We start from the raw sequence: 57,438 nt of genomic DNA on the forward strand, positions 1-57,438 counted from the left end.
CGTAAGTCGGGCATGCTTATGGGTGTTCATCCGGTTGGATCCTTTGGGTGGATTGGGTGTTTGGCGACTTCCAGTCTCTCAAACCCAGTCCGGATGAACACCGGATACAACCTATTGAAGCTTCACAACTAGGCGACGCACCTCCACGACGCGATCCTACCTTTGGGGGAAAGAGGTGTACCGGGCCGGCGGAAAGTTGCATCCGCAGCCAGCGCGATCGGCGCCACGTTGGACATGAGCGAGATCGACGTCGCAGCGATCGACGCGGCTCGGCGGGGCTGAACTTGGGATCTTCGGGTGCGCGAGATCAGGGTGCACAGCATTGATCGAGTTCATGGCGCCCCCCTTCACAGCTTGCCCTGCGCGAGCAATTCGCGAGTGCGTTTCAGCGTCGACAGAAGAGCGCTCTTGTAGCCTTGGTCGCCGTCCATCCAGGCCTGCTCGGCCTGCTCCTCGGGGCCGCCCGGCGCCTTGCCCCGAAGGCCAAGGTAGCCGTAGAAGCGAAGTTGGAGCGTTCCCGACCCATCTTCGAACAGCTCGTTGATGATCGCGCCCTCGCGCGGGCCGGCGGCCTGGAAAAACGTCACCTTGCTTTCCGGCTCGAAGGCGATGATTTCTCGCAGGGGGTCGCCAGCAATGGTGGCTTCGCGCACGATGTGCGTTTCGCTCTCTTCCACGACCTCGCAGCGGGTGCAAAGGCCGGGTGGAAGAAAGAGCTGCGCATCGCGTGCCTTGAGAACCAGGCCGGCCCATGCCTGGGAGCGCGTGAGCGGCGCCTCGCCTTCACGGTTGAGCGGAACGGTGGCAGTCGAATAGATCATGGCAGTTTCCTTTCCTGGGCATTGAGCAGCGACGACGGTCAGGTCGAAGCCGCAGCCTCGGTGGCGAAGTCGCGGTACGAGCGCAGCGGCCGGCCCAGGCGTCGGGTCAGGCGCTCCGCATCGCCTGCTTCGGGAACCATGCCCTCGGTCAGGAAGCGCTCGCTCATCAGGCGCATGTCGTATGCCATCCACGGCGGCATGAAGCTACGCAGGTTTTTCTCGAAAGCGGCGGTGTCGTCGCCGCCGTAGGCGATCGAGCGCCCCAGCACGGCCGACCAGATGGCCGCGACACTGTCTCCGGTCAGCGTGTCGGGGCCGACCAGGTTGATCCGTTCCAACGGCAGCGGGCCGCGGGCGTGCTCGCGGCGGAGCAGTTCGAGAGCTGCAATCTCGCCGATGTCGCGTGCATCGATCATTGCGAGCCCCTTGCTGCCGATGGGCATCGGATACACGCCGTACGTCGTCACCACGTCCTTGATGGTGTGGTCGTTGTCCATGAAGTAGGCCGGTCGCAGGATGGTGGCGCCGAAGCCCATCTGCTCCAGCATCCGTTCGACACCGAACTTGCCCGCGAAGTGCGGCACGTTCACGTAGCGGTCGCTGTGGATCACCGACAGGTAGACAACCCGCTCGATGCCCGCTTCGCGCGCCAGGTTGAGCGCTACCAGGGCCTGGGTGAATTCGTCGGGCACCACCGCATTCAGCAGGAACAGCGTGGACACGCCATCGAAGGCGTGGCGCAGGGCGTCGACATCGAGCAGGTCGCCTTGCACGACACCCACCCCTGCGGGAAAGTTCGCCTTGGCCGGGTCCCGTACCAGCGCGCGGACATCGGCGCCCCGCTGGACAAGTTGCTGGACGACGTGGCGGCCGACGTTGCCGGTAGCACCGGTGATGAGGATGGTCATGAAGTCACTCCATTGGGTTGAAGAGCCTTCATGTTGATCGTTCCGCACTTTGACCGATAGACGGTATATTTGGACGACCTGTCTCACCAATGGAACACGTGGACCTGCTCGCACTTGCCGACTTCATCTTGGTCGCCCGGCACGGCGGCTTCGGGCGGGCAGCCCGTGAAACCGGCCGCCCCAAAGCCACCTTGTCTCGCCGGGTGGCCGACCTGGAAAGCGCCCTCAACCTGCGGCTCTTCGAGCGCGGGTCGCACGCGCTGAAGCTCACCGAAGAAGGCCGGGCACTGTTCGAGAAAACCTCGGTGCTGCTCACCGAATTGAACGAGACCACGGCAGCCGTCGCGTCCGGCGGCGACGAGCCGCGAGGCAGGCTGAGGGTGAGCGCGCCATTGCTGTTCTCGCAAGCCGCCATGGGCAAGCTCGCCGCCCGGTTTGCGCTGAGGCACCGTCACGTCCGGCTCGAAGTCACGACCGAGGACCGCGCGGTCGACATGGTGGAAGAGGGATACGACCTGGTGATCCGCGTCAACCCGGCCCCCGACGAAAGCCTGGTCGGGCGCATCTTCCTGAGGGACCGCATGGTGGTGGTGGCCAGCCCGCGGCTCCCCGCGGCAGCAGGGGGCGCGCCGGTACCGGTGGTGGTACGAGGAAGCGCGGGCACGGACCCGCCGGCCGTCTGGGAACTGGCGGCACCCGAAGGCAAGAAGCGCCTGACGGTGCAGCCCGTCCTGCACTTGTCGTCGTTGTTCATGGTGCGCGACGCCGTGCGTGCGGATGTGGGCGCGGCGCGTCTTCCCCTTTCGCTGGTCAGTCCCGATCTGGCGGCTGGCAGGCTGGTGCATTGGGGCGATGTGCCCGGGCCCGAGATCGCGCTGTGGGCCCTGTACCCTTCTCGTCGCCTGTTGAACGCTCGTGTCTCGGCCTTCCTCGACGTCCTCAAGGAGGCCTTTCCCCAAGGGACGCCGGAGGAACTGGCAGTCTATATCGGGTGATGTGGTGGGCCGGGCCCTTCAGCGGCAGCCGGCCGGCGAGAACTTCCGGAATGAGCCGTGCCAACGGCAGGATGGTCGGCTGACTCTGCCTGTTGAATCGGCCGAACCGGATAGGCGCTTGTCGCCGTCTTTGGTGCCGTGATCTTCGATTCATGCCGCGCCGGTGCACTCGTCAGCCGGTGTCGAGCGCCTTCGCGAGGAACGCCGCCTGGTCGGCCACCACCTGCTCGAACACCGCGCCGTGGTAGAGGTCGAAGTGCGCGGCATCGTGCTCGGCCACGCGGCAGTGGGGCAGCCCTGCGACCAGCCCCTTGATGAACACGGGCGAGACCTCCACGTCTTGCGCCGCCAGGCTGAAAAGCATCGGCGCCCGGATGCGCTCCAGCGTACCGCGGCGATAGCGCGGTGCATGCAGCAGGAATCGCGCGGCGATGCGGTTTTCCCATGTCGGGCTTCCCGCCGCAGCGGCGCGGAACCGCTCCATCAGGGCCGGATCGGTGAAGAAGGCCTCGCCCGGGCGGCCATAGACCGCGAGGTACCGCGGTCTCATTCCCAGCGTGCCACGCAGCGCGTCGTGCAGCGCGGCGCCCAGCAGGCGCAAACCGGCGGCGAAAGCTTCTCGTGGGCCGACGCCTGCCGCGGCGAGCTTGGCCCTGAGGTCTGCACCGCGCACGGCATCCAGGGCCGGCATGTTCCATACGACAGCCGCCCCCCCCGATCGCAGGCAGCCACCTCCACGACATGGCTTCCGCCCAGCGAGGTGCCCCAGAGCGCCACGCGGCGCGCATCCACCGCCGGCTGCGTTCTCAGAAAGGCCAGGGCAGCGCGCACATCGGCGCGTTGCCGGCGCGGGTCGATCAGCTGTCGCGGCTCGCCCGCGCTGCGGCCGAGGTGCCGATAGTCGAACGCGAGTGCGGCGACCCCTGCTTCGGCGAAACGCGACGCGAACTGCGGCACGATCCAGTCCTGCGTGCCCGAGAAGCCGTTTGCAAGCACCACCGCCGGCACCGGCCGTGGCCGTTGTGGCAGCCAGAGTTGCGCGGCACAGGAAAGACCGTCGACGGTGAATTGCACGGGAAGGCGACGGCTGCGGGTCCATGGTGCAACGATACCAATCGGGCGAGGTGGCTCGACATCCCGACGACCCGGGCAAGCCGCGGCAGAATGGCGCCGACGAGAGCTTCAACGGCAAGTTCCGCGTGACCGCCGCGGCGTGCACGCGCCGCCGCTTGCAGCCAGGCGATGCTTCGGAAGAGGCACACCGCCTTCGCTGAGCAGGCGTGCCTTCGGCGACACATGGCTGATGGTGGCTGAATTGCGTGCAGCGCCACACCCGCGACATGAAACCGAAATTTCCCCACCTGCCTTGGTTCGGCCACCGTGTTATCACCGGGCACAAGCCCGCGGAGCCGGTAGATGGCAGCACCAACCTGGCGAAGCGGTTCGTGAGCCACCTGCCGTTGAAGGTGCGAGCCCGCGCACAGGGGGCGGGCATGCCCGCCCCGCCGGTCAGTGTTCCCGCGGGAGAGGCTCCGGCGGCTCAGCCCACTGGACCATCGCTGCAAGCGCGAACGTCGCCCGTTCCTCCAGCCACGCGGCCGCCGTCGCCAGAGGGCGCTGCGATGCCTTTCCCGAGCACGCCGCCGGGTCGCATGTCGCCGCCGCTTTCCCCGGCAGAAGAGGCCATCATCGGCGGCCTGAGCAGCGACCTGTCCACCAGGCATCAGTTCCAGCGCGCCATACAGGAACATGGCCCCGAAGATCGGCTGGACTTCCTGAAGCTTCTCAACGCCCTCCACGGCTCGGGAGCGTCCGATCCCAAAGATCTCTTGAACATACTTCCGGCCCTTGCAAAACTCCCACCAGACGAGCGACCGGCCTTTTGGCAGCACATCCTGTCGCTCGAGTTGTTGTCGCCGTCCGACGGACCGCAGCATGCCGCGGACAGCATGGCTGCCATCGGCATGCTGGCCTCGATCCCCTCTCAGGAGCGGGGGCACGCGGGCCAGGTTGCGCAGCAGATCGCCAGACGCCAACCTGGGGCCTATGCCAGCAATGTTCGTCGGGCACTGGAAGAAGTCGGAAGGCTGCCGAGCGCCATCGAGAAGAACCAACTGGAATGGTGCTGGAGGACCCTCTATGGCGCTTGGAACAACGTCGAGCCAGATGCCATCAAGGCGATGGTCGACATGGGCGCAGAGAAGGCGGTCCAAACCGTCGTACGCCTTCAACAGCACTATTCCTGCCTCCTGCCTACCGTACGGGCCACCGATGTCCTCAATGAACTGAAGGACGTCGAAGAGGGCGATGATCACTGGCGTGGCGCGCTGGTGGGCCAGCAATGCATCCCCGGCCCGGACCAGTACAAGACAGCCGAGCAGTGCTACAGCAACCTGGTCGGCTTGAACCGGTGCGGGCAGAGCGCCAGAAGCTTGGTAGACAGCATCTTGCGCAACAGGGAAAGCCTGAGCCCGCAGGAGGTCTCCCAGTCCATCGACACTTTCGTGAAGCTCAAGGCATCCCTGGTCACGGATGGAAGCCCAGTCGCCGAGACGAAGCGCCGTCTGTCGGCCATCGAGAACGGGGTTGCGAATCTGGCGCTCTCGCCCCGCATGTCGCAGGAACTGATGCACTGGCTGCTTCAACTGAAGCCCGAGGACTTGAACCGCGTGTTGGCAGGCATGGACCAGAAGGCGCCCCGTGCGGACAGCATCCCGCCCGACGTCGATATGGCGATCAGCCAATCTGCAGCGCGAATCGCGATCCCCGACCTCGCGGGCGGCGTGGAAGATCGGGTCGAGAATTGGCGCCGGCTTCTCGACGGGATGCTCGCAGCGAAGGAGGTCCAAGAGCCATGGAACGCCATGCCGCTGCGCTTTCTGCTGCACTTCCGCGAATACGTCTCTCAGAAGCTCGCGCAGGCCCATCCTTTCGTCAGCAGAAAGGCTCTCGATCTCAGCCGACCGGAACATCAACTGGTGGACTACTACTCGTCTGTCCAAGAGGCTCACTGTTCGAAATTCCTCTCGCTGGAGAAGAACACGCGATTCAACTTTGAAGATGCTCGAAAAATACAAGGCAACCAGGGCGTCAGACAACACGTCCTGGAGGCCGCGGCGCGACTCGATGCCTTCGAATCGATGTGCTTGGCCTACGAGGCGAAGAAGTTCCAGGAGCGGATCTACTTGCCCGCCATCCAGAAGACGACCGAGCTCTCCGAAAAGCTCGACAAGAAGGTGCCGCTGATCTTGGTGGGCAATTCGACCTCCGGCGGAACGGCCCTCACGCCGCTCGGACTCGACAAGCTGAGGGCCGCCGGGACAGAGGTGTTCATCATCAAGCAGCCGTCGACCGATACGGAACTTCACAGCCTCGACCCGGAAGGGCTGGACCGTGACTTCCTCCAGGCGCTCTACCAGGAACACGCGGCACCGCCTGTGGTCATCATCACCGACCTGAGCGCACACGATCGGTACCCGCAGGCATTCCGCCGATGGAGAAACCTCGCGGCGGCAATGAACAACGCCTGGCAACGTGACAACTATGAGGCGTGGAGGAAGAACGGCTTGGACGACACGCCCTTCGAGCCCGACCCTCTGCGGCATGCCGGCGTCTTGGCACAGCTGCAGGACCTGGCGTCCAGGGGTAGCAGGCCCGACAAAGGTCTGGAGCTCCACTTCGCCTCCGTCAACCAGGAAGCCCTGTCCACCCGATGGGGGGAAAGGCCCGCGCCGTTCAGTTGGGACAGGGTCCATGGCCCCGCGTTCATCTGCTGCCAGACCGCCTTTTCACACGAGGACCTGGTCAAAGAGGCCGCCCATGGCGATGCGCTGGCGGCGCGGATCGTGGAACTTGCGGACGACCTTGGCGTGGAGCACGAGAAGGGTTTTGTGGACGACAAGAACGACTACCAGGACCCCGAAGGTTATCCAGGAAAAAGTGGAAGGCTGAAGTTCAATCCGCTGGTTCATCCTCCATCGCGGGGCTACTTCAAGGCCATGCAGAAAGGGGGCCCGAGCGAACTGCGCGTCCCTGCTCCGGGCAGCGCCGGATGACGGCTTGCCTTCGCTGTAGCGGTGGATGCGGGAGTCGCCCCGCGTTTGCCGTTGAAGTCCCAGGTTGCTCAGGGCGACGAGAGCCTCGCAAACGGGCAGAAGAGATCCTGGCGGAAAACGGCACGCCGCGCGTGGCGGCGCGGCGTGCGTCGATGCGGACCCGCCCGTTGCCCGGATCAGGCCGACAGGCCCTTCATTTCTTTGTACAGGTCGGCCTTGCCCTCGAAGCCGATGCCGGGCAGATCAGGCAGGGTGACGTAGCCGTTGTCGACCTTCACGCCGTCGGGAAAGCCGCCGTAGGGCTGGAACAGGTCGGGGTACGACTCGTTGCCGCCAAGACCGAGGCCAGCGGCGATGTTCAGTGACATCTGGTGGCCGCCGTGCGGGATACAGCGGCTGGGCGACCAGCCGTGTTCCTTCAGCATCTCGAGCGTGCGCAGGTACTCGACCAAGCCGTAGCTCAGCGCACAGTCGAACTGCAGCCAATCGCGGTCGGGGCGCATGCCGCCGTAGCGGATCAGGTTGCGCGCGTCCTGCATCGAAAACAGGTCCTCGCCGGTGGCCATGGGGTTCTTGTAGAACTGGCGCAGCGTGGCCTGCAACTCGAAATCCAGCGGGTCCCCCGGCTCCTCGTACCAGAACAGGTCGTACTGCGACAGCGCCTTGGCGTAGGCCATGGCGGTCTGCAGGTCGAAGCGGCCGTTGGCGTCGACGCACAGCTTCTGGCCGTCCTGCAGCACTTCCATGATGGCGTCGATGCGACGAAGGTCTTCGTCGAGCGGAGCGCCGCCGATCTTCTTCTTGACCACGGTGTAGCCGCGGTCGATGTAGCTCTTCATCTCGTCCTGCAGCTTCTTGTCGTCCTGGCCGGGGTAGTAGTAGCCGCCCGCGGCGTAGACGAAGATCCTGCGATTGGGCTGGCCGTCGCCGTAGCGGTCCGACAGCAGCTGGAACAGCGGCTTGCCTTCGATCTTCGCAACCGCGTCCCACACGGCCATGTCGATCGTGCCGATGGCCACCGAACGTTCGCCGTGGCCGCCGGGCTTCTCGTTCCTGAACATCGCGTTCCAGATCTTGTGCGGGTCCAGGTTCTTGCCGCTGGCGTCGATCAGGTCGTCAGGGTGAGTCTCCAGGATGCGCGGAATGAACCGCTCGCGCATCATGTGGCCCTGACCGTAGCGGCCGTTGGAGTTGAAGCCGTAGCCCACCACCGGCTTGCCGTCGCGGATCACATCGGTGACGACCGCAACGAGGCTGAGGTTCATCTTGCTAAAGTCGATGTAGGCGTTGCGGATGGAAGAGCTGATGGGAACAGTCTTCTCACGAATCTCGACGATCTTCACGCGGGTCTCCGGTGTGTTGCGGGTTGCGATGTGGAAATGATCGCCGCCGGCGCTGCGCCTTTCCAATGCTGTTTATCTAGTCTTTGATGCCCTGAAAGCACCGCCATGTCGATGAACCTGTCCTGGATCGACGACTTCATGGCCCTGGCGGCCACCGGCAACTTTTCGCGCGCTGCCGAAGAGCGGCACATGACGCAGCCGGCCTTCAGCCGGCGCATCCGCGCGCTGGAAGAGTGGCTCGGGGCAGACCTGTTCGATCGCAGTTCCCAGCCGGCGCGGGTCACCGAGGTGGGCGAGTGGTTCCGCACCGTCGCACAGGACCTGCAGTCCCGTGTGGCCGGCATTCCGGGCCAGGCACGCGCCATTGCCGAGGCCAGCTCCACCACGCTGCGCTTCGCGGCCACGCACGCACTGTCGTTCACCTTCATGCCGCGCTGGCTGCACGCGCTTGAAGCGCACGCGTCCATGGGGCAACTGCAACTGATGTCGGACGTGCAGCAGAAGTGCGAGACGCTGCTGTCGCAGAACCAGGTGCATTTCATGCTCGCCCACGGGCATCCCGGCGTCCACGGCCCGTTGGACGAAGCGGACTTCCCGAGCCTGGTGGTGGGAACCGACCAGCTGATCCCGGTCTCTGCGCCCGACAATAGCGGCCGCCCGCTTCACGGCCTTCCGTCTAGCGGCAAAGCCACTCAGATGCAGTGGCTCGGGTACAGCCCCGAATCGGGTCTGGGGCGCATCCTCAAGCAGCTGAAAGGGCCGGCGCTGGATCGGATGCATGCGCACCAGGTGCTGACGGCGCATCTGGCTTCCGTGCTGCGAACAATGGCTCTCGACCAGCGCGGGCTGGCCTGGCTTCCGAAGCTGCTGATCGAGGACGACATGGCAACCGGCCGGCTCGTCGTCGCGGCTCGGGACGACTGGCGCATCGATCTCCAGATCCGCCTGTATCGCCGGCGCGGCGACGCTGGTAAGGCTGCCGAGGCCTTCTGGAAGGCGGCCAGCACGGCATCCGAACCGCCTGACGTTGCGGTGCTTTGAAGGCATCAAAGCCAAGAAATCGGGCATTGGCGTTCAGCGACGCGGATCACGATCATCTTGCCCATGGCGCCCATGGAGCGCTGCTCATCGGAGACAAGCATGGACAAGTTGCATCGCCGCGCATGGGGCCTCGCGGTGGCCTCGATTCTTCTCGTTGGCACGGGCGCGGCCCGCGCCGAGTTCCCCGAGAAGCCCGTCACGCTGGTGGTCCCGTTCGCGGCCGGCGGCCCGAGCGACAAGATTGCCCGTGACTTGGCCGAATCGCTGCGCAAGCAGCTGAACCAGACCGTGGTCGTCGAGAACGTCAGCGGCGCGGGTGGCACGTTGGGCTCCGCGAAGGTGGCAACCGCTGCGCCGGACGGGTACACGCTGCTGGTCCATCACATCGGCTTCGCGACGGCACCCTCGTTGTATCGCAAGCTTGCGTACAAGGGCATCGACGACTTCGCCTACCTGGGCCTCATCCACGAAGCGCCCTCCACACTGGTCGGCCGGACGTCGCTGGCGGCGAAGAACTTCGCTGAACTGCGCCAGTGGATCGCCACCGACCCGGCCAAGGTCAACCTGGCGCGTGCGGGCGTCGGCTCCGCGTCGCATCTGTGCGGCCTGATGCTCCAGAGCTCTCTGAAGGCGGAGATGACCACGGTCCCGTACCGGGGCACGGGGCCTGCGATGACTGACCTGATGGGCGGCATCGTGGACGTGATGTGCGAGCAGGCCACGAACGCCGTGCCACAGATCGAAGGCGGCAAGGTCCGGGCCTTCGCGGTGACCAGCAAGGAACGCATGAAGCTTCCGGCCCTGGCGCCCCTGCCGACGCTGGCCGAATCCGGCCTGCCCGGTTTCAGCGTGACCGTGTGGCACGGGCTGTACGCGCCGAAGAACACCCCGGCGCCAGTGCTGACCAAGCTGAACGAGGCGCTGCGCGGCGCGCTCAAGGACCCCGAGTTGATCAAGCGCCAAGAAGCGCTGGGCATCACGGTCGTGTCGATGCCCGTGTCGAGCCCGCGACGCACAAGAAGTTCGTCGAGGGCGAAGTGGCCCGCTGGGCCAAGGTCATCCGGGCGGCCGACGCGTACGCAGATTGACTGCCGGCGCCGGCCCTCGCGACAAGCCGGCACGGTCGGAACCGCATCGATGCCCGGCTTGCTGGCGTTGACGCTCGCGGCTCACCCCTGTGTCGTCGCCTCCGGTGCTACCGCTTTCGGGGCCATGCGCCACTCCGCCCAGCTTTTCGCGTTCTCGGCACCGAGCGGGTTGGCCTTGGCGTAGGCGTGGAATTCGAGCAGGAAGGCCAGCCGGTCCTGCTTCATGTCGATGCGGTTGCCGCCGATCGTGACCAGGTCGCTGCCGCCCATCGCCGTCTGGCGGGCCAGGATGTCTTCGGCAGACACCCGGCTGGCGTTGTGCAGCATGTCGAACATGACCATGGTCGAGGTGGTCCGGCCCTTGCCCCCTTTGCAGTGCACGTGCAGCCAAGTGTCGGGTTCCATGTTGCGCACGAAGTCGACGAACTCGTCCACGCGTTCCCGGCTGGGCCGGACGTGGTCGGTGATGGGGAGCCGGCGGTATTCGCCGCCGCCGCTCTCGACGAGCGTTTTTTCGTCGACGACGGACGGCTTGTGCAGCGTGGTGGAATGGGGCTCCCGATCCCACTTGAGGTCGGGGTAGTTCACGAACGTCACCTGGTCCAGCTTCCTCAGGTTTTCGATCTGTGTGTTTTCGACTGCCAGCACCTCGGGCGTCTTCATGCCGACACACCCCCAGTCGTCCGGCGCGATCCATGTGGCCGGATACCCGCCGACGATGGCATGGGACTCCTCCCGCAGGTCGAGCACCACAAACCGCCGCCCGCCTGCGGCCCTCTTGATCTCTTCGATCTGGTCGTTGGAGTACAGGCTGGCGCTTCCCGACAGGCTCAGCTCCGCAAGGCCTTCGGTGTTGATCGCCGCGCCCCGCAGCTGCGTTAGATCCGACATGGTGCGAAAGCGCGAGGAGTCGGTCAGCAGCCGGTCACCGCGCAGCACGGCGGGTCCGGTGCGCTCGGGCAAGGTGAGCCGAAGCGGGGTGTGCCCCGCACCGACCGGGCCGCTCGACTGGCTGTCCGATCGTGACCGGCGAGACTGCAGTCCCCCTGTGGACAAAGGGGGCGTGACGGCCGGCGCAGGCAACGCCGGTCCTCCAGCGGGTTCGCGCGTCACGGGCCTCGAGCCGATACAACAGAGTTTTTGCAGCCACCCCACGGCGTTCTCCTTGTTCTTGAAGAGGCGGAACCATACGCCAGGCAAGGCACGGCCCGCGGCCAGGGCGCGAAGTCATGTGCAGTCATGCGAACACGGCGGCTGCGCGGCGCGACAACGGCCGCACGCCAAGTTCATCACGGTTCCACCGGCAGCCCTTCACAAAGCTGCGCTGTCCTGCTCAACTGTCTCAGCCACCTCAAGGCGCCCTCCTTTCCACTGATGCACGTCAACAGCGTCCGGAGGGGGACATGGGCAAGACAACGAGAGGGATCGTGGCATGGCTGGTGGGGGCCCTGCTGGGGGCCACTGCGTGGGCACAGGGCGTGACGGGCGACGCCGTGACGCTGGTGCAGACGGCCGACCTGAGCGGCTCGCGGGCGTCGCTGGTGAAGGAACTCAACTCGGGCTGGCGCGCGTTCCTGGCGCAGGTGAACGAACGCGGCGGCGTGCACGGGCGTCGTGTTGACCTGGTGACCGAAGACGACAAGTACGAGATCGAAGAAACGCGCCGCATCGTGCGCGAACGGCTGCAGCGCAACGACGCGTTCGCGTTCGTGTCGCTGATCGGCACCGCCAACGCCGCGGCGGTGCTGCCGTTGCTGGAAGGCGCAGGCGTGCCCGTGGTGGCGCCGTTTTCAGGTGCCGAGCAGTTGCGCGACCCGCAATACCGGTGGGTGTTCCACCTGCGCGCCAGCTACGCCCAGGAAGTGGAAAAGATGGTCGAGCATGTGCTGACGCTCGGCATGCGCCGCATCGCGGTCTTCTACGACGACGATGCTTTCGGCCAGGATGTCTTGAAGGCCGCCGAAGCGGCACTGACACGGCGCCACCTGGCGCCGGTGGCGCGAGGACGCGTGGACCGCGGGTCGGTCGACGTCGCGCGGGCGGTCTCCGCGATCGCGGCGTCCGACGCGCAGGTGGTCATCTGCGGGTCGTTCGGCAACTCTCTGGTGGAGTTCGTGCGGGGCATGAAGCAGTCGGGCAAGAGCCCGTCCTACTACGCCTTGTCGTTCTTCCCTGCCGGTGCGTCGATCCGCCAGCTGGCCGGCGACGCGCGAGGCATCGGCGTCACGCAGGTGATGCCCAAGCCCTCGGCGATGGGGCTGGCGCTGGTGCGCGAGTTCCATGCGGCGATGCGCAGGCACGCACCGGGCGACGCGCCTTCGGCCATTGCGCTGGAAGGCTACGCGACGGCCAAGGTGACCGTGGAAGCCCTGCGCCGGGCGGGACCGGCCTTGACCCGGCCGGGCTTCGTCACGGCCATGGAGACGATGACCGACTTCGACCTGGGCGGCGTTCGCTTGAACTACCGCAAGGGAGACCACACCGGGCTGAAGTTCGTCGAGATCTCGGTGGTGGACGAAGGCGGCAGGCTCATGCACTGAGGTCGCGCGTCGTCGCGCGCAGTCCTTGCCCCGCGGCACCGTCAGCGTTCGAGCGCCCCGTCGATCATCGACATGCGGCCCTCGGCAAACGACCAGTCCTCCACACCCGTGGTGGTGATCACGACCATCACGTCGCAGCCGGCAATGCCGGGCGACCGGGCCAGCCGTTCCGCAAGACGGCGGTAGAAGGCGCGCTTGACCTCGGTGGAGCGCAGCCGACCCGCGGTGATGGCGATCAGCAGGTAGTCGTCGCTGCGCGATCCGCCCAGGTAGTGGCGGTCGAACACCAGCTCGGTGGGACGCCGTTGCCCAAGGCACGCTCGAGATGGAAGGGCAACTGCTCCAGACGATACATCGACACCAACGCGGCCACCGTGATCAGGCTGCGGTCACGCGGGCTCAACTGCGGTCGCTGCCACACGTCGCCGAAGAGGATGCGGTCGGACAACTCGGCCAGCTTGGGAGCGGCCGCGGCGAGCGAGGGCGGGGCAGCCATGGAGGGTTGGTCGGTCATTGCAGGCCTTTGGATGAGTGCACGAGCAGGCACGATACGGCGGCACCACCTTCCTGAAAATGTGAAAATTCAGACCCTACCCTTCCAAAAACCAGGACGGTTGCATGAGCCGCCTCACCTTCGACCTTGACGTGCTGCGCACGCTGGTCACCGGCATCGAGCTGGGCAGCTTCGCCAAGGCGGCGGACCGCCTGGGCCGTTCCACGTCGGCCGTGAGCGCGCAGCTGAAAAAGCTGGAAGAGCAGGTGGGCACCCCCGTGCTGCGCAAGGCCGGCCGCGGCATGGTGCTCACGCCGACCGGTGAGGTCTTGATCGGTTATGCACGCCGCCTGCTGGAGCTGAACGACGAGGCGGCCCACGCGGTGCGCGGCACCGAACTGCATGGCGAGGTGCGGCTGGGCCTGCAAGAGGACTTCGGCGAAGGCTTGCTGGCCCACGTGCTGGCGGGCTTTGCGCGGGCGCACCCGCGGGTGCGGGTCGAAGCGCGGCTGGCCCGCAATGCCGAACTGCTGCAGCAGTTGCAGCGCGGCCGGCTCGATCTGACGCTGGCATGGAGGCTGGACGGCCGGCGGTCGCCGCATGCGCGCAGCGTGGCGCGAGTGCCGCTGTGCTGGCTGGGTGCGCGGGGCGCCGAACTGCCCCCGCCTTCCAAAAGCGAGCCGCTGCCGCTGGCGATGCTGGAGGCGCCCTGCCTGATGCGCGATGCGGCCATCGCCGCGCTGAACCGCGCGCGCATCCCGTGGCGCGTGGCCTTCACCAGCCCCAGCCTGGCGGGCATCTGGGCCGCAGTCGGTGCCGGCCTGGGCGTCACGGTGCGCACGGCCATCGGCGTGCCGCCCTCACTGCAGGTGCTGGCGGGCTTGCCCGGGCTGCCGCACGCCGGGCTCGATGTTCACCGCGCAGACGCCCAACCCCCGCCGCCCGTGAGCCGGCTCGAACATCTGCTGGCGGAACACGTGCAGGCGCTGGTGTGATGGCCATGGGCCCCCTTCGGCGAGCAGCTTGCGAAACATGGAGCGCTCGCAAGACTGGCGGCGAAGGACCGCGCGTCAACCAGGCGGCAGGTCTCGATCGAACGCTTTGACGAAGTCCACGAAGGCGCGCAGGGGCGCCGGCAGCTGCCGCCTCCCGGCGAAATAGAGAAACGGGCCGTCGAACCTGGGCCACCACGGCGCTAGCACCGGTTCGAGTTCGCCGCGCTCGAAGTACGGCGCCAGCCACTCTTCGAACAGATAGACCACGCCGGCACCCGCGACCGCCGCTTCGACGGCAAGGTCGACGGTGCCGCCCAGCCCCACCACCAGCGGCCCGTTCACTTCCAGCTTGACCGTTTCGCCGCGGCGCACGAATTCCCAGGCCGGCGAAGCGCCGCTGGAGAATCGCCCGCGCAGACACGCATGCCGCAGCAGGTCTCGCGGATGGCGTGGCCACCCGTGCTTGTCGAGATAGGCCGGGGACGCGCCGGCCGCAAACCGCTGGGTGCGTGGGCCGATGGGGATGGCCACCATGTCTTTCTCGAGCCGTTCGCCGTAGCGGATGCCCGCATCGAAGCCTTCGGCCAGCACGTCGACGAAGCGGTCGTCGGCCACGACGTCGAGCTCGATGTCGGGATACGCGGCCATGAAGGCCGGAACGATGCGCGGCAGCACCAGGCGCGAGGCGCTGACCGGGACGTTGAGCCGAAGGCGCCCCGCCGGCGTGTTCTTCCAGTCGTTCACCTCTTCCAGCGCCTGGTCGACCTCTTCGAGCACAGGGCGCAGCCGGGCCAGCAGGCGGCCGCCGGCCTCGGTGGGTGTCACGCTGCGCGTCGTGCGGTGCAGCAGGCGCACGCCCAGCTGCGCTTCCAGCCGCCGGATGGCCTCGGACAGGCGCGAGGCGCTGGTGCCGGTCGCCCGCGCGGCAGTACGGAAACCGCCGTGCCGGGCCACGGCCGTGAATGCGCAGAGATCTTCAAGAGGTGCCATGACTGTTCGCCTTTCCGCACAGGCCGTGCCGATTGTGCTGGATTGTGCGACAGGCACCCGACGCCTAGATTCGCACCACTGCATCCACTTCAAGGAGTCCGACATGACAGCAACCAGCGGCGCCGGCACCTACCGGCTCGGGGACCGGGCCGTTCACCGGATGGGCTACGGGGCCATGCAGCTGGCCGGCCCCGGCGTCTTCGGCCCACCGAAGGACCGCGCCCAGGCCGTGGCCGTGCTGCGCGCGGCCGTCGAGGCCGGCGTGGACCACATCGACACCAGCGACTTCTACGGCCCCCACATCACCAACCAGATCGTCAGCGAGGCGCTGCATCCGTACCGCGAGTCGCTGACGCTCGTCACCAAGGTCGGTGCCGTGCGCGACGGCACCGGGGCCTGGCTGCCCGCGTTCTCTGCCGCGCAGCTGCAATCGGCCGTGCTCGACAACCTGCGCCACCTGAAGCTCGACGTGCTCGACGTGGTCAACCTGCGCCTGATGTTCGACGTCCACGGGCCGGCCGAAGGTTCCATCGAGGAGCCGCTTGCTGCGCTGGCCGAGCTGCATCGGCAAGGGCTGATCCGGCACCTGGGGCTTTCCAATGCAACCCCGCGCCAGGTGGGACAGGCCCGGCGCATGGTGCCCATCGTGTGCGTGCAGAACCACTACAACCTGGTGCACCGCACCGACGACACGCTGATCGACGAGCTCGCGCGAGACGGCATCGCCTACGTGCCGTTCTTTCCACTGGGCGGTTTCACCCCCTTGCAGTCCACGGTGCTGGACGAAGTGGCCAAGGGCGTGGGCGCCACGCCAAAGCAGGTCGCACTGGCCTGGCTGCTTCAGCGGTCGGAAAACATCCTGCTGATCCCCGGCACCTCGTCGCCCGCTCACCTGCAGCAAAACCTTGCGAGCGCGTCGCTGGAGTTGCCGCCTGCAGCGATCGAACGGCTGAATGCGCTGGCAGCGCCGGTAGATGCTGCGGGGTGACACCCGCTGCGGGCGGCAGCGTGCCGCCGGTGGAACCCGGCAGCCGGAGCCCGCTACGCCCGGGCGCTGGCAGTGCCTTTGATGAAGTCGAGCATCAGCGCTGCAGCCGTGGCTGCATGCGTCTCGAGCAGCAGGTGGCCGGCATCCAGGACGTGGGCTTCCATCCTCGGCAGCGCCTGCATCCATGACAGCACCTCGGCAAGGTCGAAGTAGATGTCATGCCTTCCCCAGACCATCAAAGCCGGGGGCTGCCAGCGCTCGAGATACTGGGCGATGGCGTCGAAGCGGGTGGCGTAGTTGCCGTAGTCCTTGATCAGCGCTCGCTGTGTGTCCATGTGGCCCGGAAGGTTCATCACGCGCCAATCTTCTTCCCATTGTTCGGGGCGGATGCGCTCGGCCACATCCGCAGGGACGCCGGAGATGTACGTATCGCGCGTGCCGTCTAGGGTCAGATGCGCCGTGGCCAGCGCTTCGTTTTCCCGGTTCGGGTGCGACCAGTAGGCCTGCGTCGCGGCCCATCCTGGCCCCCATCCCGTTCGATGCGCGTTGGCGTTCTGCACGATGAGGCCCAGGACCTGGTCGGGCGCTTCCATGGCGACGTGCAGGCCCACGGGGGCTCCCCAGTCATGCAGGTAGATGAACCGAGGCCCGACCTTCAGCCCGTCTAGCAGTTCAGAAATGGCCTGGCCGATGGCGGCAAACGACACCTGCGGCAGCACATCGGATTCGCCGTGGCCGGGCAGATCGGGCGCGATGACGTAAGCGGCCTGCGCCAGCGCGGGCGCGAGCCCGCGGAACAACAGCGCCGAGTTCGGCGTGCCGTGCAGCAGCAACACCGCGGGCTTGGAGGGCTCGCCTGCCGTGAGAAACGACAGCTCGGCGCCGCCCAAGAGGCGGAATCTTTGGCGAGTGGTCGACGTGTTGCTGCTATCCACCATGGCGATCTCCGGTGCGCATCGGCTTGGCGCATGTCGTCCTGCGCGGCAAGGCACGTGCCGGCTCCGGGCTATGAAGGACGGCGCGTCGGCCCAGGGGCTGGCCTCGATCGAACGCTTTGACGACATCCACGAAGGCGCGCGGCTCGATCCGACGTGTTCGGCCGACTCATCTTTGCGGCTGCCCGTTCTCGCCATCGAGCATCACAGCTCGCTCACGTGGCGCCCCACGTTCTAGGGGCGGGTCGAGTCTTGCGCACGCCCCGGGCGTCGCCTAGCTTACTTTTGCGCAGCAGGCGAGCAACAGGGAGGCAGCGTGACGCTGATTCGCACCGGCAGAGGACGGGTCTGGGACCAAAGCCGCCCCCACATGGGCCTTGCCTACCTGTACAACTTCGACCACGACGGCACGACGCTGAAGGCCGAGCACATGAGGTGGGTGAACGGTCCGGCGGCGCAAAGGATGCGCAAGACGCGCGAACTGCGGGTGCAGGTTACCGGGTTGGCGAGCCGGGTGGGGCGCGATGCGCCGAACGAGCGGCTGTCGTTGCAAAGGGCACAGCGCGTGGTCGACTTTTTCGTGCGCGCCGGTGTTCCGCAGTCCCGCATTGCAGTCAATGCCTGGGGCGAGCGCTACGCTTTCGGCCTGTCGGAGGATGACGACTTCGACCGCGGCGTGCTGGTCGCGCTGCGGTCCGGCTACGTGGCGCCGCCGCCGCCCCCTCCGCCACGCAGACTGCCGTCGCCTTCACTCCCCCGGCCGACCCAGGCCACGCATTTTCGGATGCGCATGACCTTCGCAGCCGACGCCTCTCACGGCCCTGTTGCGGGCATGTACGCGAACTTCGAGATCGAGGACGAACACGGCAACCGCCAGGGCTATCGATTCATCGGCACCGGGTTGTCCATCGGGCTACCCGCCAGCGTGACGTTCACGGGACCGTGGAATGCTTTCACCACCCGGCGCCCGCACACGGTTCGGGACTTCGCCGGGGAGGCCGAGATCAACGGGTTGACCGACGGCAAGCACCTGAACTGGACGCTGGTCGCGCTGCGCCCGGTGGCAGCGCACGGTGTCGTTTTTTGGTCCTTCCAGACCGGAACTTCGGTCAGCTTCGGGCTGTCGGTCATGCGCGGACGCTTCTTCATCTTTCCTTGATCGGGCTCGGCGAGACAACACGCGCCGGCGTACGTCTCGACCTTCTTCATGCCCGGCACGATCACTCGCGTCAGCGCGTTTGCCATCTCCTCAGCGGCGAGCGCGTGGCCATCAGCCTTGCCATGGTGTCAGCAGTGCCGAGGCCCCAGGTCTTCATGGTGAGGCCGGGCTTCGTGAATGCCACGCCCAAGTGGGGGCTGTCGAGACTGACAGGGCACCTGCGCTCATACGCACACCTCCGCAGCACCCGTGCTAGCCTTTCGGCGCCAAATGGCATCAACAAAAGGGAGAGACACATCAAATGAGCATTTTTCACCGACTGTGGGGCAACCACCCGACGGGTAAGTTTCCGTGCTCTACCGATGGCAAGAGCCACTTCGAGAACCAGTGTGCGATCCGCATGGGCGTCGCGATCACCAAGTCCGGCATCAGCATGAAGACATGGGGCTTGCGACAGTGCTGGCACCACGACAAGGACGAAGGGCACACCTTGGCAGCCGAAGAGATGGCCAATGCTTTGACGCGGGTGATCGTGCCGGGCATGAAGCGCGTCGAGAAACACCAGGCCAAGGAAGCGTTCGACAAGATCACCGGCCGCAAGGGCATCGTGTTCATCAAGGACTTCTACAACGGCAGCGGCGACCACATCGACCTGTGGAATGGATGGCGCATGACCAAGTTGTCATCGCCCTTCGCCGTCTACCTGGGTCTCGGTAGCGACTACACCCGGGGCGCCGGCATCTGGTTCTGGGAGGTGGCGTGAAGAAGCTGCTGGGCGCGGTGCTTGGCGTGTTGCTCGGCGCCCTGCTTGCATGGGGCGCCGGGCACCTTGCGACGGCGTTGTACGCTCCCCATGCTCCGGAACCGCCTGCGCTCGATGATGTGGCCGCCGTGGCGTTTCTCGTGGCGCTTGCGGTCGCGTGCCCTTTACTTGGGTGGGCGGGGTGGAAGGTGGCGGGAAGCGACCGGGGATGAGCGCTTGCGGCTGGCTGCTCGATGCGCAGCGATGATCGCTGTACCTTCCAGGCCGGGCATTCGAGCAATGCGGCCGGCTTGGCAGCCGTCTCGACCCGAATGAGCGCACCGTCATTCGACGGCCGCAGACTCGTTCTCTTCGCGCCGCTCGGGCTCCGTCGTGCGGAGGATCTCATTCAGAACGGAAGTGGCGTAACTCCCGGTGGGCAAAGAGAACACAAGCACCAGTTGATCGGCTTGCGGCCATTCCCATGACATGTCGACCGGGCTTGCCACCAGGGCGCGACGCTCCTGATCCAGACCGGCGTGCTCCATGCCGTCGCACAAGGTGGCGTGACGTGCAGCCACTTCGTTTTCCAGGGCCTGCGCTTGATCGGTGGTGATCACGCGGCCCCGTCCCCAGAGCGGCCCGGTGGGCTGGCCCGCCTCGTTCATCACGTCGCCGGGCAAGGACTTGCCCCAGAGCCCTTGCTGGATGCGCAGCGCCAGCAATTCGTTGAAAACGAAGGAGCGCACCGCCGACAGGTAGATGCCCTTCTTCTTCGGGTTGCGCACGCGGATTTCGCGCGCCAGCATGGCCCGGCCCTGCTCGACGTTGCCGCCGTCGTGGCCGAAACGCTGAGCGCCGAAGTAGTTGGGCACGCCCTGTGACGCAACGGCCTTGAGATTGGCCTCGATGGCGTCGCGGTCGCCGGTGACGTCACGCAGCACGATGCGGAATCGGTTGCCTTGCAGATCACCCGGTCGCAGCTTTTTCACGTGGCGGCTTTGACCCAGCACCTTGAATTCCGGGTGCTGAAGCTGAGTCAGGTCGGGCGTCTCGCCCTTCGGCAGGTAGATGCTGAACCACTGCCGGGTGATGGCGTAGCGGTCCTTGAGGCCGGCATAGCCCACGTCCCTTTCCTGCACGCTTGCAGCCTCGGCCAGCTGCTGCGCGACGAAAGCGGTGTTGGCGCCGTTCTTTTCGACGTCCAGCCAGATGTGTTCGCCCTCACCGGAGGGCAACTGCAGCGGCAGTTCGGTCACGATGAAATCCTCGGTGAGGAGTTTCAGGGTGGCGCTGGCGCCGCTGGCCGGATAAGCGGTGGGCCACTGCGGCAAGGTCGTGTATAGGGCGTCGGTCATGAGCGGTAGTACACCACCAGTTGTGAATGGGGGAAGGCTGTCTTGCAGCCCAGGAGCAGTTCAGCCCATGATTTTCTCCCTACCCGCCTGCCGTGACGAGCGTCAACAGATGCGACTTCAATAGGAACCGTTGCGCGCCAAGACTGGCGGTTTCTGGGCCGCGAAATCAACTCACGGATTCGGCCATTTGCAGACGCTAGCGCGAGATCGAGCCGGCGAGGTGCTCTGCTCCGCTCATGTCCCCCGCGACGGGCTACGCCCGCCGCTCCTCCTTTACTTCGCTGCGCAGAACACCCCGCCGGCCCGATCCACTACCGCACGTTGTTCGCGACTTCGAAGGCAGCGAGCCGCTCAGGCAAGGGGTGCCGGGTGGCCGACGCAGCGAAGTAAAGGAGGAGGGATGGGCGTAGCCCATCCCGGGGGACATGAGCGGAGTCGGCTACCCGGCGCCCTTTGCTCGCGCATAGCTCACAAACGAAGGACTGCATCGGGTCGTGAGCACCACTTCGAGCCGCCGGCAAGCCGTCTATCGCGGTTGAATTGACTCCGGGGTAGCGAAGGATCGCAGCACCTTCGAAACCGGTCGTTCTCGTAACGGCGGAGTTGACCGTCGAATGACCTCAAGGTGATCGACACGGTGAACACCAGTCTCGGCAGCGGCCGACCGCTCCCGCTGCAGAGCCGAGATTCGATCTGGACCCGCGGCAGTCCACACATACCGAGAAGCGAGCTGCGGGCGGCAGTCCACAGACAGCATGCCCGCCAGACCCGTCTATGCCGCGATCAATCCGCAGTGGCAGTTGGCGATTCGCGCGCTGTAGGCGGGGTCGTGGGCCGCCTAGTCGCTCCGTTCTTGGCTCGTTCCTCTGCAGTTCATCGAGTGATTCTGAAACTGGCTGCAGTGTGTCGAATCTTGCCGAAGAAGGTCCACTTCTTCTGATTCATTGGACTAGGGATCGACAGGCAGGGAGCGCCACGTCATCCTGCGCCCCCGCGGATGCCCTCAAAGCTCAAGGAGAACCCCATGCCGTTCTACCAGTGCCCCTCCTGCATGAATATCGTCGACCTGCCGCAGACCCAGCTCAAGCCCAAGGTCCGCGTCGAGTGCCCCGCCTGCGGGGACACGAGCATCACCGCAACCTGTCTTGCACCGCATGCCACGCAGGCGGGTATGCCGCCGAAGCCCGCCAACCCGAACAAGAAGCGGCACACCGGAATGGTGGGCCGCAGCAACGCAGCGCCTTCGTTCACCAGTTGGCCGCTCACCAACCAGAACACCGACGTCACCTATGTCGCTGACCTTTCGACGCCTGCCTGGACGGCAGCGGGGCAGGCGATCCGCCTTCCCTACCAGCGTCTCGACATCGGGAATACCGGCATGCAGGGCCTCGTGATCGCTTTGCCGGAGCTGACCCAGGACACCGAGGCGCAGAAGCATTTCGCCGAGATCACCCGAGTGATGGTGAGCAACCACCGCCCGACCGATGCCACTGAGGGAACCGGCGAAGCCGCCGCCGCGATGGCGATGCTCAAGGAGCATGCAGGCTTCAAGATGCGCTGGGGCTTCCATGGCCATTCCGGCCCGGGTATCGACCAGATCTGGGTGAAGGAAGACACGCGCGGCCGCCTCGCCGAGGTACTGATCGTCGAAGCCAAGGGGCCGGGTGCCAGCGAGTCGGAGAACCCCTTCATGCCGCCGGGCTTCGAGCAGATGAGCGCTCGCTGGATCGTCCACAACCTCACGACGATGATGAACGCCGCGGCGAACAAGCCACTGGAAAAGGGTGCCCAGGGCGCTCTGGCCAGCGCCATTGTCAAAGGGCTGGGCTTGCGGGTGGGTGTCACCTACCCGAAGTACGAGAACCTGTCCAAGAGCTACTACGGCGTGATTGCATTCGAGCAGAGCAAGAAGAGCATCAAGCTGCGCCGCATAACGGTCGCGGCGCAATGGCAGTCCGACGGAATGCTGGGCTATACCAAGACGGAAAAACCCGAACTGACCCGGTTCGAACCCACGGACCGCAACTACCACGACAAGGTGCGAGACAGGTACCCGCAGAATTTCCAGAAGGATCCGCCCGAGGTCACCTTCTAGGCGTAGTCGCTCGGCTCGCTGAAACCGTGCTGACGCCGGACGATCGGCTGCGTGATATTGCATCTGCCACGCGACGGCAACCGTCGCCGGAGCAGCCGCGGAAACACCGCAGCATTGCCCTTCCGGGCGCATGGCGTGCAGCCGGTCAGCATTGCGCGCCATGGCGCGCGCATACCGTCATACGCCGATCGTGCAGGCGTTCCACGATGTCGGCGCAGCATGAACGTCCGCTGAGCTCAGGACCTTGCTCGTGCCGGTGAGCCTGCCGGCGTCCGCCGCGCCCGTTTCCGAACCGCCACCAGGCCCAGCCCCGCCAGCAGCAGGGCGTACGTGCCGGGCTCGGGCACCGGCGTCAGCAGAAAGCCGACGTTGTAGCCGTCGTAGGCCCCCGCCACCAGGATGTGGCCCGCCTCGTTGATCGCGACCGCTCGGTTCAGTTCGATGCGGGCGGCGAAGTCCGTGGCGATCAGGTCGGCCAAGCTGTGCATCTCGCCATCGCGGTACAGGAAGGCGCGGTGGTCGAACGAGCTGCCGCTGTTCGGCCCTTCGGACCAGCCCACGATGTCACCGGCATCGTTGATGTCCAGCGCTTCGCTGTGCGTGCCGCCCAGCGTGCCGAGATCGTGCATCGCCATGCCGTCATGCCAGAACGCGTGGCCGCCCCATATCGGCCCGCCGGCCAGGGACGACTGCCCCACCACATGCCCCGCCGCGTTGATCGCCGATCCATGGCTGTCGAGCCCTCCCAGCGTACCCAGCAGCCGCAGCCCGTCGTCGTCGTAGATGAACGCCTGACTGTCATCGAGGGCGTCACTCGCTGGGGCCATGCCCGTCACCTGGCCCGCCTGGTTCAGGTCGGATGCGCGACCGAGGCCAATGGTCTGCAAGCTCCCGTTCGAGTAGATGAACGCATGGTGCGTCGCTACGGTTTCGCCCCACGTCGTCCAGGTGCCCACCACCTGCCCCTTGTCATTGATGGCGCTCGCATGGCTTTCGTCCGCCCCCGTTGGGTGGATGTCGCGCATGGAGCGCCCGTCGTGCACGAAGGCGTGGTACGCCCCGTCGCTGGGTGGGCGCGAAGCGCCGACGATGTGGCCGGCGTTGTTGATGCTGGCAGGGACGCTGTCACCACCGCCCAGCGTCCCGAGGCCCTGCCATTGACCGCCCGCGTAGGCGGAGGCCTGGAAGAACTGGCCGTAGTTGCCGGTGGCGGCCGTGATCTGGCCCACATCGTTCAGATCCGTCGGATCGACCGAGTAGCCCGGATACAGCAACGCGGCCCGGTAGGAGGGCAGGGCGGCGTCGGCGAGCGGCGCGGTCAGCAGGCAAACGAGCGAGAGGCAGGTGGCGGCGAGAGGTTTGTTGAGCGGCATGCGTGATGTCCCGTGGATGGAAAAGGAAGTGCTGCGCAGGGCCGGCCCGCCCATGGAACGCGCGGTGCCGACCGCGGCCGCGCAGCGTCTCGGAACTGCCTGACGATCATCGCCGCGCATGGACCGCAGGTTGTAACGAAGTGGGGTCCGGCCCGCCCCCACGCGCTCAGCGCCGCGATGCTTCCGCCAGCACCCCGCGCACCAGCCGGCGGAAGGCGGCCAACGTCGGCGCGTCGTCGCCGGTACGAAAGTTCATGATCACCGGCGACACGGCACCCGCCTCGGCCAGCGGCCGGTAGCGCACGTCGTCGCGGTGCAGCCGCTGCACCGATTCGGGCACCAGCGCCAGGCCGATGCCGGCGGCCACCAGGCCGATGGTGGTCTGCAGCTCGTTGGCCTCCATCGCGATGGTGGGTGACAGCCCCTGCGCCCGAAACACCGCAAGCACCTGGTCGGCATAGCTGGGGCGTGGCCGCGCCGGGTACAGGATCAGCGGCTCGGCGGCCAGCAGCGCCAGGCTCAGGCGCTTGCGTTTCAGCAGCGCGTGGCCGGCGGGCAGGGCCGCCACCATCGCTTCCTGCAGGATCACCTCGCCGGTCAGCTCGGGGTCGTCGAGCACCAGGCGGCCGAAACCGACGTCGATGCGGCGCGCTTTCAGGGCGTCGCGCTGCTGCACGGTGGTCAGCTCCGACAGGCCCACGTCGACGTCCGGCTGGCCGGCGCGGAAGCGCTGGATCAGCTCGGGCAGCACGCCGTACAGGGTGGACGGCACGAAACCGATGCCGAACCAGGCGCGCTGGCCGCGTGCGATGCGCCGGGTCGCGTCGCCCACCTCGCGCACGCGGGCCAGCAGCTGCGTCGCCTGCTCCAGCAGGAAGCGCCCCGCCGGCGTCAGCCGCAGCGGCCGGGCGGTGCGGTCGATCAGCTCGGCGCCCAGCTCGTCTTCCAGCTGGCGGATCTGCCGGCTCAGCGGCGGCTGCGCGATGTGCAGGCGCTCGGCCGCGCGGCTGAAGTTCAGCTCGGTGGCCACGGCCTCGAAGTAGCGCAGGTGTCTCAGTTCCATCACGGCCCTCGGGTGGCTTCCATACCCGCAGAGTATGGCGCCGGACACCATCGATATTGGACGCCGCGCCACCCGCCGCCCATGATCGGTGCCAAAAGCGATGTTCACCCGCAAGCACCCACACATGACCACCGCGCTGATCGCCTCCATTGAAGCCCTCCTGGTCGACCTGCCCACCATCCGGGCGCACAAGCTGGCCATGACCACGCTGCACCAGCAGACGCTGGTGATCGTGCGCGTGCGCTGCAGCGACGGCACCGAAGGCCTCGGCGAAGCCACCAGCATCGGCGGCCTGAGCTATGGCGACCAAAGCCCCGAAGGCACCAAGCTGGCGATCGACACCTACCTGACGCCGGCCCTGCTGGGGCGGGACGCCGGCAACATCAATGCGGCGATGGCGGTGGCCGCCAAGGTGGCGCAAGGCCATTCGTATGCCAAGTCGGCGATCGAATGCGCGCTGTTCGACGCGCTGGGCCACCGGCTCGGGCAGCCGGTGCACACGCTGCTGGGCGGCGCGGCACGCAGCTCGCTGCCGGTGCTGTGGACGCTGGCCAGCGGCGACAGCGCACGCGACATCGACGAAGCCCGCGCAATGATCGAAGCGCGCCGCCACAAGGTCTTCAAGCTCAAGATCGGTTTCGGCGACCCCGACGCCAACATCGCGCACGTGGCGCGCATCAAGCAGGCGCTGGGCGACGAAGTGCGCATTACGGTCGACGTGAACCAGGCCTGGGACGAAGCGCTCGCCACCCGCTGCATCGCCAGGCTCGAAGCGGCCGGCGTCGACCTGGTCGAGCAGCCCACGCCACGCCGGCAGCGCGCCGCGCTGGCGCGGCTGGCGGCGCGCTTCGACGTGCCCATCATGGCCGACGAGTCAGTCAACGACGCGCAGGATGCGCTGGAGCTGGCGCAAGCCGCCGCCGCCGACGTGTACGCGCTGAAGATCTCCAAGGCCGGCGGCCTGCTCGCCACGCTGCGCGCCGCGGCCGTGGCCGACGCGGCCGGCATTGCGCTGTACGGCGGCACCATGCTCGAAGGCAGCGTCGGCAGCATCGCGTCGGCGCATGCGTTTGCGGCGTGCCCGCAGCTGCGCTGGGGCACCGAGCTGTTCGGCCCGCTGCTGCTGAAGGACGACGTTGTCGTCGAGCGGCCGCTGTACCGAGACTTCGAGCTGCACCTGCCGGCCACGCCCGGGCTGGGCGTGGCGCTCGACCCCGACAAGCTCGCCTTCTACCGCCGCGACCGCCGCCGCACCGCGGTGGCCGCCGCCCACCCTGCCCCGGCCGAGGAGTGACCATGCTGTTCCACGTGCAGATGACCGTGCGCCTGCCCCACGACATGCCCGCCGCGCAGGCCGACGCGCTGAAGGCGCGCGAAAAAGAGATGGCGCAGGCGCTGCAGCGAGCCGGCACCTGGCGCCACCTGTGGCGCATCGCCGGGCGCTACGCCAACGTCAGCGTGTTCGACGTGCCCGGCCCGGCCGAGCTGCACGACACGCTGTCGCGCCTGCCGCTGTTCCCCTACATGGACATCGAGGTGCAGGCGCTGTGCCGCCACGCGTCGTCCGTCCATGACGACGACCGTTGAATGAAACGGATACCCTGCTGAGGAGACCATGACCATGAACCGCCGCCACCTGCTCGCCGTCGCAGCCGCCTGCTGCCTCGCCGCCGGCACCGCCGCCGCCCAGAGCGCCGACTACCCCAACCGGCCCGTGAAGTGGGTGGTGCCCTTCCCGCCCGCCGGCGCGATGGACGTGATCGCCCGCACGCTGGGCGAGCACATGGGCCAGGCCCTGGGGCAGACCTTCGTGATCGAGAACAAGCCCGGCGCGGGCGGCAACATCGGCGTCGACATGGTCGCCAAGTCGCCGGCCGACGGCTACACGATGATGATCGTCGCCAACGGCATGGCGGTGAACCAGTTCCTCTACGCCAGGCTCAGCTACGACCCGGTGAAGGACTTCACCCCGGTGTCGCTGGTGGCCGTGGTGCCCAACGTGCTGGTGACCCACGCCGCGCGCGCCAAGGTGCACACGGTGCCCGAGGTGATCGCCCAGGCCAGGTCCCGCCCCGGCGAGGTGATGTATGCCTCGGCCGGCAACGGCACGTCGATCCACCTCGCCGCCGAGCTGTTCAACTCGATGGCCGGCGTCGACATGGTGCACGTGCCCTACAAGGGCAGCGGTCCGGCCGTCACCGACCTGATCGGCGGCCAGGTGGAATACATGTTCGACAGCGTCACGTCGGCGCGCCCGCACATCGAATCGGGCAAGCTGCGGGCGATTGCCGTCACCACGGCGAAACGATCGTCGGCACTGCCCGGCGTGCCGACCATCGCCGAGTCGGGCTTGCCCGGCTATGAGCTGGCACCGTGGTTCGCGGTGTACATGCCGGCGGGCACGCCGCAGCCGGTGGTCAAGAAGATCAACCAGGCCCTGCTCGACGCGATGAAGCTGCCTGCCGTGCAGCAGCGCTTCGCGGCCATCGGTGCCGAGCCGATCGGCAGCACGCCGCAGCAGCTCGCCCGGCACCTGCAGGCCGAGATGGACAAGTGGGGCAAGGTGATCCGCGAGCGCGGCATCCGGGCCGACTGAAGCAGCGCCGCGCCCGGCGTGCTTTCAGCGGGCCGGGCGGGGGCCTCCCGGCCCGGCCACGCGCTTGACGAGCACGTGCACGCCCACGGCCAGCAGCAGCACCGCCAGCAGGCCCAGCGCCCACGTCACCCAGATCACCGGCACCAGCCAGCCGAGCGCCGCGCCCGCCCAGGGCAGGAGGCCGCTCGTCGTGTCGACCATCCACAGCAGGGCACGTTGGGCGGCCTGCACCAGGGCGGGGTCGACCCACCAGGCCATCCAGTCGGGCACCGGCCACTGCGCGGCAGCGCGGCCCAGCTCGACGGTCTCGCCCGAGGCCACCGCCTGCGCCGTCCAGCGCGTCAGTTCGGACGCCACCACGGCGCCCCCCGTCCAGAGGACGGCGAAAACGGCAAACACGATCCAGACCACAGCTTTCATTCTTGGCGCACCTTTCCAGCAGGACTCTACGGCCCTGGACTATAGAGCCGGCTGCGGCGGCACCGTTCGCCCCCGCCCAGCGCCGCTTCGTCCCGGGGGGCCGCCGCCTGCCGCGGCCCCCCGGCATGCTGGCGGCGTCGCTGTCCCGTGAAGCGTTTTCGATGCACCGTCACCTGCTGCCCAGCTGCCTTGCCCTCACCCTGCTGTCGCTGGCCGGGTGCGCCGCGCTGCGGCCCGACCGCGCGCTGCGCACGGCGACCGGCACCGTCGCGCACGACCTCTGCTCGGAAACCTTCGTCAGCGGCCTCGACCCCGACCTCACCTTTGCCGAAAGCATCGCGCCGCGGCCCGGCTTGCGGTGGATCGCCTGGGGGCTCGGCTACCAGGTGGACCGGACGCAGCAGCAGGTCACCGCCACCTTCGCCGGCGGTTTGACGAGCCGTGCGGTGCACCGGGGGCGCTGGGGCTGCGTGCTGGTGCATGGCGACGAACCGATCGGGCGGCCACTGGGCGCCGCCGCGCCGACCGCCCCCGCCCTGCTGCCCCAGATCGCCGGGCCGGAGCCGGTGGCGGCGGCCGACCCGCAACTGCAAGCAGCGCTCGACGCCGCCTTTGTCGACCCGCCCGGCCAGCGCCGCCAGACCAAGGCGGTGGTGGTGGTGCACGACGGCCGCATCATCGCGGAACGCTATGCGCCGGGTTACGGCCCCGAGACGCCCCTGCTCGGCTTCTCGATGACCAAGTCGGTGGTCAACGCGCTGGTGGGTGTGCTGGTGCACGGCGGGCGGCTGGCGGTCGACCGGCCCGCCCCGCTGCCGGCGTGGCGCGGCGACGCGCGTGCGGCCGTCACGGTCGAGCACCTGATGCGCATGAACAGCGGTCTCGAACTCGACGAGACCGGCAGCGGTTTCGATCCGTCGAACCAGATGTTCTACCTGGCACCCGACATGGCCGCTGACGCGCAGGCCGCAGGCGCCCGGGCCCGGCCGGGTGAACGCTGGGCCTACAGCAGCGCCAGCACCCACCTGCTCGCGCGCATCGTGCGCGACGCCGCGGGCGGCACCGCCGAGTCGGTGCAGCGCTTTGCCGCCACCGAACTGTTCGGCCCATTGGGCATGCGGCACGTCACGCTCGAGATGGACGCCACCGGCACGCCGGTGGGCGGCCACTACATGCTGGCCACGCCGCGCGACTGGGCCCGCTTCGGCCTGCTGTTCCTGAACGACGGCGTGGTGGGCAGCCGCCGCCTGCTGCCGCCGGGCTGGGCGGCGTTTTCTGCCAGCCCCACACCCGGCACCAACTACGGCGCCGGTTGGTGGACACCCTGCACGCCGGGCAGCCACGGCGTGTGCGTGGACACCGGCGTGCCGCCCGGCGCCTACCTGGCGCTCGGCAACCTGGGGCAGCGCCTGGCGGTGATCCCGTCGCACCGGCTGGTGGTGCTGCGCATGGGGCGGGCTCACGGGCGGGGTTTCGATGTCGATGGTTTTCGCACGCTGGTGGACGCGGCGATCGGCGCGGCCGGCCGCGACGCACCGGCCGTGGTGCCAGGTCAATAGCGCGTGAGCACCCGGTACTTCAGCGTCGTCGCGCCGCCGGCCGGCACCGACACGCGCCACTCGGCGGTGCCGGCGGCCACCTTGGTGTGGCGTTGCGATTCCTGCACCATGGTCCAGTCGCCCGGCACCGGCTCACGCACGGTCACGGTGACCGGCTCGGCCTTGGCGTTGCGCAGCACGATCTCGTAGGCGCTTTCGAACACATAGCTCGCCTTGTTGGTCGGCTCGCGGCGCTTGAAGTCGGTCTGCTTCTTGTCGGCCGTCACGTCGAAGGCGTCGCCCAGGTGCAGGCGCACCTTCTCGTTCTTGGGCGTGTGGTCGATGCGGTCTTCGCCGACGAACTGGGCGTTGCCGGCGCTGTCGCGCTTGTACACGCGCACCACGCCCTTGGGCAGCGGCATGCCGAGGCGGCTGCTTTCGCGGTTGGCGAACTCGACGAACACGCCGACCTTGATCTTGCGGCCGATCTCGCCGACGCTGTCGCGGTAGTAGTGCTCGTGGCCCGACAGCAGCAGCTCCTTGGTCACAGGCACGCCGGTGGCGTTCAGCAGCGCGACCTGCTTGGTCTGGTTGTCGGCCAGCGTGGTGGTGCGGCCCAGCGTGTACAGGTGGTACTCGAACAGGGCTTCCTGCGCCATCTCGGCCGGCGCCGGCGCCGCCATCGCGCGCATCACCCGGTCCTGGGCCACGGCCCGCATCTCGTCGCGCACGCGGTTCACGTCGCCGGCCACCAGTTGCAGCCGCGCGTTGGGGTAGGTGGTGCCGCTGCGGTTGGTCAGCGTGACCCAGCCGTTCAGGTCGAGCGCGCTGTCGTCGGCGCTCAGCTCGGCCACGTAGTCGGCCTGCCACGACAGGCCGCCGGTCAGGTAGGACAGCTCGACGCTCTGCGCGCCGGCCCGCTTGTTGTGCAGCTGCGTGACCAGCGTGGGCCGGTCGCGCAGGTTGGCCGGCACGCCGTCGAAGACGATGCGGCCCGGCACGCCGGTCTCGATGCGGTCGCCCATCTTCAGCACGATGCCGCCGTTGGCGCTCAGCACCTGCGCGGCTTCGACCGTCTCGGCGCCGGTGGTCGGGTGCGTCTTGACGATCTTGACGCTGCGGCCGACGTATTTCTCCAGCAGCTTGGCCGGCGTCAGCAGGTCGAAGTCGAAGTTCTGCTCCAGCAAGGTGAACGCGCCGGGCTGCGACAGGCTGCGCAGCAAGGCTGTCTGCGGCCGCATCTGTGCGCTAACGTCGCGCAGCGCCAGGCGGTTGTCGCCGGCGTCGAGCGTGACGTTGCGCGCGTCCTTGATCAGTGCCAGGTCTTCGTTGTAGATGGTCACCGCCACCGATTGCTGGTCGTCCAGCGTGCTGCGCCGCTCGGGGCTCGCAGCGGGTGCTGCGCGTGCGGCCGGCGGGGTGGGCGCGACCGGCTGGGCCGCCGCGGCGGCATGAAGCGCCGCCGCGACAACGGCCAGGACGAAAGGCGAACGATGGACCTGAAGCATGGGATCTCCGCAGAAAAAGAGGGGTGGGCGCCAACGCGCTTGCTGCTGCAAACGCGAGCAGCGCACCGGCGGGGTTGAAGCGACAGAAAAATCGGCCGCGCCGAAACGCGGCGGCGCGCGGCAGGCTTGGCTACCCGGTGGTCGCCAGTTGCCGGTAGAAGATGTGCGTCGGGCACAGGCCGCCGCCCGGCCACAGCGCATAGCCGGGCACGGTGCCGCAGTGCTGCCAGCCCAGGCCGGCGTACAGCCGCGCCGCGTCGTCGTTGCTGGTGTCGAGCACCAGCAGGCGCTTGCCGCATGCGGCAGCGACCGCTTCGGCCGAGCGCATCAGCGCGGCCCCCACCCCGCGCCGGCGCAGCCGCCGCAGCACCAGCATCTTGGCCAGGTCGGCGCGGTGCGGCTGGTTCTCGGGCTGGTCCAGCACCAGCTGCACGGTGCCGACGATGCACCCGGCCTCTTCGGCCACCAGCAGCGCGCGGCGGCCACCGGCCACGTCGGCCGCGACACGCTGCCAGAAGGCCACGGCGCGCTCGCGCGACAACGGCAGCATGAAGCTGACCGACGCGCCGCCCTCGACGCAGTCGATCAGCACGTCGGCCAGTTGCTCGACCTGCAGCGCACCGACTTCATCGAGACGGCGCACGGTGACGGCATCTGCTGCTTGCATCGGTTCAGCTCCTGGCGCCTGCCTGCGCGGCGATGACGACGGCATAGCGGGCGGGTCGGCGTGTGGGGTTGCGGTAGGCCATCGGCCGGTCGAGTGTCATGGCGTAGCAGTCGCCTGCGTCCAGCAGCTGCACCTCGTCGCCGACCGTGACCTCGATGCGCCCTTCGAGCACCCACACCTGCTGGTGGATGCGCGGCTCGCGTGCGCCGGTTTCATAGGCCACGCGCGCACCGGCCGGAAACTGCACTTCGACGATCTGGATCGGAGACGGGAGGCCGGCCGGCGACACGTTGCGGCGCCGGTAGCCCGAGCCCGGGTCCCGCCACCACGGCTGGGCCGCCGCACGCGCCACCGGCTCGGGTTGCGGCGCCGGCGCATCGAACAGCGAGGCCAGCGGCACGCCAAGGCCGGTGGCCAGCCTTTCGAGCACCACCGCGGTGGCGCTGCTTTCGCCGCGCTCGATCAGCGAGATCATCGAACGGCTGACGTCGCAGCGTGCGGCCAGCGCTTCGAGCGACAGGCCGAGCGAGGTGCGCAAGGCCTTGACGCGGTGCGCGATGCGTTGGTCGAGGCTGCCGGTTCTGTCTTTCATGGTGGACGTATCATCCAACTTATTGGATGACGCCGTCAACCCCCGCATGCCGGCCGGCGCGGCCTCGACGGAGCGGCTCAGTCGCCGACGATGTTGCGCGCGCGGATGATCTCGCCGAAACGAACCGAGTCTTCTCCGGCCTTGGCGCCGAACTCCTCCGGCGTCATCGGGGCCGGCACGCCGCCGAGTGCGGTGATGCGCTCGCGCACCGCCGGCAGCGCGAGGATGCGGTTGATCTCGCTGTTGAGCCGCTCGACGACGGCCTTCGGCGTGCCGGCCGGCGCGTAGAAGCCGAACACCGTATCGGCATCGAAGCCGCGCAGGCCCGACTCGTCCAGCGTCGGCACGTCGGGGAACAACGGCGAGCGTTGCGGCCCGCCGACCGCCAGCAGCTTCAGCTTGCCGGCCTGCACGTGCGGCAGCGCCACGCCCGGGTCGAGCAGGAAATCGATCTGGCCGGCCAGCAGGTCGGTCAGTGCCGGCGCCGCGCCGCGATACGGCACGTGCCGGGTCTGCAGACCGGCCTGGCTGTTCATCATCTCGGCGGCCAGATGGGGCGAGCTGCCATTGCCCGGCGAGCCGAAGGTGAGCTGGTCGGGACGCGCCTTGGCATGCGCCAGGAACTCGGCGACGTTGCGCGCCGGGAATTCCGGCCTGGTCACCAGATAGACCGACACGCGCGCGGCGGCGGCCACCGGCGTCAGCGCCTTCATCGGGTCGAAGCTCATCTTGCGGTAGATGTGCGGGTTGACCGACACCATGCCGCCCGAACTCATCAGCAGCGTGTAGCCGTCGGACGCCGCCTTGGCGACTTCGGCACCGCCGATATTGCCGCCCGAGCCGCTCTTGTTGTCGATCACGACCGGCTGGCCCAGCGCCTCCTGCAGCGGCTGCCCCACGGCGCGCGCGATCTGGTCGGCGGCGCCGCCGGGCGCGAAGTTCACCACCACCCGGACGGGTTTGGCGGGATAGGCCTGCGCCTGCGCGGTGCCGGCGGCCAGGGCCAGCAGTGTCACGAGGGCCAGGCGTCTGACGACGGTGGGTGAGGTGTGCATGGTTTGTCTCCTGTCTTGGTGTGATGGGCCCGGTGGTTCATTCGACGATGACTTCCACCAGCGACGGCCCGGTTGAGCGCAGCGCCGTCTCCAGCGCGGCATGCAAAGCCTCGGGCCGTTCGACGCGGACGGCCTCCACGCCGCCCAGCCCGCCGGCCATCGAGACAAAGTCCAGCCCGCTCAGGTCGGTGCCCGGCAGTGTCGAACCGGGCCGGAAGCCGAAGCTCGGTGCGAACTCCTGCAGTGCCGCATAGCGCCGGTTGTTGAGGATCACGAAGGTGACCGGCAGTGCGAGCTGGGCGGCACTCCACAGCGCCTGGATGGAATACATCGCCGAGCCGTCGCCGACCAGGCCGATCACCCGTTCGCCCGGCCGCGCCAACGCCACGCCGACGGCGGCCGGCAACCCGTAGCCGAGACCGCCGCTGGCCATCGTGTAGAAGGTGCCGCTGCGCAGCATGGGCAGGTGCTCGTGCATCACCGGGCGGGCGCTCGGCGCTTCTTCGACGACGATGTGTTCGGGGCGGCGCACGTCGGCCAGCGTCTGCAACGCATAGGCCACCGACATCGGTGAGGCCGGCGGCACGCGCCGCCGCCCCGCTCGCGCCGCGGGCAGCGTGCGGGCCCGTGGGGCCGGGCGCTCGAGCAGCTCGCGCACCGCCAGGCGCACGCTGCCGACGGCCGCCGTGCCCACCGGCGCCCAGGCAACCGTGTCGGGGTCGTCGATCACCTGGTAGAGCGAGGCACCGGCCGGCAGGTGCGGGCCCTGGCCTTCGACGTGGTAGGTGAAGGCCGGTGCGCCGAGCGCCAGCACCACGTCGCTGCCTTCCAGGCGTGCGACGATCTTCTCGCGCATCGCGGGCAGGAAGCCGGCGAACAGCGCATGGTCTTCCGGGAAGCCGCAGCGCGCGGACATCGGCGCGGTGAACACGCGCGCCCGGTGGCGCTCGGCCAGCGCCACGACCTCGTCCCAGGCCCCGTCGCGGTCGACGCCGGCACCGATCACCAACGCCGGCCGCTCGGCCGCATCGAGGGCGTCGCCGACGAGGCCGAGCACGCCGGGGTCGCAGCGCAGCAGGGTCCCCACCTGGCGCGGCGCCACCGGTGCACACGGGCGCGCCCAGTCGTCGGCAGGGATGGACACCAGCACCGGCCCGCACGGCGGCTGCATCGCCAGGTAGTAGGCCCGCGCGATGGCCTGCGGCACGTCCTCTGCGCGTGCCGGCTCGCAGCTCCACTTCACGTAGGGCCGGGGCAGCTCGGTCGCCTGCGCCGAGAACAGGAACGGGTCGTACGGCAGGATGGAGCGCGCCTGCTGGCCGGCCGTGATCACCATCGGCGTGCGGTTCTTCCAGGCCGTGAAGATGGCGCCCATCGCGTGCCCGACACCGGCGGCCGAATGCAGGTTGACGAAGGCGGCATTGCGCGTGGCCGCCGCATACCCGTCGGCCATGCCGACCACCACCGATTCCTGCAGCCCGAGCACGTAGTCGAAGTCGTCGGGAAAGTCCAGGAACAGCGGCAGCTCGGTGGAGCCCGGGTTGCCGAAGATGCGGCGGATGCCGAAGTCGCGCAGCAGCTGCAGCACGGCGGTGCGGACGGTGACGGGGGCGTGGGCAGGCATGGCGCGATGGCTGTGGCTGGAACCCATGCAGTCTGGTGCTCGCCGCTCCATCCATCAATACAATGAGCCGTCTAAGTCTCATTCATTCCATGCATATCGGCGACCTGGACCTGAACCTGCTGCGGCTGTTCGACGCGGTCTATCGCACGCGCAACGTGAGCCGTGCCGCGCAGCTGCTGGGCTTGTCGCAACCGGCCACCAGCCATGGACTGACGCGGCTGCGCCTGCTGCTGAAAGACCCGCTGTTCGTGCGCGTGGCCGGCGGCGTGCGCGCCACGCCGCGCGCCGACCGTCTCGCACAGGGCCTGCAGCCCGCACTGGCGGCGGTCGAGCGGGCGTTCTCGGAGACCGAGCGCTTCGCGCCCGGCGAGTCGCGGCTCACCGTCCGGCTGCATCTGAGCGATATCGGCGAGGGCCGCTTCCTGCCCGAGCTGCTGCGCACCTTGCACCACGAGGCGCCGGGCGTGCGGGTGTCCAGCCGGCCGTGGCCGCACGACGAGATTGCGATGGCGCTCGACGGCGGCACGCTCGACTTCGCCATCGGCTTCCTGCCGTCGGTGCTCGACACGCAACGGGTGCCGTTGATCTCGGACCGCTACGTGATCCTGCTGCGCGAGGCGCACCCTGCCGCACTGCAGCGCGCCACCACCGCGCAGTTGAGGCGCATGGAGTTCGTCGCCGTGCGCTCGCATTCCGAAACGCTGCGCATCCTGCAGGCGCTGCAGCTCGAAGACCGCGTGCGGCTCACTGCGTCTCACTTTCTGGCGCTGCCCTCGGTGGTGCGCAGCAGCGACCTGGCGGCGCTGATGCCGAAAGAGATCGCACAGGGTTTTGCCGCGCAAGGCGGCCTGCGCTACATCGAGCCCAGGTTGCCGCTGCAGGACTTCACCGTCTCGCTGCACTGGAGCCGACGCTTCGAACGCGACCCGGCACACCGCTGGATGCGCGAGCTGGTGTGCCGCCTGTTCAAGACCCTGCCGGACTGACCGTCTCGCGAACTGCCTGTTCGGGGATGCGGCCGGCAACGCCGCCCGCCTGGGGACGGCACGAACAGCTCTTTCAGCAGCTCGACGCCGGTTTCGCCCGAGCGCAGGCGCGGGTCGCAGCGCATGGCGTCGGGCTGGAAGCCCGCGTCCAGCCCGAATCGTCACACCAGGTAACACGATGATCCGTAGGGAGTGCTGTCCGGGCGATGGCACGCACAGCGAGTCGTTGACATCCTGCGCCACTCAACCTAACGTTCGTTAGTCCCGAGGACGACACCCCGGCCATCTGCGACCCGATGGAGGACCTGCAGTGCGTTTCGATCTCTTCTCCCTGAAGCTGTTCGTCGACGTCGTCGACGCCCACACGATCGCGGGCGCCGCGAAGAACAATCACATCGCGTTGTCCGCGGCCAGCCGCCGCATGGTCGAACTCGAAAGGTCTTTCGGCAGCCGCCTGCTCGACCGCAAGCCCCATGGGGTGCTGCCGACCGACGCCGGCCGCTTTTTGTACGGCCGGCTGACGCAGACCCTGGCGGACCTGCGTCGGCTGTCGGTCGAGATGTCGCGTTTCGCGCAAGGCGCCCAGGGGGTCGTGCGGCTTGCGGCGGACGCGGCCGCGCTGGCGGGCGCGCTGCCGCAGCGGCTGAGCGTGTTCGGCGTCCGGCACCCGGAAGTCAGCGTCGAACTCATCGAATGCGCGAGCGAAGACGCGCTGCGTGCGGTGGTGCGCGGCGAGGCCGACGTCTGCGTGGCCGGCTGGATGGCCGAACGCAACCCCGACCTCGTCTATACCCCCTACGCCGACACCGAGTTCGTGGCCGTGGCGCCTTTCGACCACCCGTCGGCGCTGCGCGGGCATCGACTCTCGATGGCGCAGCTGTCGGCCTGCGAGCGGGTGGCCGTCGAGGCCTCGGGCGCCGAGCAGTGGCTGGCGCACGGTGCCAAGGTCAAGGTGGCGTCCTATGCGTCGGCATGCCGTCTGGTGGCCGCGCGCTGCGGCGTCGCGCTGATGCCGCGCGAATGCGCCGTACAGCATGCCGTGCCGCTGGGACTGAAGGTGATCGAACTCGACGCCGGACTGGGAGCCGTGCAACTCGAGCTTTGCTCTCGCGGATTCGACTCCACGCCGGTCGCGGCGCGCTGCCTCATTGAGCATCTGCGCCCGCCGCACGAACCCGCCCTCCTTCCGGGCCCGGTCGCGAAGCGGCCGGCCGGAGCCCGTGCCCACGCCGGATGACGACCGGCGCAGCGGCCTCCCTTGCGTCACTTCCTGCTCACCAAGGAGTTCTTTCATGATGGCATTGCAACGCACCCAGCAAGCCTGGGCCGAGACCGGCATCCCCGGCATCCAGAGCTGCCCGATGTGGTCGGGCGACGGGGGCGACGGCGGGTATCTCGCCCGGCTGAGCCGGGGCGCGCGCTTTCCGAAGCACGTGCACGACGGGTGGGAGCAGATCCTGGTGCTGTCGGGCGCGGTGCGCTTCAACGACCTGCTGCTGCAGCACGGCGACTTCCTGCAGGTCGAGGGGGCAGACGAGCACGAAGCGTTCGCCGAAGAGGATACGCTGATCTTCGTGGCGCACCGCGGCGGCATCCGCGTCGTCGAGTGACGCTCGCGCCCCGGCCGGCAGGCCGGCTCGGGGCACGGTTCTGCTATCGTCACCGGCCATGTCCGCCACCCCGCCCGTGCCGACCCGCACGCTCATCCTCGATGCCTCGATCCGGCTGATGCAGCATCGCGGGTACCGGGCGGTGGGCATGCGCGAGATCGCCGAGCAGGTGCAGATCAAGGCGGCGAGCCTCTACCACCACTTCCCGTCCAAGGAGATGCTGGCGGCCGAGGCAATGGCGCACTACGGCGAGATGCAGCGCGAGCGCCTGCAGGCACTGAGCAGCCGCCCGCGCATGGAGGCGCGCCTCACCGGCTATGCCGAGCTTTTCGGCGGCATGCTGGCCGACGGGCCGCGGCTGTGTCTGTATTCGGTGCTGGCCGAGGCACACAGCGCGCTGACGTCGCCTTGCGTCGAGGCACTGGAACGGTTTTCCGCCCAGAACGTGCAGTGGCTGCACGCCACGCTCGAAGAAGGCTTCCGGCTGCAAGGTCTGCCCACCGGCAGCGCCGCCGCCCGCGAACTCGCCGAACTGATCTTCGGCGCCTTCGAGGGCTACATGGTGCTCGCCATGGTCGACGCGGCGCCGCCCAAGGCGTTCCGCAAGCGTGCGCTCGCGCTGCTGCGCCTGCTGGTGCCTCACCTGATGGCGACCGTCTCGCCGCCTTCCGGCCGCAAGCCCGTCTCGCCGCGCTGAGCGCCGCCAGCGCTCGCCTTTCGGCAACCCTGCTTTCTGCATTTGGCAACGGCCGGCACGCGCTGCCGGCATGCCGCCTGCCTCCTGCTCCTGCGCCGCCGCCGTCGGCGGCTGCCCCCCAACAGCAAACAAGGAGACCCTCATGTCCTGGTTGTCGAGCCCCCGATTCCTGACCGTCTATTCCGGAGCGCTCACGCTGGTGTTCGCGTGGACCGTGCTGACCGGTTTTTCCCGTGACAACGCGATCATCCCGGAGGTGCGCGTGCAGCGCATCAACATCGTCGAACCCGACGGGACGCTGCGCATGGTGATCTCGAACAAGGCGCGCGCGCCCGGCATCTACATGCACGGCAAGGAATACCTCAAAGGCCAGCGCCAGACGGCCGGCGTGATCTTCCTGAACGACGAAGGCTCCGAGAACGGCGGCCTGACGTTCGGCGGTGCCAAGAGTGCCGACGGCACCATCACGAACCACGGCCACCTGAGCTTCGACCGCTACATGCAGGACCAGGTGCTGGCGCTCACGACCACGCAGCGCAACGACGACCTGTCGGCCACGCTGTCGGTGCTTGACCGGCCCGGCTACCCCATCACCGAACTGCTGGAACTGCTGGAGCGCATCAAGAACTGGCCGCCCGAGCAGCAACAGGCCGAGCTGGAGCGCTTCAATGCCACGCATCCGCAGCCGCAGCGGCGCATTGCGCTGGCGCGCGAGACGGACCGTGCCGTCTCGCTGCAGATGCGCGACACCGAGGGCCGCGCCCGCATCGTGATGCGGGTCGACGCGAACGGCGAGCCGAAGCTGCAGTTTCTGGACGCGGGCGGCAACGTGATCGGGCAGTTGCCGCAATAGGGCCGCGTCAGGCGTCGCGCAGCTCGACCTCCAGCCGCTGCAGCCGCTGCACCACGGCCGCGGGGTCGAGCAGGCTCTCGGGCTGGTACAGCCCGGGCCCCGGCGGCGCCTGGCCGTCCAGGCCCAGCAGCCGCTCCACCGCGATGGCGGCACCGTAGCCGCTGAGCGCCGAGTAGACGTTGCGGTCGACCATCGCGTGGCGCGAGCGGCCGGTGGTCCCGTCCGCCCGCTGCCCCTGCAGTTCGATGATGGCTTCGGTCGAGCGCCCGCCCTGGCGCCGCTCGCCGTCACCGCGTGCGGCCATGACCACGCGTACCGACTGGGCGTCGAGGGCCGCGGAGAGGCTGGCCACATCCAGCAGCGGCAGCGTGTCGCCTGTGCGCTCGATGCCGTCGACGTCGATGAAGCGCCGCTTCAGGTGCTCGTCACCGGCCCACACGAAGCGCCCTTCGCGGCGCAGCAGGGGCCGGGGCGAATGCGCCAGGCGCTCGAAGTCGGCCTGGCCCGCCGGGCCGCCGCTGTCGTCGGCATCGATGACCGCGGCGATCTCGACGCTGTCCACGCGCCGGTAGGCACGGGCAAAGTGCAAGGTCGCCAGTGCGACGGTGCCGCCCAGCAGTTGCCCCAGCGCCAGCACCGCGGACGCCTTCGGCCGGTGGATGCTGCGCGCCGTCAGCGGGCCGATGTCGAACACGAAATCGGCGAACGAGAGGTAAGGCAGCCCGTGGTCCTGGGCGTACTTCATGGTGTTCAGGGTGTCGTCCTTCAGCAGCACGACCACGCCGCTGTACTGCGTGCCGTGCGGCAGCCCCAGATCGGCGCGCTCGAGGTCGATACGCAAGGCCGCGGCGTTGCCGATGTCGCCGGCCAGCCGCTGCGCCTTGTCCAGGTCGCGCCCGCCGATGGCGATGGGCAGGTCCGGCTGCAGGCGACGCAAGGCCCGCACGGCGTGGCGGCCGACCAGGCCGCTGCCGCCGACGAAAAGAACGGGATGGGGAGTGGGGGTGTTCATCTTCGATGTCTCCTCGACTTCAACGGCGCGAGAACACGGCGCCGACGTCCTGCATGCGCTGCACCATGCGGGCCGGTGCCATCAGCACGTCGGGCAGGTACAGCCCCGGCGGCACCGGCGCGCCGCCGTCCAGCCCCAGCAGGCGCTCGATCGCGACGACCACGCCCACGGCGGTGAGCGGCGCCTGCCCTTGCGGGTGCACGATGTCGTGACGCACTCGGGCGGCCGCGCCGGTCTTCAGCGTCCCCTCGATCTCGATGACGATCTCGGTCGAGTAGGGCTGGCCGCGACGCCGCGCCTCGCTCTCGCCGATGGCGATGTCCAGCCGCACGCGCCTGGCGGCGGAGGCAGCCGCCAGGCTGACCACGTCCAGCGGTGAATACGCCTGCCCTTGCACCGAGGTGCCGTCGACGCAGGTGAAGCGCCGCCCGGCCAGCTCGCCCTGCGCCCAGACCCACCGCCCTTGCTCCAGCAGCTGCGCGTGCGGTGCGGCGATGGTCAGCCGGTCGAGGTCGGCATGGGCCGCCGGCCCGCCGACGTCCTGCTCGTCGAGCACGGCGCCGATCTCGAGGCGGTTCACCGTTTCGAAGTCCTGCATGAAATGCAGCGCGGGCAGGGAGGCCGCCCCTGCCAGCCAATGGCTGAGCATGAGCACCGGTGCCGCATGCGACCGGTGGATGAACTGGGCGACTTCCGGCGCGATCTCGAACGAGCCGCTGGACACACCGACGTGCGGGATGCCACGGTCCTGCGCGAAGCGCAGCGTGTGGAGGGTGTCGTCCTTGACGAACACGACCACTGCGCTGTACGAGGCGCCTTGCGGCAGACCGAGGTCGCGGCGCTGCAGGTCGACCTGCACCGCGTGCGCGTTGCCGACCGACTCGGCCACCGCGGTGGCCCGGGCGAGGTCGCGCCCCGCGATGGCGATCGGCAGCTGCGGCTGAAACCGCCGCAGCGTTCGTGCGGCCAGACTGCCGACGAGGCCGGAGCCGCCGACGATGAGAACGGGGTCAGGGGGAGAGGTGCGCATGGGTGCTCCTGGGGGAGAAAGCTGTTGGGGACGCGGTAAACCTACCAAACGTAGACATACCCATCGTAACTTACCATTGGTAGATTGCAATGCCCCCACTGCATGCGCTGCCTTGCCCGCCCTGACGGCAGACAATGGCGGCCAGCCGTATATGGACCCGTCTCACCCCATGACCGACACCTCCCCCAAACGCCTGTCGAAGCCCCAGCGCCGGGAGCAACTGCTGGGCACCGCGATGACCATCGTCCGCGAGCAAGGCACCGAGGCGCTGACGCTCGGCTACCTGGCCGAGCGCGCCGGCGTCAGCAAGCCCGTGACGTACGAACACTTCGGCACGCGCTCGGGCCTGCTGATCGAGCTGTACAAGCAGATCGACGCCGAACAGGTGGCCGCGCTGCTGAAGGCGCTGGAACGCACGCCGCGCGAGTTGAAGGAGGTGGCGCGCGTGATGAGCCGCGCCTGCATGAACTGCTACACGTCGGCGGGGCCCGAATGGCATGCGATCTCGGCCGCGCTCAAAGGCACGGCCGAGATGGAAGCCGCCCAGCAGGAGCTGGTCGACGGCTATGTGGACCTGTATTGCGAGGCGCTCGGCCCGTTCACGAAGTTGTCGAAGGAAGAACTGCGCTTGCGCTGCGTCGGCTTGATCGGCGCCGGCGAAGCGATCTCGCGTGAGATGCTCCAGGGCCGCGTGACGCAAGCACGTGCGGCGTCGGTGCTCGGGGCCATGTTGATGGCGACGCTGTCGCCTGCCTGACGCCACGCGGAAGCGGTCAAGGGCCCGCCACGTCCGCCCGCGTTGCGGCGGGCCGCCCGGTCAGGCCCCTTGAGTCTGTTCGCGGCCCTCGCGCTGAAACAGCATCCGGTAGATGGCCGCGCCGAACATCGCGCCCACCATCGGCGCCAGCCAGAACAGCCACAGCTGGGACAGCGCTCCCTCTCCGGCGAACACCGCCACCCCGGTGCTGCGCGCCGGGTTCACCGACGTGTTGGTGACCGGAATGCTGATCAGGTGCACGAGGGTGAGCGCCAGGCCGATCGCCACCGGTGCGAGCCGCTTGTCGGCGCCGGCGGACGTGGCGCCGAGAATGATCAGCACGAAAACCGCCGTCATGACCACTTCGGTGACCAGCGCGGCCACCAGCGAGTAGCCGGCCGGCGAGTGCTCGCCATACCCGTTGGCCGCAAAGCCGCCGGCTACATCGAAGCCGGTGCTCCCGCTGGCGATCAGGTACAGCACCGCACCCGCGGCCATGCCGCCCAGCACCTGTGCAGCGATGTACGGCAGCAGCCGCGCCACCGGGAGCCGCCCCGCGGCCCACATCCCCAGCGACACGGCCGGGTTGAAGTGGCCGCCCGAGAGGTGCCCCACCGCACAGGCCATCGTCAGTACCGTCAGGCCGAACGCCAGCGACACGCCCAGCGTGCCGATGCCGCCACCGGCAAGCACCGCGCTGCCGCAGCCTCCCAGCACCAGCCAGAACGTACCGATGAATTCGGCGCCATAAGCCTTCATGTCTGCTTCCCTTCAGAACTTGCCCAGCATGTTGAGAAACCAGCCCCGGCTGCGGTAGTCGAGGTCGGTGAGGTCGTCCGAGAAGTCGGTGAAGTTGTAGCCCAGCCCCACCTTGAAGTTCTCGTTGACGTGGTAGTAGCCGGCAGTCAGCCAGCCGGTGCGCCGGTCGCCCAGTTCCTTGGCGCGCAGCGAACGCAGCTCCACCAGCCAGTCCCAGTGCCGCACGACCTTCCAGTCGACACGCACCACCGCGAGTTCGGCGGTGCTCTTGAACCAGTCGGCCGAGTGGTCGCGGCCGGGCCGCAGCTCGCCGCGCCGCCAGGCGTACTTGCCGCCGACGCTCCAGCGCGGCGTCAGGTCATAGGTCAGGTCGGCGGCCCAGACATGGCTGCGCTGCTGGTAGTCGATGCCGGTGGTCGACACCGCGTCCGACGTCACGTCGGTCACCGCCACCTGCCCCGGCGACGACAGGTCGTACAGGTAGGTGTACTTCAGCAGCACGTTGAGCTTGTCGTTCAGCACCGGGCGGAACGCATAGCCGAGCACGGCTTCGGTGTACTTGGCCGCTGCCAGCGCGCCCTGGTCGCTGTCGCTGTCCGCCCAGTTGAACTTGCCGACCCAGCGCGCATCGGTGCCGACCTTGTAGCTCAGCGCGTTCTTGACCAGCCAACTGCGCCGGTCTTCGGTGGTGCTGCGATCGTCGCGATATTCGATGCCGCCGCTGTAGCGCACCTGCTCCGACGCATAGCCGGCCGACAGGGCCACTGCCTGGCGCCGCATCTCGCCTTCGGTCTCGCGGCCGATGCGGCCGGTCTCCAGGCTGGCCCCCAGCGTCCAGTGGCTGTCGGGTGCGTACTGCACGCCGTAGGCGTGGGTCAGGCCCGGTTGCGCTCCGGTGCTGTGCCGGTGCTCGGTATAGGCGTTCAAGCCGTCGCCGAGACGCGACTTCAGGCCGCTCACCATCGTGCCGCCGCGCGCCTGCGTGTTCTCGTCGGTGCGCCCGGTGTCGAGCACGTAGGTCAGGTAGACGCTGGAGCGGTCGTCGTACTGGTAGTCGATGCCCGCCTTGCCGGCCACGCCGCCGTCGCCGTCGGACACCTCGCCGTTCAGCGAGAGCTTGTCGGTCAGCCGGTAGCGTGCGCCGATGCCGGCGCGATCGTTGTCTCGACGCGTGCCGGTGCGCGCCAGCGTGCCCTGCACGAAGCCGTAGACGCCCCAGTTGTCGAGGCTGTCGTAGCTGACCTGCAGACCCAGGTCGGTGCGTTCGCCTGCCACGGCGGCGGACGTCGGCAGGCCGGGGCTGGTCACCACCGTGTCGATGCGCTTGTTGTCGTGCCGCACGTCGGCACCCAGCTTCCATTCCGGCGTGAGCTGGTAGCCCAACTGCAGTTCCGCCGCGTCGGTGTCGTAGCCGTTGGTTTCGTCGCGTCGATCGGCCTTGAACTTCAGCTCTGCCTTTTCACCGAGCGGCGTCGCCACGGAAGCCCCGGCCTGGCGGGTTTCGTTGCTCGCCAGCTGCCCGGGCGCCGAGAACCCGGCACCGCGCACCTGTGCATAGGCGCCGAGCCGCCCGCCCTGCTCGACGCCGAAGTCGCGCAGGTCGGCCTGGCCTTCGACGCGCCACGCGGTGGCGTCCGCATCGCGTTCCAGCGCGTCGCCGCTGAAGTTGTAGCCACCGTCGATCGATGTCAGTTGCCCGGTGCCCGGCCCGTCGGTGCGCGCCACCTCGGCCTTGAGGTAGGTGGTCTCGCTCTTGCGCACCGTCAGGTCGACGCCGCCAAGCCGCTGGTCGCCGCCGGTCTGCTTCTGCCGCGAGGCGGTGACGCCCAGGCGCACCGCGTCGTTGGCCCACCACGACACGCGAGCGCCGGTGGCCAGCGTGTCGAGCGAGCTCAGCAGCGGCGCGTATTCGTAGTCCACCACCAGGTAGGTCGGCAGACCGGTCAGCCCGCCGCCGCGCACGATGCTGCCGTCGTCCGACAGGCTCGGCAGCGGCGCATTCAGCAGCACCCGGCCCTGCAGGTAGTCGATCTCGTAGTCCGAGGCCGGCACCAGTTGCCGGCGCGACAGCACCAGCCCGGAGTCGCGGTCGCGGATCTCGACGAACACCTTCTCGGCCCCGCGCGTCAGGTCCTGGTTGCGCAGGTAGTACAGCGAGCCGCCGGTGCCGCGAAACTCCTCGCGCGCCGACAGCGTGCCGGGCTCGGCCGCGAACACGTCGACCCGCAGCCGCGCATCGCCGGCCTCGGTCGATGCGTCGCCGACGTAGCGGCCATGCACGCCGTACAGGCCGCGGCTGATCTGCGCCAGCGCCGTCTCGTCGAGGTTGAGCTTGTAGTTGCCCCACATCGCGTGCGAGCGGCCGTCGTCGATCTTGACGTACACGCGACCCTGCGTCGGCGCGTCCTCGACGGTGGTCGAGTCGTCGCCGAAGGTGGCCCACGAGTCGGCCGGGTCCATGCGTCGGAACAGCGACGCGGCGTCCTTGCGTTCGAGGTTGCGCCACATCTCGTCGAGCGGGCGCTCTTCGGTGTCCAGGCTCGCGGTCAGCGTCCAGCGTTCGTTCAGGCGGCCCTTGGTGTAGAACGCGATGCGCCCTTCGCTCCAGGTGCCGTCGTCGTGGCGGTTGTCGTCCTGCGTCACCAGTTCGGCCGGGCCGCTGACGCGGTTGCGTCCGACGGTCAGGTCGGCCTGGCCGACGAAAAACCAGTCTTCCTTCGGGATCTCGAAGTCGCGACGGTAGACACGCGCCGAACCGTCGGCATCGAGCACCGCGATCTCTCCGGTCTGCACGCGCCTCGGCACCAGTTGCTGGAACACGAAGCGTCCACGCTCGTCCACCGGCACCGGAAACCCGAGCGCACGCACGCGCTGGTCGGCCGCGATCGCTTCGCCGCTGGCGGTGACGGTGCCGGCGTGGATGGGGATGTTGCTGATCGCGAGGCGGCTTTCGCCATAGGCACGCATCAGCTCCCTGTGCACGTCGGTGGCCACTTCGGCCGGCGGCCGGCGCTCGGCCACCGACAGCGAGAAGTCGCCCGTCTCGTCGAAACGGCCGGCCGCGTCGTAGACCCGCACGCGGTAGTAGAGCTTGCCGCCAGCGGCGTCGCCGAAGCGCTCGAACAAGCCCTCGGGCACCACCCACTGGCCGCGCAGCTGTGCATCGAGCGGCACGGTGGCGAGCCACTTCGGCTGCATCACGTCGTTGGCAGTGAAGATGCGCAGCTCGGCCTTCTGCAGGAACAACTGGTAGTTGCTGTAGCCGGCGAACTCGACGGTGTCGCCCGCCACCACCGCGGTGGGCCAGGCCGCCGCGTTGAGCCGGCGCGGCTGCGCCAGGCTGTCGTACTGCAGACGCAGCCGATGGCGTTCGAGCCGCACGTCGATGCAGCGCTGGCGGTCGGCGCTGGACGAATCGACGCCCACCTCGGGCTGGCCGTCGACCGTGATGCGCAACGGTCCGTCGCCGTCGGCGTACGGCGAGAGCATGTTGCACTCGCTCGGATCGGTGCGCGTGACGGTCGTGCTCACCACCGGCTGCGGTGCGCCGGCTTCATGCCAGTACACGCGCACCTCGACGCGGCGATTGGCGCTCCAGTTGGCGCGGTCCTCGCGTGGCGTGGCGACCGGTTCGTCCGGCCCCCTGGACGCCGCCGTGTAAGCGCTCTCCGGCAGGCCGAGCTCGCGCGTGAGGTAGCGGCCCACCTGCTGTGCGCGGGCCAATCCGAGTGCATGGTTGTCCGGAAAGCGCGGCTGCAGACGCGGGCTGATGCGCTGCACGTCGGTGTGACCGATGATCTCGAAGCGCAGCTGCGCACGGCCCTTCACCTTCGCGACGATGTCGTCCAGGCGGCGGCGGTCGGCGTCCTTCAGCAGATCTTCGCCGGAGTCGAAGCGCGGTGTGTGCGTGTCGGTCTTCTCGACCGGCTCGCCAGGTTGCAGCTCACGCTGCTCGTGGGTCGTCTCGCGCAGCGACCGGTCGTCGCCGAGCACGAAGGTGAGCTTGGGCAGTTCACGCTCGGAGGTCGAAGGCAGATGGTCGACGCCGTCGATCTCGACGGCACGTCGGTCCGCCGCGCAATGGTCGCTGTAGCGACCGCGCGCGTCTGCCTCGCAGTGCGCCGCGGCTGCGGCATCGCCGGCCGTGGTCGTTTGTGCGGCGGCCAGGCCCATGCTGAGGCAGGCCGCGGTGACCGCGCTCGAAAGCGCGGCGCGTCGGAAGGTTCGGTTCATGCGAGAGCGAGCGTTCATGGCCTGGTCACCGGTCGTCAGAAGGTCGTGGGGAGTGCGCATCGGTGTCCTCCGTCAGGGTTTGACGGAGGCCGGCACGCGCTCGACCTCGATGTCCAGGTTGAACAGGGCTCGCTGCTGCTCGGCGCCGTGGCGCCGCCAGCGCTCTCGCAGATCCGCCTTCAGCTTGTCGATGCGTTCGTCGCCGAGCGACGCCGCCTCGTCCGCCGCGGGCCGATACGCGAGCCGCAGGATCGACGGCCGCTCCAGCAGTGCCTCGATCACCTTGGGCAACTGCGCCTCGAAGGCCGGCTTGAGCATCGCTGCCTCGGGTTCGAACGCCTCGGCCTGCAGGTCCAGTCGCACCACCCGGTGCACGGTGGCGCCGAAGTTGACCTTGATGAACTTGCCGCGCGTGGCACGCTCGGAAGCAGGGTTCTCGCTCGTCACGCGGTAGCCCGAAGGCAAGGTGCGCTCGTCGAGCTTCAGCACGAAGTTGCTGCCGGTGCCTTCCTTCGGAACGATGGCGCAGGCGATGTGGTAGCGGCCGTCCACGTCGGTGCTCACCAGCAGGCCGTTGACCGTGGCCAGGCGCACGTTCGGGATGCCGGGTTCGCCGTCGTCCTGGTAGCCGTTGGCGTTCTTGTCGTCGTACACCTTGCCGATCACGTCGGTGCAGTCGAACAGCGCGTCGGGCACCACGCGCACGGTGGCGCTCGCGGTGTTGGACAGCGACGGACCGCCGACGCCCTGCACCGCGGTGACCTGGTTGACGTACAGGCCTTCCCCGACACCGGTGCCGACGCCGAGCACCATGGTCAGGCGCTGGGTCTCGTTGGCGGCGAAGCTGCGCGCGGGCACGGTCAGGCGGCGGCCTTCGAGCAAGGGTCGGACCGATTCGACCGCTCCGCCCGGCAGGCGCTGGATGGACAGCGATCCCGTCACGTACTTGAAGCCCGGCGGCAGCGTGTCGACCAGCACCACGTTGCCCAGCGCCACGGCGCGCGTGTTGCGGGCCGTGATCACGTACGGCACCAGTTCGCCCTTCTTCACGGTGAGCTTCGGGCTGGTCTTGCGCAGCTCGATCACCGCGCCGTTGCCCTCCGGGTCGAGCGGCAGGTGGTTGTTGACCACGTTTTGCGCACCGCTGGCCGGGATGAACAGGCTCAGGAAGTAAGGCGACGCCACGCCCGGAGCGGGCAGTCCCGGCGACACGATGCAGGGGTCGCCCACCGAGGGGTCGACGCTGCCCGCCGGGGCGGAACAGGTCTGCGCATTCAGCGGGCCGGCGGCCGGCAGATAGGTCAGCGAGTTCACGTAGCCGGAAGGCGGCACGACGCTCAGGGTGTAGTCACCCGCGGGCGCCCCCGGCAGCAGGAAGAACTGGTAGACGCCATCGGCCTGCGTCGTGACGCTGCCTTCACCACCGAGCAGGTGGGCCGCCGGGTCGAAGCCGGCCGGCCCGTTCAGCGTGACCACGGCACCCGGCACCGGCTGCGCATTGAGGCTGTCGTAGACGATGCCGCTCGGGTCGAGCGGAAGGTCCTGGTTGACCACCGTCACGCCACTGCCCACGGTCACCGCGATCAGCGGACGAGGCTGCATGCCGGGAACGGTCGGATGGGCGCCGCCGCTGCCGTTCTGCACCGGGTCGGTCGGCCAGACGCCGCCCACCACCTGGCCGCTCGGCGACCGGAACCGCACCTGGTAGTTGCCGGGCACGAGCTGGTCGAAACGGTAGCTGCCGTCGGCGGCCGTGCTCACGCTGTGATGCACCACCACGTCCGAGAAAGCGCAGTCGGCGCTGCCGTCGGGGCAACCGAGCAGTTCCACGGTCCAGCCGCCGAGCACCGGCTCGTCGCCGGAGCGCGTGCGGTCGTGGTCCGTGTCGCGCCACACCGTGCCGGTCAGCGCCGACGGTGTTTGCGACTGCTCGTAGAAGTCGTAGTCGATACCCTGTGCACCCACCGTCGTCAGGGGCACGACGATGCGGTTGGGCTGCGGCACCGTGCCGCCCAGTGAACCGGGCCTCTCGCCACCGTTGTCGTAGCCGGCAGGTTGGGTCTGCGTCAGCATGTAGCCGGCGCCGTCGGGCAGCGGCAGGTCGTCGAAGCGATAGCGCCCGTCAGGGCCGGTGGTCGCCGTGCGGTTCACCGGCTGCCCGGTGGCGTCGGTGCCGGTCAGCGTGATCGTCACGCCGGCCAGCGGCAGGTCGCCCGGCTCGCGCACGCCGTTGCGATTGGCGTCGTTGAACACGAGGCCGGCCAACGAGGCACCGCGTTCGCCGAACAGGTAGCCGTCGCCATTGCCGCCGGTGTAGACGATGCCGCTGATGGCATCGTCGCCGGCGGTACCGACCACCGTGCCGTTGAAGCGGCCGGCGGTGTCGAGGCCGTCGGCATACGTGGCCGGCTGGGTCTCGGTGATCGTGTAGCCGCTGGCGTCCGACGGCAGCAGGCCTTCGAAGCTGTAGTGGCCGTCGGCATCGGTGGTCGCGGTCAGGTTGACCGTGGTGCCGGTGCTGCTGCGGCCCGTCAGCGTGAGGGTGACGCCCGCAATGCCGCGCTCGCCCGCATCGCGGGTGCCGTCGTTGTCGCTGTCGACGTAGACCTCGCCGGCCAGTTGGCCGCCTCGCTCGCCGAAGTCGTAGTCGATGCCGGCCTCCTCCGAGGCCAGGACGATGGCGCCGAAACGATCATCGACGCCACCGGGGTTGGCGGTGCCGCGAGCGCTGCCGCCTACCGTGCCCAGCGTCTCGGTGCCGTCGTTGACGCCGCTCGGCTGCGTCTCGTCGATCCGGTAGCTGCCGGGCAGCAGGTCGTCGACGCCATAGCTGCCGTCGGCGCCCGTGGTGAGGCTGCGGGTCACGCTGCGCCCGAACAGGTCGGTGCCGCTGACGCTGACGCTGACGCCGTCGATGCCGGGCTCGCCCGCATCGCGCTGGCCGTTGGTCGGCGACACGTCGACGTAGACGACACCGGCCAGGCCGGCCGCGCGCACGGCCGAGAAGTTGTTGTTGCTCGAGCTCGCGCCCGGTGCACCGAGGCGGATGCCCTGGATGCGGTTCGCGTCGGAGCCGTTGGGGCCCGCGGTGACACCGCTGCCCGACGTCGGCACGCTGCCCGGCGTCGAACCGGCGCCGTTGACCGTGCCGGCGCGCGTCAGGCCCGGCAGGTAGCCGGCCGGACGGGTTTCGGTGACGCTGTAGACGCCCGGCGCGACAGCGTCGAACACGTAGTCGCCGTTCGCGTCGGTGGTGGTGCTGACGGTCACGGGGTTGCCGTTGTCGTCCGTCCCGGTCAGCGTGATCGCGACGCCCGCCAGGCCCGGTTCGCCCGGCAGGTCCTGCGTGCCGTCGCCGTCGCGGTCGTAGTACACCCGCCCGCGGATCTGGCTGCTGGTGAGTTCGCCGAACAGATACTCGCCCACGGTGGCCGGCGTGCCGGACACCGGAATCACGACACCGGTGATCACGTTGCCGCCCGGCTGCGCGGTGCCCGGGTTGCCGTTGGCGTTGGCCTGGCCCGGCGCATAGGTCGCCGGCTGGGTCTCGGTGATGGTGTAGCTCGATGCGCCGGAGGGCGGCACGTTGCGGAATTCGTAGTGGCCGGGCTGGCCGCTCACCGGCGTCGCGACGAGGTCGACCGGGTTGCCGGTCGCGTCGGTGCCGGTCAGTCGCAGCGCCACGCCGGTGATGCCGCTCTCGCCGGCTTGCACGTTGCCGTCGTTGTTGCCGTCCTCGAACACCTGCACCAGCACGCGGGCGCGCAGCTCGCCGAAGTCGTAGCCGGTGGCCGAGGCTGCGGACGCGAGCGTGACCGCGGTGACGCGATCGTTGACCGCCGTGTTGCCGCCCGCGCTGCCGGCCGTCTCGCTGCCGTCGGCGTAGCCGTCGGGCTGCGAGGTTTCGGCCACTGCATAGACGCCGGGCCACAGGCCGGTGTAGCTGTAGTCGCCGGTGTTCGCCGCGCTGGTGGTCGACTGCGACACCGCGTTGCCGAACATGTCGGTCCCGCTCAGCTGCAGCGTCACCGCGGCGATGCCGGGCTCGCCCACCGAGGCACTGCCGCTGTAGTCGGCGTCCTGGTAGACGCGGCCGGCCAGCGACGCGGTGCGCACTTCGCCGAACAGGTTGTTCACCGACTGCCCCGCGGTGCCGAGCACGATGTTCTGGACCACGTTGGCATTCGAGCCGTTCGGGCCCGACACCACGCCGGCGCCGCTGGTCGGCACGCTGCCCGCGCTGCTGCCCGCCCCACTGGCTGTGCCCGCGCGCGTGATGCCCGCGGCATAACCGGCCGGTTGCGTCTGGGTCAGCGTGTAGGTGCCGGGCGGCACCGAGAAACTGAAGGCGCCGGTGGTCGCATCGCTGGTCGTGCTCAGGTTCACCGCCTGACCGAAGTCGTCGGTGCCGGTCAGCGTGATCGTGGACGCGATGCCCGGCTCGCCGGCGGCGTAGCCGCCATTGGCGTTCTGGTCGTGGTACACACGGCCGCTGACCACCGAGGTCTGCACCGTGACGCTGCCGCTGTTGAAGTTGTTGCCGGCGCTGGCGTTGGCGCCCCCGTTGGTGTCGCCCGAACCGGTGGTGACGATGCTCGCCGTGTTGGTGAACGACGTGCCGTTGGCCGGGCTGCCCGAAAAGCGCACCGGAATGCGCACGGTGGCGGCACCGCCGGCAGGCATGCTCGTGATGCTGCAGCTCACGCTCGAGGTGCCGACGGCACCGCTGCAGGTGGGCGCCGCGGGCGTGAAGCTGCCCGACGTGATGGTGAGGCTCGGTGCATCGGCGATCTCGATGCCGGCCGGCAAGGTGTCGCTGAAGGTCGTCGTCTCGGCCGCCTGCGGGCCGTTGTTGCGCACGACGACCAGCCAATCGAAGGTCTGTGTCGCAGAGACGGTGCCGACGGCCGTGGCGGTGCCCGGCTGCACGGCACGCTTGTCGACCACTTCGACGTCGGCCTTGAAGCGGAAGGTGGTGGGCTGGCTGGCGGTATTGTTGCCGGGCAGCGCGTCGAAGGCGTTCATCGACGCGTCGGCGAAACCGATGGCGGCCTGGTTGGTGAACTGCCCCTTGTCGGCCCCGCGCAGGCGGACCTGCACGGCCACCGATGACGTTTCGCCGGTCGAGCCGCTGCCGGTGCCGCCGAGCTGCGCGATGGTGCAGGCGATGCTGCCGCCGGCCGAGCCGGCCGTGACGCCGGAGGTATCGCAGCTCACGCCGGCAGGCAGCGGCGCAACCACCTCGACGAAGGTCGGTGCGCCGGCGCCTGCCGGCAGGGTGTCGGTCAGCACGACGTTCTCCGCCGTCGACGCGCGGTTGTTGGTCGCGGTCAGCGTGTAGGTCACGTCGTCACCGACGTCCACCGGGTCGGCGTCGTCGGTCTTGTTGACGAGCAAATCGAAAACCGGCGAAGTGACGGCGGTCGACTGCGTGGCCGTGTTGTTGGCCGCGCCGCCTGCGATCTCCGGCGTGGTGGTGCTGATCGTCACCGAGTTGGTGATGCTGCCCGGGCCGCCGCCCGCGACGCTCAGTGCCGCCGGCGGGCGCACGCGTATCGTCACGGTCTGCTGGCCGCCGCGTGAGATCGAGCTCCAGCCGCAGGTGAGGGTCCTGTTGACGGCCGAGGTCGTGTTGCCGGCCCCTGGGGTGACCGAGCAGTTGCCGCTGCCGCTGGCGCTGGCGGACAGGAACACCAGCCCTTCAGGCAGCGTGTCGGTGACCGACACGTTGAACGCGGTGCTCGCGCTGGTGGCCGACGGGTTGCGCGCCGTGACGGTGTAGGTGAGCGTCTGGCCTGCCGGCACCGGGTCGGGGTTGTCGGTCTTGGTCACCGCCACGTCGGTGCGCGCGACGAAATAGGCCGTGGTCGTCGCCGAGGTGTTGTTCGACAGGTTGTTGTCGCCCTGGTCCTGCGCGAGCGCGAAAGCGCTGTTGGTGACCTGGAAGTTGTCCGAGCCCGAGGTGCCGTTGCCGAAGTGGCGCACGCTCACCTGGATGCGCGGGCAGTCCACCCCGGCGGTACACACCGGCAGCGTGGCGATGCTGCAGTTGTTCAGTGACACGTTGCTGCTGCCGGTGGTCAGGCTGCAGCTCGCGAAGCTCGCCGTGCCGGGCAGCGTGGCAATGCTGTAGTCGCTCGCCGACGCATTGAACACGTTGTTGAACACGTCGGTCACCGTCACGTCGGTGGCGGCGTTCGGGCCGGCGTTGACGACCTCGATTTCCCACGTGATCGCGTCGCCGGCCAGTTGCCGGTTGCCGCTCGCGTCGCCGGTACCGACCACCCGCTTGAGCGTGGAGATGTCGGCCTGATCGATGGCGTCCTGGGGTGTCACGCCCACCGACGCGCAGTCGTTCGGCGCGTTGTCGTCGACGGGACCGCCGGCGCTGCCGACGCACACCTGGTTGGTCAGCGTCGCGCCGCTGCTGGTCGCCTGCGCGTTGAGGGTCACGCTGCCGGTCGTGCCGTTGACCGGCACGGCCACGCCCGTGCTGGTGCAGGTGATGGTCACCGGCCCCGCCTGCGGAAAGCTCGCGCCACCGCTCGACGTACAGCTGAAGCCCGAAGGCGGTGTCACGCTGTTGACCTGCAGGCCGGCCGGCACCGTGTCGGTCAACGTCACCACGCCGCTCGACGGGAAGGCCGTCGGCCCGAGGTTGGTCGTCGAGACGCTGTAGTCGAACGCCGTGTTGAGCGGCACCGCGGCCTGCGGCCAGCTCTTGCTCTTGTTGGCGCGGAAGTCCGACACCGGGTCGATCACCGTGGTCGCCACCGAGCCGTTGCCCGTCGCGACGCCCGGGGCGCTGATGCTTGCGGTGTTGATCACGCCCGAGCCGGTGGCGATGGCCTGCACCGGGATCACGATGTTGCCCAGTGCCACGTTGGCGCCTGCCGCGCCCGATCCGCCGCGCGTGCACGAGATCGCCGGCGCGGCGCTCGGGCAGCTGCTCGACGCGGTGCAGCTCCAGCCGTTGCTCGTGAAGCTGGTGCTGCCGCCCGCATAACAGAAGGCGGCCGGTACGTTGTCGTCGACCTGCACGCCGACCGGATAGTCTCCGCTGTAGCGCGGGTCGAGCGTGAAGTTGAACGTGGTGCCGGTGGCGACCGGGTCGGCCACCGACTTGGTCTTCGTCACCGAGATCGCGCTGCCCGGTGTCACGCTGGCGTTCAGCGTGTCGGTGTTGTTGGCGGACACGCCGTCGCCGACGCCACCGGTGGCGGCGACGTCGGCCGTGTGCGTGATGGTGGAGCCGCCACCGGCACCGATCACGCCGGTGAGCGAGACGCTGCGGGTGTTGCCCGACGCGATGGAGGCGAGCGTGCAGGTCAGCGTGCTGCCCGCCAGCGAGCATCCGCCCGGGGTCGACGAAAGCGCAAAGCCCGGCGGGACGCTGTAGCTGACGACCGAGCTCGGCGAGCTGTCGGGTCCGTTGTTGAGCACGGTCAGGGTGTAGGTCTGCGTGCTGCCGGCGGCCGCGCTGGCCGGCCCACCGATGCTGAGCTCGAGGTCCGCGCCCGCGTTCACGGTGGTCAGCTCGGTCTGCGGCGCACCGCCCGGTGTCGGCGTCGCGGTAACGCTCATCGTGCCTTGTGCCGTGGAGCGCACCAGCAGCGGAATCTGCACCGTATCGTTGGCGCCCAGGTTGATGCCGCTGCACGAAAGGGTGCCCGGCCCGCTCTGGCCGCTGCTCATGCCGCTGCAGGAGACCCCTGTCGGCAGCGTACCGGTGCCGGCATAGACGCCGTTGGCCGGCACGCTGAACGAGAAGGAACCACCGGACAGCGGAGCACCGTTGGTCTCGGCCACGCGTACCGTGTAGGTCACGGTGCCGCCGGCCGACACCGGGTCCGGGCTGTCGGGGAGGTCCGAGATGATGAGTTGCGCCTGCGCCGCGCCGGCCAGCACCAGGCTCGCGGCCGATGCCGCCAGCAGCCTGCCGCACCAGGCGGCGAGCGATGCGGCCGCACGTCCACCGTGGCGTCGCATCGCGTTCAACTGTCGCTCGTAGCTCATGTTCTTCACTTCCCGTTGAGGCCGACGCCGCCCTCGGGAATCGCGGACAAAAGAAGTCCGCCGCGCCGTTGAAAGCAACAGCGCGTGCGAGGCCGAAGGCGATATGCGTGGAACCGTGCGGCAGCCCTTCCCCAAGGCGACGAACCGCACGTACGGCGCGAAATGTAGAGACTGGTTACCGGTGCCGCCAGCGAATTGACAATCGTTGACAGTAAGACCTGGCGAAGCCGTGCATCGCTGCACGCCCCAGGGCCTGTCGCGCGCGGTCTTCGCACGCGACGCTCGGCACGTGACGATGAATCAGGGCCTGTTCACGCCACGCAGGGTCGGCTCACTCCACCGTGAGGGCCGGCAGGCTGTCGAGCACATCCACCGCCTGCAGGCTCATGCGGAACTCCGCACCGGCCCCGGGAAGGCTGCACACCCAGACGGTGCCCCGGTGCCGCGTCACCACGGCCTGCACGAACGCGAGCCCCAGCCCTGCGCCCGACGTGCGCGTATCGCGCCCGAGCCGCTTGAACTGCTCGAACAAGCTGGCCTGCTGGTCCTGCGCGATGCCCGGCCCCTCGTCCTTGACGGAGATGACGTGCCGGTCACCGTCGCGCTGCAGCGCGCAGGTGATCCGGCCGCCGCGAGGGCCGTACTTCAAGGCGTTGTCGACCAGGTTGGCGACGGCACGCGTGAGCAGGTCGCGATCCGCACGGCTCATGCACGGCCCGTTCGAGGCTTCGGTGACGATTTCCACGCCGCGCGCGCGGGCCTGATCCCAGAAGCGGTCGGCCGCATCGACGATCACGTCGCACAGATCGACCGTCGTGAACTCGTAGGCGTCCGACTGCGCCCGGGCCAGGTGGACGAAGTCATCGGCCAGTGCGAGCGTGCGGCGCGCGTGCGCTTCGATGCGCTCGAACACCTGCGGATCGGGCACCGGGTCCAGGCGCTGCAACTCGATCAGCGTCAGGATGGACGACTGCGGTGCGCGCATGTCGTGCGAAATGAAGCGCAACGCCTCCTCGCGCTGCCGCTGCACCTGCTGCACCGCGGATATGTCGACCAGGCTGACGATGCTGCCGACCACCGTGCCGTCCTGGGCGCGCCGCGGCAGGCACTTCAGCAGCAGGTCGCGCTGCTGCACGTCGACCACATGCCGTTCGAGCGCCTGCTCGCGCACGACCGGCACGACGGGCGGCAATGGCGATCGGTCGGGCAGCCGCAGCCGGTCGGCGAACAGTGCGTCGACGTCGCGGTCCTGCAACTGCTGCACGCTGGCGCTGAAGTAGCGCGCCGCCGCCTCGTTGGCGAGCAGCACGCGCCCTTGCGGGTCGGCCACCAGCACCACGTCGGCGAGGCTGTCGATGCTGTCGCGCACGAAGCGCAGCAGGCCGCGCAACTGCTCGGCCGCCGTGGTCAGCGCCAGCATCCTGCGGTCGAGCTCGTCGCCGGTGCCTCGGCCGGCCACCGGCAAGGCCGTCAACAATTTGTCCTCGCGCTGCATCTGCCGAAACTCTTTCGCGAGGTAGTCGGTCACCGCCTCCAGGCGGAACCAGCCCCACATCGGATAGATCAACGCCAGGCAACCGAGAGCGGCCAGCGGCGCGAACTGCACCCCGGGCGCCTTGAGTGCAGCCCACGCCAGCACGTACACCAGCAGCACGAGCGCGACGACGGTGCAGAAGGCCCAACGCGGCTGCAGCCGGTACAGCGCGGCCATCGCGAGCACCACCGGCACCAGGCAGAACAACGCGTTCTCCCACGGCGTCGCACGGCGCAGGTGGATGTTCCGGCGCAGGGAATCGAGCACGTTGGCCGACACTTCGACGCCAGGCATCAGGCTGTCCTGGCTCGCCATCGGCGTCAGGTACGCGTCGCCCATGCCGGCCGCAGTGGCGCCGATCAACACATACTTGCCGCGCAGCGCTTCGGCGGGCACCCTGCCCTCCAACACGTCGACATACGACAGGCGGGCAAAGTGGCCCGGCGGGCCGGCGAAGGGAATCTGGATCCAGTGGTCCCGCTGCCATGTGCCGCCCGCTGCCCGACCGTCGGCGTGTGCCGCGGGTGGCCGGCGCACGCCGGGCAGCGTGCGCCCCGGCGGCGCTTCGCCGGCGGCCTGCATCAAGGCCACGGTCCAGTGGTCCCAGTGTTGCGTGCCGGTGCCTTCGCGCAGGAACACGCTGCGAGCGACGCCGTCTTGCCCCAGCTCCACGTGGATGTGCCCGACGCCGCGCGCGGCGGCCCGCAACGGCGGCGACGGCAAGGCCGGTTGGACGTCGGCGCTGCCGAGCCACTGCGCATGCAGCGGCAGCACCACGTTGCCGGCGTGCCCGATGGCGTGTGCCAGCAGGATGTCGTCTTCGACCTGCTGCGGGTTCGACTCGGATAGGATCAGGTCGAGACCGATGGCGCGCGCACCGGCTTGCTGGAGCCGCTCGATCAAGGCCGCATGCACGCGGCGCCGCCACGGCCACCGGCCCAGCGCTGCCAGGCTGCGGTCGTCGATGCC

46 protein-coding genes and 1 pseudogene (1 of these 47 only partly in view) are annotated in these 57,438 nt (G+C 68.7%); 22 read left to right on the plus strand and 25 right to left on the minus strand.

The features are described from left to right. Positions 1–347: 347 nt before the first annotated feature. Positions 348–821 carry an AtaL-like protein gene (locus M8A51_RS12895; RefSeq protein ID WP_251778881.1) on the minus strand — a complete coding sequence of 158 codons (474 nt, stop codon included), beginning with the start codon at positions 819–821 and terminating at the stop codon, positions 348–350. A 38-nt stretch (positions 822–859) separates the two neighbouring features. Further along, positions 860–1,729, minus strand: a complete 870-nt coding sequence (locus M8A51_RS12900; protein WP_251778882.1) for an SDR family oxidoreductase — start codon at positions 1,727–1,729, stop codon at positions 860–862. Between the two features lie 98 nt (positions 1,730–1,827). Here M8A51_RS12900 and M8A51_RS12905 point away from each other — a divergent pair, with 98 nt between their 5' ends. Beyond that, entirely contained in the window at positions 1,828–2,724 is an 897-nt protein-coding gene (locus M8A51_RS12905; protein WP_251779105.1) for a LysR family transcriptional regulator, read from the plus strand. Between the two features lie 172 nt (positions 2,725–2,896). On the opposite strand, the gene M8A51_RS12910 is transcribed toward M8A51_RS12905, so the two are convergent. Together M8A51_RS12910 and M8A51_RS12915 are read right to left on the minus strand one after the other, a co-directional pair. Beyond that, positions 2,897–3,274: a hypothetical protein gene (locus M8A51_RS12910; RefSeq protein ID WP_251778883.1), complete on the minus strand. Its 378-nt coding sequence runs from the start codon at positions 3,272–3,274 to the stop codon at positions 2,897–2,899. Then, entirely contained in the window at positions 3,271–3,798 is a 528-nt protein-coding gene (locus M8A51_RS12915; RefSeq protein ID WP_251778884.1) for an alpha/beta hydrolase, read from the minus strand. Before M8A51_RS12915 ends, M8A51_RS12910 begins: the two co-directional genes overlap by 4 nt. 245 nt (positions 3,799–4,043) lie before the next feature. Between M8A51_RS12915 and M8A51_RS12920 the strand changes: the two genes are divergently transcribed. Then, the gene (locus tag M8A51_RS12920; RefSeq protein WP_251778885.1) at positions 4,044–6,779 is read left to right on the plus strand and encodes a hypothetical protein; all 2,736 of its coding nucleotides are present in this window, start codon (positions 4,044–4,046) and stop codon (positions 6,777–6,779) included. A gap of 176 nt (positions 6,780–6,955) precedes the next feature. On the opposite strand, the gene M8A51_RS12925 is transcribed toward M8A51_RS12920, so the two are convergent. After that, positions 6,956–8,122 (minus strand): mandelate racemase/muconate lactonizing enzyme family protein, encoded by a 1,167-nt coding sequence (locus tag M8A51_RS12925; protein WP_251778886.1) that lies wholly within the window; start codon positions 8,120–8,122, stop codon positions 6,956–6,958. Positions 8,123–8,227: 105 nt separating this feature from the next. On the opposite strand from M8A51_RS12925, the gene M8A51_RS12930 reads away from it, so the two are divergent. Further along, positions 8,228–9,163 (plus strand): LysR substrate-binding domain-containing protein, encoded by a 936-nt coding sequence (locus M8A51_RS12930; protein ID WP_368408547.1) that lies wholly within the window; start codon positions 8,228–8,230, stop codon positions 9,161–9,163. 99 nt (positions 9,164–9,262) lie between these two features. Further along, positions 9,263–10,251, plus strand: a pseudogene (locus M8A51_RS12935) (tripartite tricarboxylate transporter substrate-binding protein). 81 nt (positions 10,252–10,332) lie between these two features. Here the strand turns inward: M8A51_RS12935 and M8A51_RS12940 are convergent. Beyond that, positions 10,333–11,214, minus strand: a complete 882-nt coding sequence (locus M8A51_RS12940; protein WP_251778887.1) for a phosphatase domain-containing putative toxin — start codon at positions 11,212–11,214, stop codon at positions 10,333–10,335. A gap of 440 nt (positions 11,215–11,654) precedes the next feature. Between M8A51_RS12940 and M8A51_RS12945 the strand changes: the two genes are divergently transcribed. After that, positions 11,655–12,791: an ABC transporter substrate-binding protein gene (locus tag M8A51_RS12945; protein WP_251778888.1), complete on the plus strand. Its 1,137-nt coding sequence runs from the start codon at positions 11,655–11,657 to the stop codon at positions 12,789–12,791. Between the two features lie 41 nt (positions 12,792–12,832). Here the strand turns inward: M8A51_RS12945 and M8A51_RS12950 are convergent, their stop codons facing one another. After that, positions 12,833–13,078 carry a tautomerase family protein gene (locus M8A51_RS12950; protein ID WP_251778889.1) on the minus strand — a complete coding sequence of 82 codons (246 nt, stop codon included), beginning with the start codon at positions 13,076–13,078 and terminating at the stop codon, positions 12,833–12,835. Then, positions 13,027–13,305 carry a carboxymuconolactone decarboxylase family protein gene (locus M8A51_RS12955; protein WP_251778890.1) on the minus strand — a complete coding sequence of 93 codons (279 nt, stop codon included), beginning with the start codon at positions 13,303–13,305 and terminating at the stop codon, positions 13,027–13,029. The genes M8A51_RS12950 and M8A51_RS12955 overlap by 52 nt, the downstream gene beginning before the upstream one ends. Before the next feature lie 104 nt (positions 13,306–13,409). On the opposite strand from M8A51_RS12955, the gene M8A51_RS12960 reads away from it, so the two are divergent. Beyond that, positions 13,410–14,279 carry a LysR substrate-binding domain-containing protein gene (locus M8A51_RS12960; protein ID WP_251778891.1) on the plus strand — a complete coding sequence of 290 codons (870 nt, stop codon included), beginning with the start codon at positions 13,410–13,412 and terminating at the stop codon, positions 14,277–14,279. A gap of 75 nt (positions 14,280–14,354) precedes the next feature. Here M8A51_RS12960 and M8A51_RS12965 read toward each other — a convergent pair whose 3' ends face one another. After that, positions 14,355–15,269 carry a LysR family transcriptional regulator gene (locus tag M8A51_RS12965; RefSeq protein WP_251778892.1) on the minus strand — a complete coding sequence of 305 codons (915 nt, stop codon included), beginning with the start codon at positions 15,267–15,269 and terminating at the stop codon, positions 14,355–14,357. Positions 15,270–15,372: 103 nt separating this feature from the next. Here M8A51_RS12965 and M8A51_RS12970 point away from each other — a divergent pair, with 103 nt between their 5' ends. Then, a complete protein-coding gene (locus M8A51_RS12970) occupies positions 15,373–16,257 on the plus strand; it encodes an aldo/keto reductase family oxidoreductase (protein ID WP_251778893.1) in 885 nt (294 codons plus the stop codon). Positions 16,258–16,310: 53 nt separating this feature from the next. Here M8A51_RS12970 and M8A51_RS12975 read toward each other — a convergent pair whose 3' ends face one another. Beyond that, a complete protein-coding gene (locus M8A51_RS12975; protein ID WP_251778894.1) occupies positions 16,311–17,195 on the minus strand; it encodes an alpha/beta fold hydrolase in 885 nt (294 codons plus the stop codon). Positions 17,196–17,265: 70 nt separating this feature from the next. Here M8A51_RS12975 and M8A51_RS12980 point away from each other — a divergent pair, with 70 nt between their 5' ends. The 4 genes from M8A51_RS12980 to M8A51_RS12995 all read left to right on the plus strand — a co-directional run bounded on the left by M8A51_RS12980 (position 17,266) and on the right by M8A51_RS12995 (position 19,326). Further along, positions 17,266–17,430, plus strand: a complete 165-nt coding sequence (locus M8A51_RS12980) for a hypothetical protein (RefSeq protein ID WP_251778895.1) — start codon at positions 17,266–17,268, stop codon at positions 17,428–17,430. Positions 17,431–17,562: 132 nt separating this feature from the next. Beyond that, a complete protein-coding gene (locus M8A51_RS12985) occupies positions 17,563–18,351 on the plus strand; it encodes an OmpA family protein (RefSeq protein WP_251778896.1) in 789 nt (262 codons plus the stop codon). Between the two features lie 301 nt (positions 18,352–18,652). Further along, positions 18,653–19,114, plus strand: a complete 462-nt coding sequence (locus tag M8A51_RS12990; RefSeq protein ID WP_251778897.1) for a T6SS effector amidase Tae4 family protein — start codon at positions 18,653–18,655, stop codon at positions 19,112–19,114. Continuing rightward, positions 19,111–19,326, plus strand: coding sequence for a hypothetical protein (locus tag M8A51_RS12995; protein ID WP_251778898.1), 216 nt, complete (start codon positions 19,111–19,113; stop codon positions 19,324–19,326). The genes M8A51_RS12990 and M8A51_RS12995 overlap by 4 nt, the downstream gene beginning before the upstream one ends. Positions 19,327–19,437: 111 nt before the next feature. Here the strand turns inward: M8A51_RS12995 and truD are convergent, their stop codons facing one another. Further along, the gene (truD, locus tag M8A51_RS13000) at positions 19,438–20,451 is read right to left on the minus strand and encodes a tRNA pseudouridine(13) synthase TruD (protein WP_251778899.1); all 1,014 of its coding nucleotides are present in this window, start codon (positions 20,449–20,451) and stop codon (positions 19,438–19,440) included. Between the two features lie 1,024 nt (positions 20,452–21,475). Here truD and M8A51_RS13005 point away from each other — a divergent pair. Further along, positions 21,476–22,546, plus strand: coding sequence for a hypothetical protein (locus M8A51_RS13005; RefSeq protein WP_251778900.1), 1,071 nt, complete (start codon positions 21,476–21,478; stop codon positions 22,544–22,546). Positions 22,547–22,782: 236 nt separating this feature from the next. Here M8A51_RS13005 and M8A51_RS13010 read toward each other — a convergent pair whose 3' ends face one another. Then, positions 22,783–23,919 (minus strand): PEP-CTERM sorting domain-containing protein, encoded by a 1,137-nt coding sequence (locus M8A51_RS13010; protein WP_251778901.1) that lies wholly within the window; start codon positions 23,917–23,919, stop codon positions 22,783–22,785. Positions 23,920–24,085: 166 nt separating this feature from the next. Continuing rightward, positions 24,086–24,982 carry a LysR family transcriptional regulator gene (locus M8A51_RS13015; protein ID WP_251778902.1) on the minus strand — a complete coding sequence of 299 codons (897 nt, stop codon included), beginning with the start codon at positions 24,980–24,982 and terminating at the stop codon, positions 24,086–24,088. A gap of 124 nt (positions 24,983–25,106) precedes the next feature. On the opposite strand from M8A51_RS13015, the gene M8A51_RS13020 reads away from it, so the two are divergent. From M8A51_RS13020 to M8A51_RS13030, 3 genes are read left to right on the plus strand one after another with little or no spacing between them, the layout of a single operon-like run. After that, on the plus strand, positions 25,107–26,276 hold the full coding sequence (locus M8A51_RS13020; RefSeq protein WP_251778903.1) for a muconate/chloromuconate family cycloisomerase: 1,170 nt from the start codon (positions 25,107–25,109) through the stop codon (positions 26,274–26,276). Positions 26,277–26,278: 2 nt separating this feature from the next. Continuing rightward, positions 26,279–26,569, plus strand: coding sequence for a muconolactone Delta-isomerase (gene catC / locus M8A51_RS13025; RefSeq protein ID WP_251778904.1), 291 nt, complete (start codon positions 26,279–26,281; stop codon positions 26,567–26,569). A gap of 34 nt (positions 26,570–26,603) precedes the next feature. Next, positions 26,604–27,578 (plus strand): tripartite tricarboxylate transporter substrate binding protein, encoded by a 975-nt coding sequence (locus M8A51_RS13030; protein WP_251778905.1) that lies wholly within the window; start codon positions 26,604–26,606, stop codon positions 27,576–27,578. A 24-nt stretch (positions 27,579–27,602) separates the two neighbouring features. Here M8A51_RS13030 and M8A51_RS13035 read toward each other — a convergent pair whose 3' ends face one another. Then, entirely contained in the window at positions 27,603–27,998 is a 396-nt protein-coding gene (locus M8A51_RS13035) for a hypothetical protein (protein ID WP_251778906.1), read from the minus strand. 161 nt (positions 27,999–28,159) lie between these two features. Here M8A51_RS13035 and M8A51_RS13040 point away from each other — a divergent pair, with 161 nt between their 5' ends. Continuing rightward, positions 28,160–29,557, plus strand: a complete 1,398-nt coding sequence (locus M8A51_RS13040; RefSeq protein WP_251778907.1) for a serine hydrolase domain-containing protein — start codon at positions 28,160–28,162, stop codon at positions 29,555–29,557. Here the strand turns inward: M8A51_RS13040 and M8A51_RS13045 are convergent. The 5 genes from M8A51_RS13045 to mdlC all read right to left on the minus strand — a co-directional run bounded on the left by M8A51_RS13045 (position 29,551) and on the right by mdlC (position 35,009). After that, the gene (locus M8A51_RS13045; RefSeq protein ID WP_251778908.1) at positions 29,551–31,044 is read right to left on the minus strand and encodes a DUF4139 domain-containing protein; all 1,494 of its coding nucleotides are present in this window, start codon (positions 31,042–31,044) and stop codon (positions 29,551–29,553) included. The genes M8A51_RS13040 and M8A51_RS13045 overlap by 7 nt on opposite strands. A gap of 130 nt (positions 31,045–31,174) precedes the next feature. Further along, positions 31,175–31,711, minus strand: coding sequence for a GNAT family N-acetyltransferase (locus M8A51_RS13050; RefSeq protein WP_251778909.1), 537 nt, complete (start codon positions 31,709–31,711; stop codon positions 31,175–31,177). 4 nt (positions 31,712–31,715) lie between these two features. Continuing rightward, a complete protein-coding gene (locus M8A51_RS13055; protein WP_251778910.1) occupies positions 31,716–32,303 on the minus strand; it encodes a helix-turn-helix domain-containing protein in 588 nt (195 codons plus the stop codon). A 77-nt stretch (positions 32,304–32,380) separates the two neighbouring features. Then, complete coding sequence (locus M8A51_RS13060; protein WP_251778911.1) at positions 32,381–33,358, minus strand: Bug family tripartite tricarboxylate transporter substrate binding protein; 978 nt, start codon at positions 33,356–33,358, stop codon at positions 32,381–32,383. A gap of 37 nt (positions 33,359–33,395) precedes the next feature. Beyond that, entirely contained in the window at positions 33,396–35,009 is a 1,614-nt protein-coding gene (gene mdlC / locus M8A51_RS13065; protein ID WP_251778912.1) for a benzoylformate decarboxylase, read from the minus strand. A gap of 62 nt (positions 35,010–35,071) precedes the next feature. On the opposite strand from mdlC, the gene M8A51_RS13070 reads away from it, so the two are divergent. The 5 genes from M8A51_RS13070 (at position 35,072) to M8A51_RS13090 (ending at position 39,128) form a co-directional block, all read left to right on the plus strand. Then, a complete protein-coding gene (locus tag M8A51_RS13070; RefSeq protein WP_251778913.1) occupies positions 35,072–35,968 on the plus strand; it encodes a LysR family transcriptional regulator in 897 nt (298 codons plus the stop codon). A gap of 310 nt (positions 35,969–36,278) precedes the next feature. After that, positions 36,279–37,205 carry a LysR family transcriptional regulator gene (locus tag M8A51_RS13075; protein ID WP_251778914.1) on the plus strand — a complete coding sequence of 309 codons (927 nt, stop codon included), beginning with the start codon at positions 36,279–36,281 and terminating at the stop codon, positions 37,203–37,205. Positions 37,206–37,260: 55 nt separating this feature from the next. Then, complete coding sequence (locus tag M8A51_RS13080; protein ID WP_251778915.1) at positions 37,261–37,578, plus strand: cupin domain-containing protein; 318 nt, start codon at positions 37,261–37,263, stop codon at positions 37,576–37,578. Positions 37,579–37,636: 58 nt separating this feature from the next. Continuing rightward, entirely contained in the window at positions 37,637–38,275 is a 639-nt protein-coding gene (locus M8A51_RS13085) for a TetR/AcrR family transcriptional regulator (RefSeq protein ID WP_251778916.1), read from the plus strand. A 142-nt stretch (positions 38,276–38,417) separates the two neighbouring features. Then, positions 38,418–39,128 (plus strand): hypothetical protein, encoded by a 711-nt coding sequence (locus tag M8A51_RS13090; RefSeq protein WP_251778917.1) that lies wholly within the window; start codon positions 38,418–38,420, stop codon positions 39,126–39,128. Between the two features lie 7 nt (positions 39,129–39,135). Here M8A51_RS13090 and M8A51_RS13095 read toward each other — a convergent pair whose 3' ends face one another. Next, a complete protein-coding gene (locus tag M8A51_RS13095) occupies positions 39,136–40,140 on the minus strand; it encodes a hypothetical protein (RefSeq protein WP_251778918.1) in 1,005 nt (334 codons plus the stop codon). A gap of 19 nt (positions 40,141–40,159) precedes the next feature. Next, a complete protein-coding gene (locus M8A51_RS13100; protein WP_251778919.1) occupies positions 40,160–41,170 on the minus strand; it encodes an NAD(P)-dependent oxidoreductase in 1,011 nt (336 codons plus the stop codon). 169 nt (positions 41,171–41,339) lie between these two features. Between M8A51_RS13100 and M8A51_RS13105 the strand changes: the two genes are divergently transcribed. Beyond that, entirely contained in the window at positions 41,340–41,927 is a 588-nt protein-coding gene (locus M8A51_RS13105) for a TetR/AcrR family transcriptional regulator (protein WP_251778920.1), read from the plus strand. A 60-nt stretch (positions 41,928–41,987) separates the two neighbouring features. Here the strand turns inward: M8A51_RS13105 and aqpZ are convergent, their stop codons facing one another. The 4 genes from aqpZ to M8A51_RS13125 form a co-directional block, all read right to left on the minus strand. Then, positions 41,988–42,686: an aquaporin Z gene (gene aqpZ / locus M8A51_RS13110; protein WP_251778921.1), complete on the minus strand. Its 699-nt coding sequence runs from the start codon at positions 42,684–42,686 to the stop codon at positions 41,988–41,990. Positions 42,687–42,698: 12 nt separating this feature from the next. Then, a complete protein-coding gene (locus tag M8A51_RS13115; RefSeq protein ID WP_251778922.1) occupies positions 42,699–46,919 on the minus strand; it encodes an OmpA family protein in 4,221 nt (1,406 codons plus the stop codon). Positions 46,920–46,991: 72 nt separating this feature from the next. After that, the gene (locus tag M8A51_RS13120) at positions 46,992–54,935 is read right to left on the minus strand and encodes an SdrD B-like domain-containing protein (protein ID WP_251778923.1); all 7,944 of its coding nucleotides are present in this window, start codon (positions 54,933–54,935) and stop codon (positions 46,992–46,994) included. A 331-nt stretch (positions 54,936–55,266) separates the two neighbouring features. Continuing rightward, positions 55,267–57,438: the 3' portion of a CHASE2 domain-containing protein gene (locus M8A51_RS13125; RefSeq protein WP_251778924.1), read on the minus strand. Its footprint extends 228 nt past the window's final position; only the last 2,172 of its 2,400 coding nucleotides appear in the window; its start codon lies off the right edge, out of view; it ends in the stop codon at positions 55,267–55,269.

Origin of the sequence: Caldimonas mangrovi (assembly GCF_023721835.1) — a bacterium.
Lineage (GTDB): Bacteria > Pseudomonadota > Gammaproteobacteria > Burkholderiales > Burkholderiaceae_C > Caldimonas > Caldimonas mangrovi.

Bases quoted from the DNA above. Each gene is read 5' to 3' on its own strand.
- M8A51_RS12895 (WP_251778881.1), bottom strand. From the start codon at position 821: ATGATCTATTCGACTGCCACCGTTCCGCTCAACCGTGAAGGCGAGGCG.
- M8A51_RS12900 (WP_251778882.1), bottom strand. From the start codon at position 1,729: ATGACCATCCTCATCACCGGTGCTACCGGCAACGTCGGCCGCCACGTC.
- M8A51_RS12910 (WP_251778883.1), bottom strand. From the start codon at position 3,274: ATGAGACCGCGGTACCTCGCGGTCTATGGCCGCCCGGGCGAGGCCTTC.
- M8A51_RS12930 (WP_368408547.1), top strand. From the start codon at position 8,228: ATGTCGATGAACCTGTCCTGGATCGACGACTTCATGGCCCTGGCGGCC.
- M8A51_RS12945 (WP_251778888.1), top strand. From the start codon at position 11,655: ATGGGCAAGACAACGAGAGGGATCGTGGCATGGCTGGTGGGGGCCCTG.
- M8A51_RS12955 (WP_251778890.1), bottom strand. From the start codon at position 13,305: ATGACCGACCAACCCTCCATGGCTGCCCCGCCCTCGCTCGCCGCGGCC.
- M8A51_RS12960 (WP_251778891.1), top strand. From the start codon at position 13,410: ATGAGCCGCCTCACCTTCGACCTTGACGTGCTGCGCACGCTGGTCACC.
- M8A51_RS12965 (WP_251778892.1), bottom strand. From the start codon at position 15,269: ATGGCACCTCTTGAAGATCTCTGCGCATTCACGGCCGTGGCCCGGCAC.
- M8A51_RS12970 (WP_251778893.1), top strand. From the start codon at position 15,373: ATGACAGCAACCAGCGGCGCCGGCACCTACCGGCTCGGGGACCGGGCC.
- M8A51_RS12975 (WP_251778894.1), bottom strand. From the start codon at position 17,195: ATGGTGGATAGCAGCAACACGTCGACCACTCGCCAAAGATTCCGCCTC.
- M8A51_RS12980 (WP_251778895.1), top strand. From the start codon at position 17,266: ATGAAGGACGGCGCGTCGGCCCAGGGGCTGGCCTCGATCGAACGCTTT.
- M8A51_RS12985 (WP_251778896.1), top strand. From the start codon at position 17,563: ATGGGCCTTGCCTACCTGTACAACTTCGACCACGACGGCACGACGCTG.
- M8A51_RS12990 (WP_251778897.1), top strand. From the start codon at position 18,653: ATGAGCATTTTTCACCGACTGTGGGGCAACCACCCGACGGGTAAGTTT.
- truD (WP_251778899.1), bottom strand. From the start codon at position 20,451: ATGACCGACGCCCTATACACGACCTTGCCGCAGTGGCCCACCGCTTAT.
- M8A51_RS13005 (WP_251778900.1), top strand. From the start codon at position 21,476: ATGCCGTTCTACCAGTGCCCCTCCTGCATGAATATCGTCGACCTGCCG.
- M8A51_RS13010 (WP_251778901.1), bottom strand. From the start codon at position 23,919: ATGCCGCTCAACAAACCTCTCGCCGCCACCTGCCTCTCGCTCGTTTGC.
- M8A51_RS13015 (WP_251778902.1), bottom strand. From the start codon at position 24,982: ATGGAACTGAGACACCTGCGCTACTTCGAGGCCGTGGCCACCGAGCTG.
- M8A51_RS13020 (WP_251778903.1), top strand. From the start codon at position 25,107: ATGACCACCGCGCTGATCGCCTCCATTGAAGCCCTCCTGGTCGACCTG.
- catC (WP_251778904.1), top strand. From the start codon at position 26,279: ATGCTGTTCCACGTGCAGATGACCGTGCGCCTGCCCCACGACATGCCC.
- M8A51_RS13030 (WP_251778905.1), top strand. From the start codon at position 26,604: ATGAACCGCCGCCACCTGCTCGCCGTCGCAGCCGCCTGCTGCCTCGCC.
- M8A51_RS13035 (WP_251778906.1), bottom strand. From the start codon at position 27,998: ATGAAAGCTGTGGTCTGGATCGTGTTTGCCGTTTTCGCCGTCCTCTGG.
- M8A51_RS13040 (WP_251778907.1), top strand. From the start codon at position 28,160: ATGCACCGTCACCTGCTGCCCAGCTGCCTTGCCCTCACCCTGCTGTCG.
- M8A51_RS13045 (WP_251778908.1), bottom strand. From the start codon at position 31,044: ATGCTTCAGGTCCATCGTTCGCCTTTCGTCCTGGCCGTTGTCGCGGCG.
- M8A51_RS13050 (WP_251778909.1), bottom strand. From the start codon at position 31,711: ATGCAAGCAGCAGATGCCGTCACCGTGCGCCGTCTCGATGAAGTCGGT.
- M8A51_RS13055 (WP_251778910.1), bottom strand. From the start codon at position 32,303: ATGAAAGACAGAACCGGCAGCCTCGACCAACGCATCGCGCACCGCGTC.
- M8A51_RS13060 (WP_251778911.1), bottom strand. From the start codon at position 33,358: ATGCACACCTCACCCACCGTCGTCAGACGCCTGGCCCTCGTGACACTG.
- mdlC (WP_251778912.1), bottom strand. From the start codon at position 35,009: ATGGGTTCCAGCCACAGCCATCGCGCCATGCCTGCCCACGCCCCCGTC.
- M8A51_RS13070 (WP_251778913.1), top strand. From the start codon at position 35,072: ATGCATATCGGCGACCTGGACCTGAACCTGCTGCGGCTGTTCGACGCG.
- M8A51_RS13080 (WP_251778915.1), top strand. From the start codon at position 37,261: ATGATGGCATTGCAACGCACCCAGCAAGCCTGGGCCGAGACCGGCATC.
- M8A51_RS13085 (WP_251778916.1), top strand. From the start codon at position 37,637: ATGTCCGCCACCCCGCCCGTGCCGACCCGCACGCTCATCCTCGATGCC.
- M8A51_RS13090 (WP_251778917.1), top strand. From the start codon at position 38,418: ATGTCCTGGTTGTCGAGCCCCCGATTCCTGACCGTCTATTCCGGAGCG.
- M8A51_RS13095 (WP_251778918.1), bottom strand. From the start codon at position 40,140: ATGAACACCCCCACTCCCCATCCCGTTCTTTTCGTCGGCGGCAGCGGC.
- M8A51_RS13100 (WP_251778919.1), bottom strand. From the start codon at position 41,170: ATGCGCACCTCTCCCCCTGACCCCGTTCTCATCGTCGGCGGCTCCGGC.
- M8A51_RS13105 (WP_251778920.1), top strand. From the start codon at position 41,340: ATGACCGACACCTCCCCCAAACGCCTGTCGAAGCCCCAGCGCCGGGAG.
- aqpZ (WP_251778921.1), bottom strand. From the start codon at position 42,686: ATGAAGGCTTATGGCGCCGAATTCATCGGTACGTTCTGGCTGGTGCTG.
- M8A51_RS13115 (WP_251778922.1), bottom strand. From the start codon at position 46,919: ATGAACCGAACCTTCCGACGCGCCGCGCTTTCGAGCGCGGTCACCGCG.
- M8A51_RS13120 (WP_251778923.1), bottom strand. From the start codon at position 54,935: ATGAGCTACGAGCGACAGTTGAACGCGATGCGACGCCACGGTGGACGT.